The organism is Halorhodospira sp. 9628 (assembly GCF_022228075.1).
Lineage (GTDB): Bacteria > Pseudomonadota > Gammaproteobacteria > Nitrococcales > Halorhodospiraceae > Halorhodospira > Halorhodospira halophila_A.
In genome coordinates this window covers 451,525-508,069 of the sequence record NZ_JAJNRF010000001.1, presented here as the reverse complement: position 1 = coordinate 508,069, position 56,545 = coordinate 451,525, and the positions used below count along the sequence as shown (strand labels likewise).

The window sequence follows — 56,545 nt, the reverse complement described above, 5'->3', positions numbered from 1 at the left end:
GCCGGGGGCAAGGCCTACGAGATCTACAGCCTGGACGGGCCGCGCCGCGATTACGACGTCGATCGCCTGCCCTACTCCCTGAAGATCCTGCTCGAGAACCTGCTGCGCACGGAAGACGGCGTCAACGTCACCCGCGAGCACATCGAAGCGGTCCTCAACTGGGATCCCAAGGCCGAACCGAAGGACCAGATCGCCTTCACGCCGGCACGCGTGGTGCTTCAGGACTTCACCGGCGTCCCGGCGGTGGTGGACCTAGCCGCCATGCGCGACGCCATGCAGAATCTCGGCGGCGACCCGGGCCGGATCAACCCGCTTTCACCGGCCGACCTGGTCATCGACCACTCGGTGATGGTCGACCACTTCGGCAACCGCCAGGCCCTGCAGCTCAACACCGAGATCGAGTACCAGCGTAACCGGGAGCGCTACGAGTTCCTGCGCTGGGGCCAGACGGCGTTCTCCAACTTCCGCGTCGTCCCACCGGGCACCGGCATCGTTCACCAGGTCAATCTCGAGTACCTCGGGCAGGTGGTGTTCCGCAACGACAACGGCGACACCCCGCAGGCTTACCCGGACACGCTGGTCGGAACCGACTCGCACACCACCATGATCAACGGCCTGGGCATCCTCGGCTGGGGCGTGGGCGGCATCGAGGCCGAGGCCGCCATGCTCGGCCAGCCGATCAGCATGCTCGTCCCCGAGGTGGTGGGCTTCCGTCTGGAGGGCAAGCTGCCCGAGGGGGCAACGGCTACCGACCTGGTACTGACCGTCACCGAGATGCTGCGCAAGAAGGGCGTCGTCGGCAAGTTCGTCGAATTCTACGGCGACGGCCTCGACCACCTGCCCCTGGCCGACCGCGCGACCATCGCCAATATGGCCCCGGAGTACGGCGCCACCTGCGGCATCTTCCCGGTCGACAAGGAGACCCTGGCCTACATGGAGCTCTCCGGCCGCGACCCGGAACTCATCGAGCTCACCGAGCAGTATGCCAAGGCGCAGGGCATGTGGCGCGAGACCGGTGCCCGCGAGGCCGAGTACTCGGACACCCTGTCGCTGGACATGAGCACGGTGGTCCCGAGCCTCGCCGGGCCCAAGCGGCCTCAAGACCGCGTCCCGCTGGACGCGGCCAAGACCAGCTTCAAGCAGACGCTGCAGGAGCACCTGCGTGCCCACCACGCCGTGCCCGCCGACGAGGCTGAGGAGCAGTACGAGCACGAGGGCGGCCACAGTGCGCCCGGGATCGACGATGCCCATGAACGGGGCGCGGTGGAGATCGAGATCGGCGGCCGCAACGAGATGCTCAAGCACGGCGACGTCGTCATCGCGGCGATCACCTCCTGCACCAACACCTCGAATCCGGCCGTCCTGGTCGCCGCCGGCCTGGTGGCCAAGAAGGCGCGCGAGCGCGGCCTGATGCCCAAGCCTTGGGTCAAGACCAGCCTGGCACCGGGCTCGCAGGTCGTGCCCGCCTACCTGGAGCAGGCCGGGCTCCTCGACGACCTGGAGCATCTGGGCTTCTCGGTCGTCGGGTTCGGGTGCACCACCTGCATCGGCAACTCCGGCCCACTACCCGAGGCCGTCACCAACGGCATCCGCGAGGGCGATCTCTGCGTGACCTCGGTGCTCTCAGGCAACCGCAACTTTGAAGGCCGCATCCACCAGGACGTTCGGGCCAACTACCTCGCTTCGCCCCCGCTGGTGGTGGCCTACGCCCTGGCCGGCACCATGGCGCGGGATCTCTACAACGAGCCGCTGGGCACGGACAGTCAGGGCCGGGATGTCTACCTCCAGGACATCTGGCCGACCCAGCAGGAAGTGGCAGACCTGGTCCGCGGCAACATCTCCGCCGGGATGTACCGTGAGCAGTACGCCAACGTGTTCGACGGCGACGCCGCCTGGCAGGCCATCGATGCCCCCCGCGGGGAGCTCTACGACTGGCGCGAATCCACCTACGTCAAGAACCCGCCCTACTTCCAGGGCATGAGCAAGACTCCGGAGCCGCTGCAGGATATCCGCGGCGCCCGCTGCCTGATCTACGTCGGCGACTCCATCACCACGGACCATATCTCGCCGGCCGGGGCCATCCACCCGGACAGCCCTGCCGGGCAGTACCTGCAGGAGCAGGGGGTATCCCCCAAGGACTTCAACTCCTACGGCTCGCGGCGCGGCAACCACGAGGTCATGATGCGCGGCACCTTCGCCAACGTGCGCCTGCGCAACAAAATGGCGCCCGGCACCGAGGGCGGCTGGACCACGCACGTGCCCAGTGGCGAGCAGACCAGCGTCTACGACGCCTCCATGCGCTACCAGCAGGCGGACACCCCACTGGTCGTGCTCGCCGGCAAGGAGTACGGCACCGGCTCCTCCCGTGACTGGGCAGCCAAGGGCACCAAGCTGCTGGGCATCAAGGCCGTGATCGCGGAGAGCTACGAGCGCATCCACCGCTCCAACCTGGTGGGCTTCGGCGTCCTCCCCCTGCAGTTCCGCGACGGCGAGAACGCCGAGAACCTCGGCCTGACAGGGGACGAGGCCTTCGACATCGAGGGCATCACCGAGCAGCCCCGCAGCGTACGTGTGGTCGCACGGCGTGAGGATGGCGGCGAGACGACCTTCGAGGCCCGTGTGCGGATCGACACCCCGCAGGAGTGGGAGTACTACCGTCATGGCAGTATCTTGCACTACGTCCTGCGCGGGCTCGCCGGCGCGGCCTGAGACCCCTCAGGCGTTGATATGGGCGGGGGTTGGCCACAGGCCACCCCGCCCCCGGGTGCTCCCCCACCGCCCCTCATACGACGTGCAACGGCCGCTGTGGGCCGTCGCCACCGCGGTCCGTCCCACCGGAAGAAGCTTTCGGGATCGCCCCCCTTTTTCCGAGACGGATTCAGTGTCGCACCCTCCGATGATTCCCATCGAGCGGTGTTTCCACCGGATATTCGAAAGCCTCCTCAGGCCGCGCCCGCCGGGATTTTCCGGGCGAATATCGATTCAAATCCCCGGTTTTTCGATAAAACCGCTCCAGCGGCTCCCGTGGCCGCCAACAGCGGCGACCGATAAGGATTGGGCAAATCGCCGCACACCCTTCACAAACGGGCAGTTGGCGCGTACTTATACGTTTTTCTGCAGTAGCCGCGCAGGGTGGCGCGGCAAGGCAGCGCACCCCGTGCGGCACCGCGCCCCCGAGCGTTGACCGCCACCCGCCCTTCTTGTTTATCTAACCCTGCGACATTTGGATGGTGCCCGCTCCATCTCCGGTCCGGTTGATTGGGCGGGTGGTTCGGAGGCTAACGCCTTTCATAAAAGGAGTAGCTACTATGAGAGATCGCGACGATTTCGTGGACTTCGACGACCCGAACAGGGTCTGGCCGTCCGGGCTGACCCTGCCGGAGGCGGAAGAGCTGCACAGCTACGTGCTGGACGGCGCGCGCATCTTCTTCGGCATCGCCGTGGTTGCGCACGTGCTGGCTTTCGCCTACTCGCCGTGGCTCGGTTAAGGGAGGATTAACACATGAACCAGGCTCGTATTTGGCTCGTAGTCAAGCCCAGCGTCGGCCTTCCGCTGTTCCTGGGTGTTGTGCTGCTGATCAGCCTGCTGGTGCACGGTGCTATCCTGACGAACACCAGCTGGTACCCCGCCTTCTTCGAGGGCAACGCCGCGGCCGAGATCCCGGCCTCGGAGATTGCCGAGAGCGACGCGCTGGCAACGCGCGAGTCGATGGTGTAAATCCGCCTGCGCGGATAGCAGCCCATTGACGGCTCGACACTGGGGCGGGGTCTGCGGATCTCGCCCCTTTTTCTCGTCAGGACCCCTCCATGACCACGCTAGACATCCTTGAACACCCCGACCCCCGCCTGCGAGAACCATCCGCGCCAGTGGAGACCTTCGACCAGGAACTCCGTGAGCTGGTCGATGACATGATCGAGACCATGCGCGCCGCCTCCGCCATCGGACTGGCAGCCCCGCAGGTGGATATCCGCCGGCGCATTGTCGTCTGTTGCACCGATCCGACACAGACGCCGCGCGTATTCATCAATCCGGAGATCACCGGCAGCAGCCTGCCCGGTTACATCGAGGAGCGTTGCCTCTCGGTCCCCGGTCAGCAAGGCCTGGTGGTGCGCCCCACCCGGGTCAGTGTCCGCGCTCAGGACACCAGCGGTGAGCGGTTCCACTGCAAGCTGGAGAACCTCGAGGCCGTCTGCCTGCACCACGAGGTCGACCACCTGGACGGCACCCTATTCATCGACCGACTCTCTTTCTGGCAACGGCTGCGGATGCGCGCCGGCCGCCTCCTTCGCCGCTAGCAGGCACCACGCAGACGCCATACAGGCGCTATGATTCGGTAGGGAATGGGTGCCCGGACGTAAAAGGGCGCCCGGGCACCCCGCTTGGCTGGTGGAGGCCGGTATGGACCGGCCTACCCCCCGGAGGAGACAGGAGACTAATGCGGACAGACAAAGAAAAACGGGGCATAAGCCCCGTTTTTCTTCACAACCTGCCGCGTCTGGCAGGCTCTCCCGGGAGGAACCTCCCCCACTCCGAGAGAGCGGGAGAGCCTCCTACCTGACCCGGGAGCGGGTGTCAGACCTGCCGCGGGGGCAGAGCGGACACCTCTTCAGCGGACTCGCTCACCGAGCTGACCGCAGCACCGCCGACCCAGTTGAACCGATCAGTGCTGAGCAGGATGAAGTGGATCACCAGGGCCAGCACGGCCAGCCAGGAGAAGATGCCGATCAGGACGCGGCGCGGATCGTAAAGCTTCCAGAGTCTCCACATGGTTCTATCTCCTTAACCAGCAAGCGGCGCGATTTGGGAAACAGCGGCGGTCACGTTGTGAACACCCTCGATGACGGAGCCGTAGCCCTCGGCACCGGGGATCCACGGACGCCAGGCCCAAGCGAGGAAGTGGGCCACGACGGCCACCGCCGTGAAGATCAGGAAGCTCTGCATGAAGATGCTGTGGAACTCCTTAGCTTCCTCATCGCTAAGGCCCGTCAGCGACATGTTATCGGCCATACGTTTCGTCCTCCGTTCAGCGTTTCAGCCGGTACCGCGCTCTACCCCCGCGCGGTAGGGGGTGGTCGCCCACGCTAACGTGGGACTTCCCGTGCAGCCGGCACCTGGGTGCCGACCTTCCTCAAAGCGCTGGGTCGGTACGCTGGGCCCGCCCAGTCTTCGAGGTTCGTTCGTGTGCCGAGCCCTTGCCTATCTGGTCCAGCGCTCGACCTCCACGATGACCTAAACACTAACGCAGGAATGGGGGCGCTGTGTGGTGGCGTATAACCGCACCCCTGTACCCCCTTGTGGAATCCCTTTCCCTCCACTTCAGTTTCCCGCGCAAATGCCGATATGTTGGACATGATGAATCATCGTACCCGGACCCTTGCAATCGTTTTCGCCTGCGCTGCGGCAATTTGCGTAAGCGCCGGGGCTGTCAGCGGGCAGCAGACGCACCGCATGGACCCGCATGGCGCGCAATGGCACGCCTTCGAGGGGCGTTCCGGGTGCCATATGGCCCACGAAATCCCCGGAAAAGGGGTGGCCTTAATCAGCTACCGGCATGACGGTCGACAGTATCTGAGTTTCTTCGCCAATCGCCCTCCCCGGGAAGAAATCGAGGGGGATCTTTATATTGGCGAGCCAGCCTGGGGCGGGGATCGGCGCCGCCATGTCGAGCCGGTGCGTCTGCACCCGGACACGCGGACACTGCGTTTCAGCCGCCGGACGACGCAGTGGCTACTCGACGCCCTGCGCGACGGGCGCGAGCCACAGATCCGCTACGAGGCCGGATACAGCGGGGAGCTGATCGAGATCGGGCTGACCCCGGCCGCCTTCCAGCGGGCGCTCGGCCACTACCGCGAGTGCATCGCCCGTCATGAGCGCGTCGACGCCGGCACCGCCACCCGCGGCCAGGTTATCCCTGGCCGCACCGGCGAACCCATGGCGGACAGTGACGGCCCAACCTGGGAGGGCAACCTCCCGCGCCTGCCACGCGGGCCGCGCACCGAGGTCTACTTCGCCACGGGCAGCGACGACCTCACCCGCAACGCTCTAGACGAGATCCGGCGGTTCGTCCGCGCCGTCGAGGACAACCCGCACTGGGGCGTGGTGCTATCCATCGGCTATGCGGATACGCGGGGCAGTCCGGAGATCAACGAGCAACTTGCCGAAGCGCGCGCTGCGGCGGTCCGGGACGAGCTAGTGCACCTCGGCCTACCCGAGGACCGGATCGAGATCGAGGCGCGGCTTATCGACGAGGACAACGCTGAACAGGACATCCACGAGCTGGCGAGCAACCGCCGCGTGGAGCTGCGGACGGCCCTCTAGCCACCCGTCTTGTGCTGGCGATGGCAACCGCCGATCCTTATGATCGCCACCATGACGATCGAACTGCCCGAGCATCTGCCCTTCGCCACCGAGCTTTCGGTGCGCATCACCGACGTCAACTACGGCGGCCACCTGGGCAACGACGCCCTAGTCTCCCTGCTCCACGAGGCCCGGGTGGGTTTTCTGGCCCACTACGGCTTCAGTGAGGGGGACTGTGGCGGAGCCGGTATCGTCATCAGCGAGCTGGAGGTAGCGTACCGGGCCGAGGCTTTCCACGGCGACGCCCTGACCATCGCCGTCGGCGCCGGCACGATCGGACGTAGTAGGGCCGAACTCTTCTACCGCGTCGAGCGCCCGGCAGACGCCAGGGAGGTCGCCCGTGCCCGGACGACCATCGCCTTCTTCGACTACACCGCACGCCGGCCGCGCCGCACCCCGGAGCCCTTCCGCGAGGCCCTCAGCACCTGAGATCCGCGCCGGCGCTCAGCCCTCGCCGCTGGTCAGCAAGACATCGCGCTCGCTCTCGTGGGCGACACGGCGGGCAACGCTGCCGAGCAGGGCACCCTGCCAGCGGGAGAGGCCCCGCGTCCCCATGGCAACCAGATCGACATCCGCCTCCTCGGCGAATTGACGGATCACCGTCGCCGGATCGCCGCCGCGGGCCTCGAAGTGGTCGACGCGATCCCGCACCGGCAACTCGTCCACGAGGCGACCCAGGGCCTCGGCGGTCTGCTGCCGCCCGTCCTGCAGGGCCGCCTGGAGCTCTGTAGCAGCCCCCTCGCCCGCCCCGTAGATCCGCTCCAGCGGTGTCGTATCGTGAACGCCGAGCAGCTGCAGCGCGGCGTCCGGGGCCAGGCGGGCGGCCGCTTCGACAGCGTGTCGCGAGCGTCCGGACCCGTCCACGGCCACCAGTACCCGCTGGTAACCGCCCTGCGGCGGGCGCTTGACCACCAGGATAGGCCCGGCGCGCTCGTGTGCCAGGCGCTCCGCGGTTGCGCCGAGGAACAGATCCCGTACCACGCGCCTCCCGTGGGCACCAATCGTGACCAGATCGGCTCCCCACTCCCGCGCCTCTGCAGCGATCTCAGCCGCACCACGTCCCCACCGGCAACCGACCGACCACGCCGGGTCCGCCCCACCGCCGGCGATGGCACTGAGCTGCTCGTTCATTCGCGCCTCACTGGCCCGCTCCAGCTCACGGGTCGCCTGCTGCGCGCCGCCGCCCTGCTCGCGGAACAGCAGGCGCAAGGTCTCCTCCTCGAGATCGGCCTCGATGACATGCAGCGCCCGCAGTTCGGCCCCGTGCAAGCGAGCCAGATCCAGACTGCGCTGCGCCGCTGCCTCGGTCCGTTCGCTGAGATCGGTGGCATATAGGATCTTGCGCACGACTCCCCCTCCTAATCGACGTAGCCAGTCAGTTCCGCATAGCCGACCGCGCTCACCGGGCGGCCGGCAGCCTCGCCACGACCGCGCAGCGCACCCTCCCAGTATCGAAACCCGTCGCGCAGCTCCTGATCCGCCAGCACAGGCTCGAGCTCCAGGGTCAACTCCTCCTCCGGGTATTCTAGCCGCCAGCGCGCCGGGTAGGTGGCCTCGCCGTCAGGGCTGGTCCAGTGCTCGAGCACCTCGAGGTGCACGTCGTCTCGAGTGACCACGCGGTGACGACCATCGGCCTCCACCCAGCCGCCCTTGCTTCTCGGATCGATGCTGCCATCTTCCCGGCGCAAGTGATAGAACATCAGTTCGCGGTCATCGTCGAGCTGAATCGAGAACCAGTCCCATCCGGTCTGCTCCTCACTCAGGGTGCTGCTGCCCCACTCCCGATCGATCCAGGCGCTCCCCGAGACCGTGTGCTCGCCGTCGGGCACCGCCAGACGCCCAGCCGCCTGTAGCCGAGGGAGCGTGTAGTAGTAGGAGGCGTTACCGGGGTCGTCGCCCTTGCGGCTGTAGCCGTCCTCGCCCTGGAACACCATCGGCTTGCGCGCCCGCAGATCCAGTTCCAGCACGACCCCCTCGGCCTCGAGCCGGGTCCGCAACCGGTTCAGCCCCTGGCCTGGCGCACCGCGGACTTCCCAGTCCTCCAACCACACCCGGAACGGGTCGGGTCGGGCCCCAGCCAGGCCGACAGCGCCCCGCGCCAGCCGCTCGAAGTGGTGGAAGGTCTCCCCCTCGGTGTCCGTCACGGCGAAGTGGGCCATCCACAACTGATTGGTCCCCCAGGCCGAACGGCGCGGGGCCGGCTCGGGGGACAGGGCGAAACGGAAGAAGGTGACCTGGAATCCGAAGTGACGACCGTCCTCGTCGAACACATTGCCCGTGATATACCACCATTCGTGACGGTAGTCGGGGTGCGGCCCGTGATCCCGGGGAAAGACCAGCGGCCGCGGCCCCAGGGCCCGGGCGAAGCCCTGCGCATCCTGTTCGCCGGAGAGCGCCCCGGCAACCGTGACCCCCTGCTGCCCGGCTGCGCCGTTTTGCTCCGGCGGATCCGTGCACCCGGCCAGCAGCAAGACCGTGACGACAACCACGCCGCCGCGGAGTAACCTGCCGAGTCGCTCAGCCATCCTCACGCATCGCCTCCCCCGGGGGTACTCTGGCTGCACGGTAGGCGGGATAGAGCCCGGCGAGCAAGGCGGCCACGGTCGCCAGGGCCACGGCCTGTGCCAGCACGGCCGGATCCACCTGGAACTGCAGGCTCCAGCCAAACGCGCGCTGGTTGATCACGTCGGTCAGGGCAAGTGCCAGGGCAAGGCCCGGCACGATGGCCAGAACGCCGGCAAACGCACCCAGCAATCCCGTGCGGGCCAGTTCCAGCGTCCAGACCTGCGCCGGCGTCAGTCCCAAGGCACGCAGAACCGCCACCTCGCCACTGCGCTCCAGGGCGAGCGCCAGCAGAGCACCGAAGACGCCGACAGCCGCGACGATGGTGGCCAGCAACTGCAGAACCCGCGTCACGGCGAAGGTGCGGTCGAACACGTCCAGCGACAGGCGCCGAATCTCGGCATCGGAGCGGAAGGTGAGCACTCCGGCCTCGTCACCGGTGGCCTCGCGCAGCGCAGCGATCAGGGCGTCGGTGTCGATCCCCGCCCCGGCGTGGACGGCCAGGCCGTCGACGGCGTCGTCCTGCCAGTGCTCGTCGTAGAACCCCCGCGCCACGAACACAGCACCCTGACTCGTCGTGTAGTCGTGAACCACGGCGAGCACCGGGAGGTGCCGCTCGCCGGCGGGCGTCCGGATGGCCACCCGATCGCCGACCTCGAGATTGTGGTGGGCAGCGAAGGGCTCGGTGATGTAGGCGCCCTCTCCCCGCTCGAAACGGTCCCAGGCCGCCGGCCCCCGCTCCTTGTACGCCATGCCGGCATCACCAACCGGACCGTGATCAAAGGCACGGAGCTGGATCTCGCCGAACTCGGAGGGAACCCGCAACTGGCGCGAGGTCGCCACCGACTCGACCCCTTCTACTTCGGCCAAACGCTCGTGCAGCTGCGGCGGCAACTCCGGCGGCGGCTCGCCGGTCTGGGACGGGGCGCTGACATAGACATCCGCCGACAGCGTGCTGTCCAGCCAGGTAGCCAGGCTGCCGCGAAAGCTGTCGATCATGACGCTCACCCCGATGACCGCCGTCACCGCAACCACCAGCGCCACGGCCGCCACCCCGCTGCGCGACAGCCCGGCCGCCACGCCCCGCGCGGCCATGCGTCCCGGCGCCCCGAGCAGCCAACCGGCCGGACCGGCAAGCGCGCCGGCCAGCCCTCCCACGGCCCAGGGCACCAAGAGCGCCGCACCGACCAGCAGGGCAAAGACGCCACCGAAACCCACCACCAGGCCGCCGCTGCCACCCCACAGGAGACCGACTCCGGCGGCACCGAGCAACAACCCGCCCCCGGCCAGCGGGCGCACCCAGCGACGTGCACGCCCCTCCAGCGTGGCGCGGTCCAAGGCCGTGCGCGGGGCAACCGAGGCAGCTTCCCAGGCCGGCGCGGCGGCCGCCAGTGCGGCCGCCACCACCCCCAGCGCCGCGGCCATGAAAAGCGCCGTGGGTGCAAGCGCAACCTCACGGACGTTGTGGACGAAGTAGAGGTCGGTGATGGTCCGTGTCACGAGTTCGAGCAATCCGTCAGCCAGCAGGTAGCCGAGGGGCAGACCCGCCAGCGTGCCGGCGATCCCGAGCACGACCCCCTCGGTAACCACCGCGCGGAACAGCCGCCCGCGACCGACTCCGAGGGCTCGCAGCCGACCGATCAACGCCCGGCGCTGGACCACGGAGAAGGAGATTGCGTTGTAGATGAGCAGCGCGCCCACCAGCAGGGCCAGCAGGCTGAAGGCGGTCAGGTTGAGGCGAAAGGCCGCGGTCATTTCGTCGAGGGCAGCCGCGCCTTCCTGGGCCTCGCCGATCACTGCGCCATCGGGCAGTAATTCCTGCACGCGAGCCAGGCGAACCGCTCCGGCTGCTCCCTCGGGGATCACCAGATCGATGCGGTCGAGGCGCCCGAGCCGGTCGAGCAGCTCCTGAGCGGTGGCCACGTCCACTACGACGGTATCCCGCAGCCCCTCAGCGGTCAGGCGATCCGGAGCCTCAACCACCGCAGCCACCTCCAGCCGGTGCTCGCGCCCGGCGACCTCCACCGCCAAGGGGTCTCCCTCGGTGACCCCCAGCCGCCGCGCATCGTCCCGGAAGAGCACCACCAGATCGTCCCGATCGAGCCAGAGGGCAGCATCCACCGCACGAGCGGCACCGGCTACCGCCTCGCGGACCCCCGACTCGGCCCAGGGATCGATGCCGAGCACGCGCAACGGCCCGTCCGGACCTGTGACGTGTCCTTCGACCACCGGGGTCGAGGGGCGAATACCGGCATGCCGCAACCGGGTGTAAAGGCTTTCCTCCACCCCGGCGGTGCCGGCCGTGATCCGGTGGGTAGCCTGCCCGGTGAGGGCCTCCGCCGAACGCGTGAATGCCCGCTCCGAGGAGGCGTTGGCGAGTTCGACGGCAACGACCACCGCCACCCCGAGCGCCACGCCGAGGATCGCCAGCGCCGCCTGCCAGGGGTGGCGCAGGTGATGGCGCCATCCAGCCCGGGCCAGGATCACGCTGCAGACACCTCATCGAGCCGGCCACCCTGCAGTGCAACCACCCGATCGGCGGCGGCCGCCACCTCGCTGGCGTGGGTTGCGATCAGGGCGGTCATGCCACGCTCACGGCGGAGCTCATTGAACAACCCGAGTACGGTTCGGGCCGTCTCCCTGTCGAGGCTGCCCGTGGGCTCGTCGGCAAGGAGAAGCCCGGGGCCGTGCACCAGGGCCCGGGCGACGGCAACCCGCTGCCGCTCGCCGCCGGAGAGGTGTTCCGGGAAGGTGCCCTCCCGTCCCTGCAGTCCGACGCGTTCCAGCAGCGCCCTGGCGTGGCGCCTTCCGTCCCGATCCAGGGCCCCATTGAGCTCCAGCGGAAGGAGCAGATTCTCGAGCACGGTCAGCGTCGGGACGAGATTGAGCTGTTGAAAGATGAAACCGAGATGACGGCGCCGGAAGAGCGTTCGGGCGGTTTCGTCCAGCCTCGCCAGATCCATGCCGTCGAACCTCAGCGCCCCGCGATCCGGTGCCTCCATGGCCCCGATCAGGTTGAGCAGCGTGGATTTGCCCGAGCCGCTCGGGCCGATCACGGCCACGGATTCGCCGCGACGGATGGCCAGATCCAGATCCTCGAGGACCACGCGAACGGCTCCGCCCTCCGGGTAGCCCTTGCACACGCCCTGCAACTGGATCAGCAGATCCTGCGCGGACCGTTCCGCACCGCCCTGCGCCGGCGATCGCAGCGGCTGCCGGCCCTTCGTCGGACAGGGGCCGGCAGCCTGGCCGTCAGTTGGAGAAGTGGCGGACACTCGGGTCAGCCATGTACTCGGCCACCTCCGGCGCCTCCGCCACACCGACGCCCTCGATCAGGTCGTCCTCGGTGTAGTCGGTGTTGGGCAGGAAAATGGCGCAGACCTCGACCTGAACGCCTTCATCGATCAGGTTGCGCATCATCTGCTGCGGATTGGCACCGGCCGGCTCCAGGGCATCGGCCGAGTAGTCGTCCGTGGCCATCTCGGCCCCGGGGCCGCAGAGCAGGATGCGTGGTTCCTGGCCCTGCTGCATACCCTGGGTGGCGAGGATCATGGACATGCCTTGGGTCTGCAGATCGTCAGAGGTCACGCTGACGAACAGCTTGTCCGGGCCGTGACCGTCGGCCTGGGCCAGCCCTACCCCGGCAGCGGCCATTGCGGCCGCTGCCAAAACCTTGTTAAAAGCTCGCATCTGGGCATCGCTCCTTGAGTTCACGGATCGGGTCGCTCGGCGACCCTCCCCGGAACATATCGGAGCATTCACGCCCGTGCAAACAGCGCGCGACTATTGCTTGACCGGTCGCTTGCTGAGCTTGCGCTGCAGCGTGCGCCGATGGATCCCGAGTGCCCGGGCCGCCGCCGAGATGTTGCCGTCGTGCTCGTTGAGCACCCGCTGGATCTGCTCCCACTCCAGCCGCCGCAGCGACATCGGCTTCTGCGGGGGCTTTTCCGGCTCTGCAGTGGGTTTGCCCTCCAGGGTGGCAAGCACGGTGTCCGCGTCCGTGGGCTTGGGCAGGTAGTTGTAAGCCCCGCGCTTGATAGCCTCCACGGCGGTGGGGATGCTGGCATACCCGGTCAGTACCAAGATGCGTGCCTGCGGCAGCGCATCCCGAAGTGGCTCGACCAGGTTCAGTCCGGAGTGCTCGCCGAGCTTCAGATCCAGCACCACGTACTGTGGCTGCTGACTGCGCGCCTTTTGCAGGGCGGTCTCCGGCTCTTCCGCCGAATCCACCTGACAGCCCCGGCGCGAGAGCGAGCGCCCCAGCACCTGGGAGAAGGTCGTATCGTCATCGATGATCAGAATCGATGGCCCGTTCAACATGGTCTACCTCCTCTCCTCCTCAAGCCTCACCGGCTCCCTCCCTCATTCAACGCCGCGGTTGTTGTCCGCCCGCAGCAGCTCGAGGGAGACTTCGATCCTCGTTCGCGCACCCTGGCCCTTCGGCGAATCCATCAGGGTGACGCTCCCGCCGAAACGATCCACCGTGGCGTTGGCCAGCACCAGCCCGATGCCCATGCCCGACGGCTTCGTTGTCTGGACCACCCGGCCGGCATGGCGCACGCGCTCGGAATCGAGGCCGGTGCCCTCGTCGTCGATGACCAGGGTCAGTCTTTCGCCGTCGCTGCTGATCGAGACCTCGACCCCGCTGCGGTGATTCTCCAAAGACGCCTCGGCGGCGTTGTTCAGCAGGTTGAGCAGCGCATGCATGAGGGTCGGATCCTGGCTGATCTCGACGTCCACGAAAGGCTCCTGGTACGTCACGCTCGGCTCGATCTTCGGGTGCATCAGGCGCCAAGTATCCACGATACGCGCCACATGCCGCTGCAGAGAGACCGTGCGCCCGCCCTGATCGCTTCCGGCTGCGCCCGCGTCCTTCAGATCTTCCAGCGTTTCCTTGCACACCGCAAGCTGCGAATGCAGCAGCTCGAGATCCTGCTGCAGCTCGGTATCGTCCCGGCGTTCCTGGCGCAACTCGTCGACGACCATGGACATCGTCGACAACGGCGTGCCCAGCTGATGGGCGGCCCCGGCGGCCACCGTGCCAAGGGCCACGATCTGCTCGTTGCGCAGGGTATGCTCCCGGGCCCTGGAGAGGCGCCAGTCCTGGCGGCGCAGCACCGAAGACATGAAACGGACGAACACCGTGATCATCCATGCAGAGATCACGAAGTTCACCCACATGCCGATCATGTGCAGGTTAAAATCCCCGCCGATGATCGGGTGGGGCCCGTCCATGGGCAGATAGACCGCCAGCAGCAGGCCGTAGAGCACGACGCAGAGGATCGCCACCACCAGCGCCAGATTGGCCGGCATGGCGACGGCGGACAGCGCAACCGGGACGAGGTAGAGGGAGACGAACGGGTTCGAGGGCCCCCCGGTGAGCCCGAGCAGCACCGTCAGTGCCACGACATCGATGAGGACGTTGAACACGACCTCCGACTGGGAGATCTGCTCGGGGGTGTTGCGCAGACGCCAGAAAGCGAAGACGTTCCACGACGCCAGAACGGTGATGGTCAGCAGCAGGGGCACCAGCGGCAGGGTCAGGCCCAGTCCGAAGTGGACGAAGAGGACGGTGATCATCTGCCCTGTGGTGGCGGTGATGCGCATCCACGCCAGGATGCGTACCGCCTGGGCGGGCTCGAAACGCGGCACGCCCTCCTTTCCTGCGGCCATGTTGTTCGCCTTCTGTCGACCCGTCGATGGCGGCTCAGTCTAACAGGTAAGCGCGGTCCACCGGACAGGCCCGCTGCGGTCAGGTCGCGCCGGACGGCCGCTGCGGGGTCGCCGAGCGCATGCGGCCATCGACGCCGCAGACGGCATCACACAGATCGAACACGTGCGGGGCGGCAATCGCGAAGTAGGCCAACGTACCGCAGCTGCGCCGTCGAACCAGCCCGTGCTGGCGCAGCACGGCCAGATGCCGGGAGATGTTCGGCTGCGACGAGCCGGTCAGCGCCACCAGCTCGCCGACGCTCTTCTCGCCGTCGCGCAGGGCGTGGAGCAGCTGCAAGCGCAGCGGCTCGCCCAGAGCCCGGAACTGAGCCGCAATGAACGCCAGGGTCTCCGCGTCCGGTTCCGAATGTGCCATGCCCATGACCTCGCTTTTCGCAGTGCGCCGGCCCGACGCAGGGCCTCATTGATGCGTGAACTCTAATATGCGTATACTCTCATATTACGGCGCTTGAATGCGAGCAGATCGAAAAGGGAGTTCCCGATGGGCGAGAGGCTGGCACGCTGGTGCGTCGACCACCGGCGATGGATCTTCGCGGCGATGGCTCTGCTGGTGGTCACCCTGGGCGCCCTGATCCCGCGCATCCAGATCGATACCGACCCCGAGAACATGCTCCCGGCAGATCAGGCCGACCGCGTGCTCCACGACCAGGTCCAGGAGCAGTTCAACCTTCACGACATGATCGTCGTCGGCCAGGTCAACGACGACCACCCCGAGGGTGTCTTCAACCCGGACTCCCTCGCCGCCCACTACCAGCTCACCCGGGCTATCGAGCAGATCGACGGCGTCGTCCGGCGTGATCTGCTCTCCATGGCCGCCGTGGACAATGTCGAGCAGGCGGCACCGGGGACCATCGACTACGACTGGCTGATCCCGGCGCCACCGGAGAGCCAGGAGGAGGCCGACCGCATCCGCGCCGCCGTGGAGCGGCTGCCCATGTACCAGGGCACGCTCGCCTCCGAGGACGGCACCGCGGCGGGCATATTCGTGCCCATCGAGAGCAAGGATCACAGCCACCGCATCGCCGGCGAGATCCGCGCCGCGGCCGAGGCGATCGGCGTCGAGGACGAACTCCACATTACCGGCCAGCCCGTCGCCCAGGACACCTTCGGCGTGGAGATGTTCCAGCAGATGGCCGTCTCGGCACCGCTGGCCGGGCTGATCATCTTCCTGGTGATGCTCTTCTTCTTCCGCAACATCCCGCTGGTCATCGCCCCCATGCTCCTGGCCCTGACCACGGTCATCGCCACCATGGGGCTGCTCATCGGCACCGGGTTCACGGTGCACATCATGAGCTCGATGATCCCCATCTTCCTCATGCCCATCGCCGTGGTCGCCTCCATCCACGTGCTGTCGCACTTCGCCGACCGCTACCGACCCGGCGATGACCCCCGTGCGGTGATGGCCGGCGTCATGGAGCGACTCTACAAGCCGGTGCTGTTCACCGCCCTGACCACCGGCGTCGGCTTCGCCTCGCTGATGTTCACGCCGATCCCGCCGGTGCAGGTCTTCGGCGGCTTCATCAGCTTCGGTGTGCTGCTCGCCCTGGTGCTGACTCTCACCTTCATCCCGGCCTATGTCGGTAGCCTCTCGCGCAAGAACTTGGACCGCATGGCCGAGCGGGTCCGGCGCCAGCAAAACGACACGGAAGGATCCCCCATGTGCGCGGTGCTCGACGCCACCGGCCGCCTGGCCGTGCGCGGCCGGGCTTGGATCGTCGGCGCACTGGTGGGCCTGGTGGCCATCGCGGTCTTCGGCATCACCCAGATCCAGATCAACGACAATCCAACCCGCTGGTTCAAGGCCAACCACGATATCCGTGTCGCCGACGAGGTCCTCAATGACCGATTCGCCGGGACCTACGAGGCGTACATCCGGCTGCGCCAGACCGGCCTCGAGGAGGTCGCCGAGCGGCTCGATGCCGAGGCGCAGGCGATCCTCGAGGCGGCCGAAGCCGAGGGATACGACCTGGCGGAGCGCTGGGAGCGGCTGCAGGCCGAGACGACCGACGAGGGCCCGATCGGCGACCGCATGGAGGCACTGGCCACCGAGATCGATGACCTGCTCTTCGAGGTGGATCGCGACGAGGCCGAGCACTGGGAGGACCTGCTCGACGCCGTCGAGGCGGCCCGGACCGAGACCCGTGCCTTCCAGAACCCGGAGCACCTGGGCTGGATCGTCGATCTGCAGGAGCACCTCGTGGGGGCCGGCGTGGTCGGCAAGGCGAACTCGCTGGCCGATCTGGTCCGTACCGTCAACCGGGAGCTGATCAGCGGCGAGCCGGAGGACTACCGCCTGCCCGGGACCTCCGGCGGCGTCTCCCAGGCGATCCTGAGCTTCCAGGGCTCCCACCGCCCCCACGACCTGTGGCGCTTCGTGACCCCGGACTACACCGAGGCCAACGTCTGGCTCCAACTGCCCAGCGGCGACAACCAGGACATGGCCCGGGTGCTCGAGGCCGTGGACCGTTTCGTCGCCGACCAGCCGCCGCCGGAAGGCGTCGAGCTAGACTGGGCCGGCGCCACCTACATCAATCTGGTCTGGCAGGGCGAGATGGTCGAGGGGATGCTCTTCGCCCTGCTCTCCGCCTTCGCGGTGGTGCTGGTGATGATGATCGCCCTATTCCGCTCCCTGACACTGGGCCTGCTGGCGATGCTCCCGCTGACGGTCACCATCGCCTTCATCTACGGGGTCATGGGGCTGGTGGGCAAGGACTACGACATGCCCGTGGCGGTGCTCTCGTCGCTGTCTATCGGGTTGTCGGTGGACTTCGCCATCCACTTCATCCAGCGCCTGCGCATGGCCCTGGAGCAGACCGGCGAGTGGCGCAGCGCCCTGACCCAGGTCTTCCGCGAGCCAGCCTGCGCCATCACCCGCAACGCCATCGTCATCGCCGTGGGCTTCCTGCCCCTGCTCGCCGCCCCGCTGGTGCCGTACATCACCGTCGGCACCTTCCTGGCCAGCATCATGGCCGCCTCGGCGCTGGTGACCCTGCTGGCGCTGCCGGCGATCATCAGCTTCGCCCCCGGCCTCTTCTTCCCCCACGCCCGGCAACCGGCGCAACCGCAACAGGAGGTGTAAGCCATGGACCGAACCCTGCACAGCCCCAAGGACTTCGTCCCGGCAGGCAACCCGCGCCGGCGCGGGCGGAACGCGCTGCTCACGACCCTGCTGCTCGCCTTCCCCGGCCTCGGCGCCCTGGCCGCGGAGACGCCGGAGGTGGGGGACATCGTCGAGCGGGCCAACCTCGCCGCCTACTACGCCGGCGAGGACGGCCGGTCCGAGGCGCGCATGCGCATCGTCGACGAACGCGACCGCACCCAGACCCGGCAGTTCACCATCCTGCGCCGGGATGTCGAGGACGGCGGCGATCAGCAGTACCTGGTGGTCTTCAGTCGGCCGTCGGAGTTCCGCGGCGTCGTCTTCCTGGTGGAGAAACACCCCGGCGGTGATGACGACCGCTGGCTTTACCTCCCGGATCAGGACCTGGAGCGGCGCATCGCTCCGGGCGACAAGCGGACCAGCTTCGTCGGCTCCCACGTCTTCTACGAGGACGTCTCCGGCCGCCACCTGGAGGACGACGACCACGAGCTGGTGGAGGTCACCGACGACCATTACAAGGTGCGCTCTACCCCGCGGGATGGCGGGAATGTGGAGTTCGCGGCCTACACCACGTGGATCGACCGCGAGACCTACCTGCCACTGACCACGGAGTACGAGGACGACGATGGCACCGTTTACCGGCGCATCGAGAGCTCCGATGTGGAAGAGATCGACGGCTACCCGACACCGATGCGCATGCGCGTCGAGGACGAGCGCATGGGGGGCCACACCGAGGTCCAGTTCCGCGGCCAGGAGTACGACCTGGGCCTGCCGGAGAGCGTCTTCACCCAACGCAGCCTGCGCAACCCGCCCCGCGACTGGCTGAGGAGGTGAGCGAGGATGAGCCCGGCACACGCGAGAAGCGTCCGTCTCCGCCGACGCCACGCCCTGCCCGGCTGGCTGGCCGGCCTGGCCCTGGCGGCCGGGACCGGCACACCGGCCCTCGCCGACTGGGACGACGACCCGTGGGCCGATGACCCCTGGGAGGAGGAGGAGCAGTGGCTGCCCTTTGAAGTGGACGGTTTCGTGGAGCTCGCCGGCGGCCACCACGTCCGCGACAACCGCCTCCTCGACAAGGACTACAACCTGGCCGAGGCCCGCCTGCGCCTGGAGGCACGGGCCGACTGGCGCCGCTTCGATCTCCGCGTCCGCGGCGACGCCGTTGCCGATCAGGTCACCGAGGAGGTACGCGGGGAACTGCGCGAGGCCCGGGTGGCCTTCCCGCTTGGGCAGCGACTGGACATGCGCGTCGGCCGCCAGGTGCTGGCCTGGGGCACCGGCGACCTGCTCTTCATCAACGACCTCTTCCCCAAGGATTTCAACTCGTTTCTCACCGGCCGCGACGAAGACTATCTGCAGGGCCCGTCCGACGCGGTACGCGGCACCTGGTACGGCGACAACGTGACCCTCGACCTGGTCTGGACCCCGGTCTTCGAGCCCGACGACTACCCCGACGGGGAGCGGCTGAGCTTCTTCAGCTTTGACCCCAACAACATGCGCAGAACGGTAGACCCACCGCGCACCGACGACCCGGAGACCTTCCCCGACGACGGCGAGCTGGCGGCACGGCTGACCCACCGTATCGGCAGCGCCGAGCTGGCCGGGTACTTTTACCGCGGCTTCTTCCCGCAGCCGGAGCAGCAACTGGATAATGGCCGCGTCACCCACGCCCGGCTCAACGCCTACGGCGCCAGCATCCGCGACCGGATCGGGCCGGGCATCGCCAACGCCGAGGTCGGTTACTACGACTCGGTGGACAACCGCGACGGGGAGCGCAGCGGCGACGTGCCCAACTCGGAGGCGCGCCTGCTGCTCGGCTACACGTGGGAGGCGGTCACCAATCTGGACGTAGGCCTGCAGTACTACCTGGAGTGGCTGCAGGACCACGACGACCTAGAGGCCCAGTGGCAGGCTGACGACGAACTCCTGCCCGAAGAGTACCGCCAGGTGGTCACCACGCGGCTGACCTACAGCATGTGGCGGGACAACCTGACCTGGTCGCTGTTCGCCTTCTATTCACCGGACGACGCCGATTACTACCTGCGTCCGTCCGTGCGCTACCGCGCCTCGGATGCGCTCACCTACTCCGTGGGCGGGAATCTGTTCGGTGGCGATAACGAGCACACCTTCTACGGCCAGTTCGAGCGGGATTCCAACCTCTACGCCCGGGTGCGCTATCGCTTCTGAACCCTCCCGTGCACTCGCCGGCGTGGCCCGCCCCGCAACCGCGGCGGCCCATGCCGGCGGCTGCGGGGTGCTCTACGACTGCTGGCAGAAGAGTTCGTAGAGGCGCTCGAGCAACGCCTCGGTCTCGGGGCTGGCCAGGCGGTAGTAGATGGTTCGCGACTCGCGCCGGGTGGCCACGATCCCCTCCTCGCGCAGGCGCGCCAGCTGCTGGGATAGCGCCGGCTGGCGCATCTTCAGGAGCTGTTCCAGCTCCCCGACGGAGCGCTCGCCGGCGACCAGATGGCAGAGGATCATCAACCTCCGCTCGTTGGCCAGGGCCTTGAGGAAGGTCGCGGCCTCGGCGGCCCGCGAGTCCATCTCCGTCGGGTCCGGGATCACGCCCTCATCGGGGGCGCTGCTCTGGATCTCTGGCTGCACGGTTTCCGTCGACATGGTCGGCTCCGGACTGCTTCGCGAATACAACGCGGCTCTCAGCCGTCAATGACATTGAAATAGTATCCGAGGTGATCCTGCTTTTCGGGATCGTCATCCACAAAGCGCAGGGTCATGCGCAGGATGTCGGTGTCCTGACGCTTCTCGCCCGCCTGCAGGGCGTGGATGTAGGCGTTCATCCGGGATGTCCGCCCGTCCTCCTCGGTGGTGAAATCGAAGGTGGCCTGCTCGAGCAGGGTCGGCATGCGCTCGGGGCGCTTGAAGACCACCACGACCTGGTTGAAATCGATCTCCTTGACCAGGCAGCCGATCGTCCCGCCTGAATGGCGCACTTGGGCGATGACCTTGTCGCGGGGCACCGCACGTTCCTTGCGGGCGCCGCTACCGCCGGCACCGGTCTCCAGCCGTTCAGCGATATTCAGATCCCCGGAAAGCCCCCCGGCGAGCACCGCCGCCGAGTCGCCGCCCTGCACCTGGGTCTCGCCCCCGCCGAGCTTTTTCAACGCCTTGGCGGAGACACCCAGCGACTTGGTCAGTGCACGGGTGACGACTTCGTAGAGCTTTTCGTTGGTAAACGGCTTGACGATGTAGTTGGTGGCGCCACGCTCCACCGCCTGGACCACGTGCTCCCGGTCCCCGCGGCTGGTGATCATCACGAAGGGCACCTCGGCCAGGTTCTCGTCGGCGCGCATCCATTCGAGAACCTCGAGGCCACTCACCTCGGGCATCTCCCAGTCACACAGCACCAGATCAAAGCCGCCCGTGGTCAGCTTCGCCTGCGCCTGCCGTCCATTGGCGGCCTCGTGTACGACGAACCCAGGGTAGCCGAGCTTGACCCCCTTTTTCACCAGATCCCGGGTAAAGGTCGCGTCGTCCACGACCAGGATGTGGAGTTTCTTCGCCATGGCGCCTCCTACGGGTGCCAGGTCAGCTTATCAAATCCCTGACCCTTTTCCGTAGGAGAACGCCTCGCGTCCCAGCTCGATTGCCTGACGCGCTAGCCGAAGACCGCCTCCTGGGAGTAGCCATCCCGCTCCATGAGTTCACGCAGGCGCCGCAGGGCATCGATCTGGATCTGACGGACCCGCTCGCGCGTCACCCCGACCTGCGCGCCCACCTGCTCAAGGGTGTAGCGTTCGTGTCCGTTGAGCCCGAAACGCCGCTCCAGCACGGCGCGCTGCTTGTCGGTGAGGACCGAGAGCCAGTCCTCCAGGTGCTGCATAACCTCGCCATCTTCCAGCGCGCTGTCCGGCACGCTCTGCGTCTCGTCGGGGATGGCATCGAGCAGCACCCGGTCGGAGTCCTTGCCGATGGGGACATCCACCGAGGTGGTCCCCTCGTTGAGGCCGCGCATCCGCCGGACGTCCTCCGCTGAGCGGCCCATGGCCTCGGCGATCTCGTCGACCGTAGGCTCGTGATCCAGTGTCTGCGTCAGCCGCCGCTGGGTGCGCAGGTACTGGTTGATCTCCTTGATGACGTGGATCGGCAACCGGATGGTGCGGGTCTGATTCATGATGCCGCGCTCGATGGTCTGCCGGATCCACCAGGTGGCGTAGGTGGAAAACCGGAACCCGCGCTCGGGATCGAACTTCTCCACGGCACGGATCAGCCCCAGGTTGCCCTCTTCAATGAGGTCGAGGAAGGCGAGCCCGCGGTTCATATAGCGCCGGGCGATCTTGACCACCAGACGGAGATTGCTCTCGATCATGCGAGCCCGGGCCGCCGCGTCGCCCTGCTGGACTCGACGCGCCAACGTGACCTCTTCCTCGGCGGTAAGCAAAGAGGCGTGCCCGATCTCGTTGAGGTAAAGCTGCGTGGCGTCCAGCGCCGTCCGGCACTCGGCACTGGATCGATTCCTGCTGCGAGGCCGGCGTTCCGGCTCGGGCTCGCTGGCCCCATCCATGCCCCCAGGCTGCATCAGCTCCATGGGGTCATCCGTCATCGGGGTATCCTGCTCCGTCTCCGAATCAGCGTACGGGTATACGCTGCCAACCGCGGTATCGAGGGTCATCGCGGACCTCCCAGTGGTCTCTGCAGAACCGCTCGCCGGGCTTCCAAGCCCGGCTCCTTGGGCAGCCGATGGGGGATCGGCTCCTTGTCAACTCCCGGTGCTAGCGCACCGCCCCCAAGAACCCTTTGCCGAGGAGACCTAACCCCTTGTTTTGATGATCGTTATTTGAAACGGAATCAACTCGGCCTATGGTTAAGTTATTACCAAACCATCGCCAGCGCAACAAGAAAAGTGTGAACCGTTAACCCCTTTTCACAAATCGCGCGCAGGCAGGTAATCCTCCGGGTCGACCACCTCTCCGTCGATGCGGATCTCGAAGTGCAGGCTGGCTTCATCAGCCCCAGGGGCTCGCCCCATCTCGGCGATGGGGTCGCCGCCGCTGACCCGCTCGCCCTCCGCCACGTTCAGGGCTCGGTTGTAGCCATAGGCCGACAAGAAGCGGTCATCGTGCATGACGATGACCAGGTTGCCGTAACCACGCAGACCGCTGCCACTGTAGACCACTTCACCACCGGCCGCGGCGCGCACCGTGTCCCCCTCCGAACCGCCGATCTGGATGCCGCTCTTGCCACCGCTGTCGGTGGCGTAGGAGCGCCGCACTTCACCGTCGGCCGGCCAGACCCAGCCGAGTTCGTAGTCCGGCGCATCGTCCGGCGGCGGGGGCGGCTCCCGGGTCGTATCCTCGGTCTGCCCCGGGGCCGTATCCGCTGCGTGCCCTCCCGCAGCACCCTCGTCGCCGGGCGGATTGAGCACTAGGTAAGCCCCGGCCTGGATCTCGTCCGGGTTGGCCAGCTCGTTCCAGCGCTGCAGCTGCTCGACCCGCAGCCCGTGCCGCCAGGCGATGCGGCCGAGCGTATCGCCTGGCTGCACCTCGTAGAGATAGATACGACGGTGTCCATCCTCTTCCCAGTCCCCGTCCCAGAGCGTCGCGCACCCGGGCATCAGCAGGAAGATCAGTGCCCAGGCCAGCGCTCGCGACGGGTTGCCCACCATGGGACGGCTATCCGTATTTGACCCACAGCATTCCGAGCAGCAGCAGGACGACACTGATCCAGCCGATCCGCTCGACGTGGCGCAGGAGCCAGGGCTCAAGCCGGGCTCCTCCCCAGGCTACCAGCCCCGCTACCAGGAAGAACCGTGCCCCACGCCCGAGCAGCGACGCGACCACAAACGGAACCAGGGCAACCCCGGTGGCACCGGCCGCCACGGTAAAGACCTTGTAGGGGATCGGCGAGAAGCCCGCCACCAGCACCACCCAGAAGCCCCAATCCTGGAACCAGTCCACCGCCGTCCGATAGGCCTGCTCGTAGTCGGCAGCCGCGATCCAGGGCTCAACCAGATAGAGGGCGAAGTGGCCCAGGGCGTAGCCGATCAATCCACCGAGCACGGACCCCACCGTGGCGATCAGGGCGAAGGCCGCCGCCCGGTTCGGCCGCGCCAGGGACATCGGCGCGAGCAAGACATCCGGCGGGATCGGAAACACCGACGACTCGGCGACGCTGAGCCCACCCAGGGCCCAGGGGGCCCGGCGGTGACCCGCCCACCGTACCGTCCAGCTGTACAGCGGTCCGAACAGTCGCACTCAGATCCGCCCCTCAAGCATCGGCACGAAAGAGACCCCGGCCGCCCGACGCTGCTCGTACTCGTCGCCACGACGATCCACCACCAGCAGCTCCTGGTAACCGGCCCCGCCAATCGGCGCCACCAGACGTCCCCCGTCGGCAAGCTGCTCAAGCAGCGCCTCCGGTAGCGCCTCCGGCGCCGCGGTCACGATGATGCCGTCGTAGGGGGCGTACTCGGGCCAGCCCTCGTAGCCGTCCCCGTGGCGGAGCTGGCAGTTGAACAGGCGGGCGGTGTGCAGCCGCTCGCGGGCCTTGCGCAACAGCGAGCCGATACGCTCGACGCTGTAGACCCGAGGCACGAGCCGGGCCAGTACCGCCGCCTGGTACCCCGAGCCGGTCCCCACCTCCAGCACGCGCTCCGGCACCCCTTGTTCGAGCAGCAGTTCCGTCATCCGCGCCACCACCCAGGGCTGGGAGATGGTTTGCCCCTCGCCGATGGGCAGCGGGGTGTTTTCGTAGGCGCGGCTCTCCAGGGCCTCGTCCACGAAGAGGTGGCGGGGTACCTCGCGCAGCGCCGCCAGCACCCGTTCATCGTGGATCCCCTGGGCGGCCAGCGCTTCCACCAGCCGGTCCCGGGTCCGCTGAGACGTCATGCCGATACCGGTTGCATTCCGCTCACGCATCACCAGGTCACCCCGTCCAGCCAGCCGCGGACCTGCTCCAGCCCCTGGTGCCGGGTCAGGTCGACCTGAATCGGCGTCACCGAGACGAAGCCGTTGCGCACCGCGTAGAAGTCGGTCCCCGGGCCGGCGTCCTGTTCCGAGCCCGGTGGCCCCACCCAGTAGATGGTGCGACCGCGCGGATCGTGCTGCTTGATCACCGGCTCGGCCCGGTGGCGGCAGCCGAGCCGAGTGGCGTGGAAGCCCTGGATCTCATCCCAGGGCAGATCCGGCACGTTGACGTTGAGGATGCTATCCGGCGGCAGCGGATCATCCTGGATCTGCTCGAGCAGCTTGACGGCCACCCGCGCCGCCGTGTCGTAGTGGACCGGCGCCCAGGTCCCGGCCAGGGAGATGGCCACCGCCGGCAGCCCCAGGTAGCGCCCTTCCATGGCGGCCGCCACCGTGCCGCTGTAGAGCACGTCGTCGCCCAGATTGGCACCGGCATTGATGCCGGAGAAGACCATGTCCGGATCCTCCTCCAGCAGCCCGGTGAGCGCCAGGTGCACACAGTCGGTCGGTGTTCCCTGGACCCGGTAACGGTGGGGCTCGATCTGATTGACCCGGATGGGGTCCTCAAGCGTCAGCGAATTGCTGGCTCCGCTGCGGTCCCGTTCGGGCGCCATCACGGTCACCCGCGCCACGGTGCCGAGCCGTTCGGCCAGGGTCAGGATCCCCTCGGCCTGGTAACCATCATCGTTGCTGATCAGAATGTACATCTCGCTCCTGCAGGCGCAGCCTCGAACACACAGTTGCCGCCAAGATTGGCAGTATAACGTGTCGGGGAGCACCACCGTGGGGTTGGGCATGAGCAACGGGCAAGACGACAGCGGCGACTCCCGCGACCCGGCGGACGAGGCGGCCGTGTTCCGCCGGGCCATGGCCGGCGTGCGCCGTTACGAAAACGACCGGGCCGATACGCGACCGCCTCCCCCGCCGCCCCGCCCTGCCCAGCGTGAAGCCGACGAACGCCGGGTTGTCGAGAGCCTGCTCGATCCCCCGCCCGACCCGGCGGAGGTCGAGACCGGCGAGGAACTGCTCTACTACCGCGCCGGGGTCAAGCGACGCGTGATCCGACAGTTACGCCGGGGGCACTACCCGCCGGCGGCCCAGCTGGATCTGCACGGGCTAACCCGGCGCGAGGCCTACCGTGAGCTGGTGCTCTTCCTAGCGAGCGCCGCTGATCGCGGTTTGCGTTGCGTGCGTATCATCCACGGCAAGGGACGCGGCTCGCGACAGCCGCAACCGGTGCTCAAGGTTTCGGTGGATCAATGGCTGAGGCGCCGCGACGACGTTCTGGCCTTTGCCTCGGCCCCGGAGAGCGATGGCGGCACCGGAGCCGTCTACGTGCTGCTGCGCAACCGGGGCTAGGAGCCGCGTCCCCGGCCGCCGGGGACGCGGGCCTCACTCCTCCGCGGTATCGAGGATCTCAGCGACCACTGTGGTGGCGTAAGCCCCGGCGGTCAGGGTGAACTCAAGCGAGAGGGTATCCGGCGCGGGCCAGTGCCAGGCCAGCCGCCGAGGCATCAGGCGCAGCGGCCGCCGGTCGGCGCGAACGCCCCGCTGGGCGAGCGCGCCGAGCAGCTCTGGCTCTTCGGACAGGACCTCGGACTCGAGGGTGGCCACCTCGCCTCTCGGCCCGTCGCCCTCGACCCCCGGCAACGGCCCAGTGGGGTGGACATCACCCTGGACAACGCGGCGACGCAGCGCGGCGTCAAGCACCTCCACGGGGAAGTGACTGCCGGTGCCATCGAGGGCTGCTCGCTCTCCGGGCCGCACGACATCCCAGCTACCCGCCGCCACTCGCCGCGCCAGCACACGATTGAACAGGTCCGAGCGCACCGCGGAGATCAACAGCCCCCGCACGGTGCGCCCCCGTACCGGCTCGCCATCGAGCAGCCAGGCACGGGCCTGCTGCAGATTGCGGCCCCCGCGCCCGAACCGCTGCGGGCCGAAATAATTGGGCACCCCGCACCGGGCAATGGCCAGCAACCGCCGCTCCACCGCCCGGCGCGGCGCGGACACGTTGCGCATAAGCAGGCTGAAGCGGTTGCCGCTGAGCGCTCCGCGCCGCAGCTTGCGGGCATTGCGTGTGGCGCTGACGACCTCCAGGCCGTCGTCCAGGCAGCCCGGCGCGAGGGCCGGGCATGGCTTCGGCGCGTGAACGGAGAACCACTGCGTGGTGACCGCGTGCCGGTCCTTGAGGCCGGCGAAGCTCACCGCACCCCGCGCCACGCCGGCCTGGGATGCCAGCAGCCGGGCGACCGCCTCGGTGGTCCAGCCCCTCTTGCGAATCTGGAGCAGGCAGTGCTCTCCACCGCCGGAAGGCCGGAACGGGAGGATTTCATCCACCCGGAAGTCCTCGGGACAGGCGCGCAGTCGCGCCGTACCCAGGGGACCGCCGAAGGCCCGGATCAACCCCGCCCCGGGGCCGATTCCACCAGGACAACGGCCATCGCGGCGATCCCCTCGCCACGCCCGGTGAAACCGAGCCGCTCGCTGGTGGTCGCCTTGACGTTGACCGCCCCGGGCGCCAGCTCCATGGCATCCGCCGTGGCCTGCCGCATGGCATCGATGTAGGGGGCCAACTTGGGGGCCTGGGCAATCACGGTGCCATCAACGTTCACCGGCACCCATCCAGCCTCCGCGGCCAACCGCAGCGTCGATGCCAGCAGCCCGGTGCTGTCCGCATCCCGCCAGCGCGGGTCGTCGTCCGGAAAGTGGCGGCCGATATCCCCCAGTCCACACGCTCCGAGCAGGGCATCGGTGACCGCGTGCAAGAGCACATCGCCGTCCGAGTGGGCCTCCAGCCGCTTGTGGTACGGAATGGCCACCCCGCCCAGCCGAAACCCCTCGCCCTTGCCGCCGAAGCGATGAACATCAAAACCCTGCCCGACACGAATCACGCCGTTCGCTCCCTCTCTGTGGCCGCCCGCTGCGCCGCGAGCACGGCGGCAGCCAGATCCAGGTCAGCCTGGTGAGTGATCTTCAGATTGCCGGCCTCGCCGGTCACCAGACGCGGGTGACCGCCGTGCCACTCCACAGCCTGCGCCTCGTCGGTGACGGCGACACCGGCCGCAAGGGCCGCATCCAGTGCCGCGGAAAGACGCTCCAGCGGGAAAAGCTGCGGCGTCTGCGCCTGCCATAGCCCGTCCCGAGAGACGGTGGCATCCACGCACCCCGCGGCGGCACGCTTGAGGGTATCGCGCACGGGGGTCGCCAGCAGCGCCCCATCGGCGGCTGGGCCACCCTCCTCGATCAGCCGGTCCAGCTCCGCCGCGCTGAGACAAGGACGCACGGCATCGTGGACCAGCACGCGGTCCTCCGGCCCGGCGATCCCGCTTAGGTAATCCAGGGCCGCCCGCACCGAATCGCGCCGCTCGGCGCCTCCATCAACACGGTGCACGGGCTTGTCCGGCAGCTCGTCGGCCAGGCCCAGGGCATTCCAGTAGCCGTCGTCGGCAGCCAGCGCCACGACAGCCCCGGCTACCTTTGGGTGCCCGAGCAGGCGCTCCAGGGCCCAGCCGATAACGGGCCGACCCAACAGCGAACGGTACTGCTTGGGGCCATCCCCGCCCCCCATACGCCGACCGACACCCGCCGCCGGTATCACCGCCCAGTAGCGCGCCATCACTCCTCCACGACCTGGTAGAAGACCTCATCCTGACGGATCATGCCGAGCTCATAGCGTGCCCGCTCCTCGAGGGCCTCCGTGCTCTCCTTGAGGTTTTCCACCTCGGCTGCCAGGGCCTCGTTGCGCGCCTCGGCCCGCTCGTTCTCCGCCTGCTGCGCGGCGACTGCGCTGCGCAGCTCAAGCAGGCCGGGGATGCTGGCCTGCCCGAACCAGAGCTGGCCCTGCAGCAGGATCAGCAGCACGCCGAGCAACCCGTTCACCCAACGCATGGCGCCCTCCCGCGACGGCCCCACGCGGTGGTCACCGGCCTACCCCTGCTCGGGGCGGAGCGCGTCGCGACCCACGTAACGGGCATCGTCGCCAAGCTCCTGCTCGATGCGCAGCAGCTGGTTGTACTTGGCCACCCGATCCGAGCGGCACAGCGAACCGGTCTTGATCTGGGTCGCCCGCGTCGCCACGGCCAGATCGGCAATCGCCACATCCTCGGTCTCGCCCGAACGGTGGGAAACCACCGAAGTGTAGCCGGCCTCGTCGGCCATGCGGATCGCCTCCAGCGTCTCGGTCACCGTACCGATCTGATTGAGCTTGATCAGGATCGAGTTGGCGATGCCGCGATCGATCCCCTGGCGCAGGATCTGCGGATTGGTGACGAACAGGTCGTCGCCCACCAGCTGCACCCGGTCCCCGAGGCGCTCGGTTAGGATCTTCCAGCCGTCCCAGTCGGACTCATCCATGCCGTCCTCGATGGAGACGATCGGATACCGGTCGACGAGCTGCGCCAGGTAGTCGGCAAAAGAGGCCGCATCGAAGTCACGACCCTCGGAGGCGAGTCGATAGCGGCCGTTGCTGTGGAGCTCGGAGCTCGCCACGTCGAGAGCCAGGGCCACCTGCTCACCAGGCTGATAGCCGGCGCGCTCCACGGCCTCGATGATGGCCTCCAGCGCCGCCTCGTTGGAGGGCAGATCCGGGGCGAAGCCACCTTCGTCGCCGACGGCCGTGGAGAGTCCGCGCTCGTTGAGGACCTTCTTCAGGGCGTGGAAGATCTCGGCGCCACAGCGCAGGGCCTCGGAGAACCGATCGAACCCGAGGGGCATGATCATGAACTCCTGGATGTCCACGCTGTTGTCGGCGTGCTCACCGCCGTTGAGGATATTCATCATCGGTGCCGGCAACTGAGCCGAGGAGCCCTCCTGCTGGAGGTGGCGGTAAAGGGGCAGTCCGCGGCTGCGCGCCGCCGCCTGGGCCACGGCCATGGACACGGCGAGGATGGCGTTGGCACCGAGGCGGTCCTTGTTGGGGTTGCCGTCAAGCTCGATCAGCTGCCGGTCCAGGGCGGCCTGATCGTCAGCACTGACGCCCTGCAGCGCCTCGCGGATGGTGGTATTGACATGCTCCACCGCGGTGCGCACCCCCTTGCCGTTGTAGCGCGCTCCGCCGTCACGCAGCTCCACCGCCTCACGGCTGCCGGTCGAGGCCCCGGAGGGGACCGCGGCGCGGCCGAAGCTGCCGTCATCCAGCCAGACATCCGCCTCGACGGTGGGGTTGCCGCGGGAGTCCAGTACCTCGCGGCCGATGACACGCTCGATGTTCGCCATGATTCAGTCGCTCCTTCATTGCTCGGCGAATCCCCGCTCCTTGACCACGCGATCCAAGGCGATCAGCGTCTCAAGGAGTTCGCGCATCCGCTCCAGTGGCCACGCATTCGGGCCGTCGGACAGCGCGCGTTCGGGATCCGGATGGGTTTCCATGAACAGCCCCGACACGCCGGCAGCCACCGCGGCCCGCGCGAGCACGGGAACGAACTCCCGCTGGCCGCCCGAGGCGTGACCCTGGCCACCGGGCAACTGCACCGAATGCGTGGCGTCGAAGACCACCGGCGCCTCGGTGTCACGCATCACGGCCAGCGCCCGCATGTCGGAGATCAGGTTGTTGTAGCCGAACGATACCCCGCGCTCGCAGACCAGAATCTGCCGATTGCCGGTGGCGCGCGCCTTGTCGACGACGTGAGCCATATCCCAGGGGGCGAGGAACTGCCCTTTCTTCAGGTTGACCGGGAGCCCGCAGGCGGCCACCCGCTGGATGAAGTTGGTCTGGCGACAGAGAAAGGCCGGGGTCTGGAGGGCATCGACCACGGAGGCGACCTCGTCGAGCGGGGTGTCCTCGTGGACGTCGGTGATCACCGGCACCCCAAGCTCGCCGCGCACCCGCTCAAGTACCCGCAGCCCCGCCTCCATGCCGGGGCCGCGATAGCTCTGGGCCGAGGAGCGGTTGGCCTTGTCAAAGGACGACTTGTAGATCAGCGGGACGCCGAGTTCGCGGCAGAGTTCGCGCAGCTCGTGGGCACTGTCCAGCGCCAGCTGCTCGGACTCGATCACGCAGGGGCCGGCGATCAGGAACAGCGGCTGCTCGAGGCCGGCGCGGAACCCGCAAAGCTCAATGCTGCTCATAATTCAGGGCCTGCGCAGTACCGTCGCGACGGGCCATCGCTGCCCGCACGAAACTGGCGAACAGCGGATGCCCGTCCCGGGGCGTGGAGGTGAATTCCGGATGGAACTGACAGCCGATGAACCAGGGGTGGTTGGGTAGCTCCACGACCTCGACCAGCCGGCCGTCCTGGGACCACCCCGAGAAGCTCAGGCCCGCTTCGGCCAGGCGCTCACGGTAGTGGTTGTTGAATTCGTAACGGTGGCGATGGCGCTCGACAATCCGATCCTTGCCGTAGACCTGATTGATCAGGCTCCCGGCGCCAAGCCGACAGGGCTGCCCGCCCAAGCGCATGGTGCCGCCCAGGTCGTCGGCCTCACCGCGCTGCTCGAGGTCACCGTCGTCGGTCATCCACTCGGTGATCAGACCGATCACCGGATGGTGCGGGTGGCGGATGAACTCGGTGCTGTGGGCGTTCTCCAGCCCCGCCCGGTGCCGTGCATACTCGATGACTGCCAGTTGCATGCCCAGACAGATGCCGAGGTACGGTACCCGATGCTCCCGAGCATAGCGCACGGCCTCGATCTTGCCCTCGATACCACGCTGCCCGAAGCCACCCGGCACTAGGATCGCGTCCGCCCCCTCCAGTGCCGCGCACCCCTCGCGCTCCAGGGACTCCGAGTCGACATAGCGGATATTCACCCGCTGCCGGGCTTGGATACCGGCGTGACGCAAAGCCTCGTTGAGAGACATGTAGGCGTCGGTCAGGTCGACGTACTTGCCGACCATGGCCACCGTCACCTCGCCCTCCGGGTTGGACATGATTTCCACGACCCGGTGCCAGTCCCCCAGGTTCGCCGGCGGCAGCTCCAAGCCCCACTTCTCGGCGACGATGTGATCGAGCCCCTGCTGATGCAACTCCTCGGGGATCTGATAGATGTTCGGCACATCCAGCGCCGCGATCACCGCGCGCGGATCGACGTTGGTGAACAGGGCGATCTTGCGCCGCTCCTCCTCGGGGATCGGGTGCGCCGCGCGGCAGACCAGGATATCCGGCTGGATGCCGATCGAGCGCAGCTCCTTGACCGAGTGCTGCGTCGGCTTGGTCTTCATCTCCCCGGCGGTGCCGATGAACGGCACCAGGGTCAAATGCATGAACAGGCACCGCTCACGCCCGAGCTCAGTACCCATCTGACGGATCGCCTCGAGGAAGGGCAGCGACTCGATATCGCCCACCGTCCCACCGATCTCGACCAGCGCGACGTCGACATCGTCGGCCCCCTCCTGGATGCAGCGCTTGATCTCATCGGTGACGTGGGGGATGACCTGCACAGTACCACCGAGGTAGTCCCCACGGCGCTCCTTGCGGATCACGCTCTCGTAGATCCGGCCCGTCGTGAAGTTGTTGCGGCGACTGACCGGGGCACGCACGAACCGTTCGTAGTGACCCAGATCCAGATCCGTCTCGGCCCCGTCGTCAGTGACGTAGACCTCGCCGTGCTGGAAAGGGCTCATCGTCCCCGGGTCGACATTGATGTACGGGTCGAGCTTGATCAGGGTCACGCTCAGGCCGCGCGCCTGGAGGATGGTCCCCAGGGAGGCGGCCGAGATGCCCTTGCCCAGGGAGGAAACCACGCCACCGGTAATGAATAGATAACGCGTCATGGACAGAGCCAGCCGAGGGAAGGGTGAACCGGGAAACGGAATGGCGGAACCTTACCAGAAGGGGGGTAGGCCCACAACGCACCCGGCGGCTCAGGAGTCTCCGCCACGCGGCCCTTCGGAGCCGAAGCAATCGCTCAGGACGTTGATGAGTTGGTCCACGGCGGCCCGCGAGGTGACGTCGAGCCGACGATAGACCGAGATCAGGCGCACCTCCCCCTCATCGAGAGTGAAACGGGACGCCGAATACTCGGCACCACCCGACTCGGCCAGCACCTCACCGGGGTGCATCGGCCCCTCGCCGTACTCCAGCCAGCCGTGGCGCACGCCCAGCGCCCGGGCGAGAAGGGCGATGTGCTCCCGGGTGGGGAAGTTCTGGCCCTCGAGCCAGCCGCGCGCCGCCTGCTTGGATACCCCGACCATACGACCCAGCCGGGCATACTCCCGCGGACCGACTCCACACCGGTGGAGGGCTTGGCGGAGTCGTTCGGCGAACTGGGCCCGCGCGTCTTCAGATCCAGGATTACATGCCATCGTCGCAGGCTAAGGAGGGCGGTCGAAAAAGGCAGTTGCCATCGACAACCGATGCTTGTCGTCGGCAGCCGGCACGGACGACGCGCCCAGCCAGGGTGCGCTATGATGCCCGCATGTGCAGGCTCGCCCGCATCCTCGCCGCCGCCCTGCTCGCCATCCTGCCGGTGGCGGCTGCCAGCTCGTGGCCCGATGACCCACAGGCCGAGATGGATGTCCGCCTGCACCCCGACGATGGCCGGCTCGAGGGGCGCCTGACTCTGCAACTCCCGGACGAGGGACCATTCTCTCTGGCTGTCGGGCCGGGATACCGCATCGACGAGGTGGCGCTCGACGCCGGTAGCGCGGAGAAACTGGGCCAACGGGGGGTCATCCTGCGCCCCGGGGAGGCCACTGAAGCCCGGCTGCGCTGGTCCGGCGAACCCGGCGAGGAAAGCCGGGGTGCCCACCTGCGACCCGAGGGCGCCTGGCTCGCCGCGGAGGCCGGCTGGTACCCCCGCCCGGCGGAACGGCGTACGGGCTACCGGCTGAACGTCACTGTGCCGGAACCTCTCCAGGTGGTGGCCGAGGGAACGCGCGTCGATGAGCGCATTTCAGACGGCCTGCGCCGCGTCGAGTTCCGCCATCCGGCGCCAGCGCGTGGCATCACCCTGTTCGCCGGCGAATGGGAGCAACGCAGCCGATCCGTCCGTCACGGGACCGTCCACACGTTCTTCCCTGAACACCTCGCGGAGCACCACGACCTCTACCTGGAGAAGACCGGGGCCTACCTGGACGAATACAGCGACTGGATCGGCCCGCCACCGCACGAGACCTACTCGGTGGTCGCCGCACCATACCCCGTGGGCCTGGCTTTTGCCGGATTCACCGCCCTCGGCGAGCAGGTCATCCCCCTGCCCTTCATCCCGGAGACCTCGCTGCCCCACGAAGTCGTCCACAACTGGTGGGGCCGCGGTGTCTACACCAACTACGACGAAGGGAACTGGAACGAGGCCCTGACCTACTACATGGGCGATTACCACCAGGCCGCGCAGCGGGATACCGAGCAAGCGCAGCGCCTGCGAGGAGACTGGCTGCGCAGCCAGGCCGCGCTCCCCGATGCGGCTGACTATCCGCTCAGCGAGTTCCGGCACAACCGGGGGACGGTCGACGAGATCATCGGCTACCAGCGCGGCGCCCAACTCTTCCATACCCTGCGCCGAAGCCTCGGCGAAGCGGCTTTCGACCAGGCAGTGCGCCGGTTCTACGCCCGGCACGCCCACCAGGAGGCTAGCTGGTCGGACCTCGAGACCGCCTTCGCGGGAGCTGCGGAGGACGAGGGCGCGGACGCCGAAACCGTCCCGGCGCTGTTCGAGTGGTTCCTTTCGGCCACCCGCGCCCCGGAGCTGGAACTGGATGAACGCACGCTCGAGGTCGCCCACGAGGGGGACGACCGCTTTCGGATCCGGGTAGACATTGCCTGGGATGAGGACGGCTACCCGGTCTCTGTCCCCGTCGTGCTTAAGGGCGAAGACGGCCGTCTGGACGAACGGGACATCCGCCTGCAACCGGGGGAGCGAACCCGGATCGAGTTCACCAGCGAGACCGCTCCCCGCTACCTACAGGCCGACCCGGACCACCACCTGTACCGCCAGCTGGCCCTCGGTGAGGGAGTCTCCATCCTGCGCGACACCCTGCTGGCCGAGTCCGTGACCCTGGTCGCTAGCTGGGACGGCCTGGAAGCAGCCGCCGAGCGGGCGCTGCGCGGCGAGGTCGAGCCCGGCGCCCCGGATCGCGACCGCCCCCTTCTGATCGTCGGCCCCAGGGAAGCGGTCAGCGAACACCTCGAGGCGATCAAGGCCTGCGTCACCGATCGGATCCGGCCGGTGGACCGTTCCCCCGTCGCCTGGGCCAGCACCACCGGGGGCGGACAACCGCTGATCGCCCTCGCCGCCGAGGACGCCGAAGAGGCTCGCGAGGCGCTGCAGCGTCTGGCGCGCTACGGCCGGCACAGCTACGTCGGCTTCGGTAGCGGCCACGATGCCGAGACCGGGCTCTACAACCCCGCCGACCGCCACGGGCTGCGCCTGCCCCTGGCCGATCAGCTGGACGCCGACTGACCCGCGACACGAGGCGGTTGCCACAGCAGTCGCACCCCCGGCATGGCCCGGCACGATGGGGCCACACCGTAGCCCGGCACGGCGATCGGGCGATGACCGGAGAAGACCACCGGAACCCGGCTGCGCTCCCAGGGCGGGACACCCAACCGCTGATACAGGCGCTGCAGCCTGCGCCGGGCATCCGCATCCAGCACTGCGGCACGGAAGACCACCGTCACCCCCTGCGCAAGGAGTTGTCCGTCGATACCCCGCGGGCTCCACCGCGCTGACAACGTGCCCCCGGCCAGGCTCAGCGCCCCCCGGCCAAACCAGGAGCACGGCTCCGGATCGGGATCCGCGCCCAACGACTCGGCGGGCAGCAAGTGGAGCCGCCCCCGGTAGCGGCGGATGCACCCGTCCGGCCAACGCAACTCCGGCTGAGCCCCTTCGCCCGATTCAAGTAGCGCCTGCACGCCGACGGCCAGCCGCCGGCCCGGCGGCGGACGGTGCCCGGAACGAACCAGCCAGTGGCGAAGCACGGCCTGACGCCGATACGGCGCCAGTCGCAGCAGCTCAGCTACCGCCGGGCGCCCGTCGGCGGCACGCGCCGCCGCCAGATCGCTGTCCAGGTAGCCATCCAGCAAGGCCTGATCCGCCTGCAGGGCAGCCACCCCCGCCTGCAGGCGGCCAGCTGCATCCGGCCAGCGCGCCGCCAACGCCGGCAGCACATGCTCGCGCAGATAGACCCGGTCATGGGCAGGATCCCGATTGGCCGGATCCTCGATCCAGTCCGCACCACGGGCCTGCAGGTAGGCCGTCAAAGAGGCACGCGGCACCTCCAGCAGCGGCCGCGCCAACCGACCCCGCCCCAGCGGTCGGGTTGTCGGCATGGCGCACAGCCCGTGCAGCCCCCCCCCGCGCAGTGCCCGGAGCAGGAAGGTCTCGGCTTGATCCTCGGCGTGGTGCGCCAAGACAAGGCACTCGCCGGGGGCCACCAGGGCACTGAAAGCCCGGTAGCGCGCCTCCCGGGCGGCGGCCTCCAGGCCCTGACCGACGGGGGAAGGCACATCCACGCGGCGGCACACGAGTGCCACCCCCAGGCGCTGGCACACGGCCCGGCAATGCTCCGCCCAGCGGGCCGATCCGGCGTGCAGGCCGTGATCGATATGGACTGCACCCAGCGGCGCTGGCAACTCATCGCGACCTTCGGCCAGGGCGTGAAGCAGTGCCGTGGAATCCCGCCCGCCGCTGAAGGCGACCCGGTAGCCCGCGGCCGCGGGGGCCAGGGCCAACAACCGCGCCACCAGCGCCCCGGGGTCGAGCACGCAGGTTACCCCTGGGGCTGACCGATCCCCGCAAGCCGCCGGTGCCGGTCGGCCACGAGCTCATCCGGGCTCATCTGCGCGACCCGCCCCCACTCCTCGCGCAGCACCTCGCGCACGCTCTCGGTCATCGCGTCGTAGTCCCGGTGGGCGCCCCCGAGCGGCTCGGGGATCACGCGATCGACGACCCCCAGGTCGTGCAGCCGCTCGGCCGCCATCTGCATGGCCTCGGCCGCATCCGCGGCCCGCTCGGAACTCTTCCACAGGATCGAGGCGCACCCCTCTGGCGAAATCACCGAATACACCGAGTAGCGCAGCATCAGCAGTCGATTGCCAACGCTGATCGCCAGCGCGCCGCCCGACCCGCCTTCACCGATCACGGTGCAGATCACCGGAACGCGCAGCTGTGCCATCTCGGCCAGATTCCGCGCAATGGCCTCACTCTGTCCGCGCTCTTCGGCGCCGACGCCGGGATAAGCGCCCGGCGTATCGATGAACGTAAAGATCGGCAGACCGAAGCGCTCCGCCATGCGCATCAGCCGAAGCGCCTTGCGATACCCCTCCGGTCGGGGCATGCCGAAATTGCGCCGCACCTTCTCCTTGGTATCCCGCCCCTTCTGCTGCCCGATGACCATCACCGGGCGGCCGTCGAAGCGCGCCAGGCCACCGGCGATGGCGGCATCGTCGGCATAGGCTCGGTCACCGTGAAGCTCCTGGAAATCGGTGAAGATCCGCTCAACGTAGTCGAAGAAGTAGGGGCGCTCGGGATGACGGGCCAGCTGCACGATCTGCCAGGCGCTCAGCGAGGAGAAGATCTTCTCCGTCAGCGAGCGGCTCTTGGCCTCGAGGCGCTGGATCTCCTCGTTAATGTTGACCTCGGAATCCTGGCCGACGTTGCGCAGCTCTTCGATCTTGGCTTCTAGCTCGGCGATCGGCTGCTCGAAATCCAGAAAGTTCTTGGTCATGAGCTCCCCGTTGACCTCTCCGATGGGCGGGCGGATACCACAGGCTAAATGCGTCGTGGGCGTACCTTACCAGAAGCGAAACTCCTGTGGGGACGCCGGCTTGGCCTAACCAAGGCGGCGCCGGTAGACACTGAGCAGCTGCCCCGGCCCGGGTCGCCCTCGGGTGGTGACGATCAGCGTCTCGCGCTCGGCCAGATGGGCACCACACTCGCGCACAAGGGTCTGGTAGACCGCGTGGACCACCCCCGACCCCTCCAGCGCCAGCAGATCGCTTCGCGGGATACGTACCTCGACCCGGCACCCGGCGACGCTGGTCAGCGCCAGCACATACTCCGTCCCCGCCTGCGCGTCCCCTTCCGCTTGGTAGCGCTGGGCGACGCCGTCGGCACCCGCGTCCAACGGGGCGAGCAGCGGATCGGCAAAGGCCGCCGCCATCCGCCGGACCGCTTCCAGCGTCGCCCGTTCCAGGGCATTGTCGCCACTTTCATCGTGCATGCCGCCCCCCGATCCGCATCATCCGACCGATCACCGTCGACGACCGGCCCCAAATGCGGGACAATGCGGGGCCGACAGGCTTGACCGCAACCCCCAAGGCGGAAACGGCAGCATGCGCATCACCACCGTTGTTCACCAGGGCGTCACCCGGGTCGCCATCCACGAACAGGGCGACCGCTGGGCCGTCTCACCCGTCGCGGGTGATCTGGGCGGACACCTGTGCGCCGGCACCTTACCCGAGGCCGGCTACGACTGGCCGCGGGTCACGGCCGAGGCCCTGACGTTCCTGGCTCCGCTGCCGCAGCCACCCCGCAACATCATGTGCCTGGGCCTGAACTACGCCGACCACGCCCGAGAGTCGCAACAGGCCAAGGGTGACGAGCTGGCGCTGCCCGAGGCGCCGGTGGTCTTTACCAAGGCAACGACCACCGTCGCCGGCCCATACGCGGACTTCCTCCTCGACCCAGCCGTCACCCGGGAGTTGGACTGGGAGGTGGAGCTCGGCGTGGTGATCGGCCGGGGTGGCCGGCACATCCCGGAGAGCGAGGCACTACAGCATGTCTTCGGCTATACGGTGATCAACGACCTGTCGGCACGTGACCTGCAATTCCGGCACAAGCAGTTCTTCCTCGGCAAGTCGGTGGACGGCAGCTGCCCGATGGGGCCCTGGATCACCACCGCCGACGCGGTACCCGATCCCCACGGCCTTGCCCTCTCCTGTCAGGTCAACGGCACCACCCAGCAACAGTCGCATACCGGCGAGATGGTCTTCTCCATCCCCGCGGTCATCGCCACGCTCTCGCGGGTCATGACCCTGGTTCCCGGGGATATCATCGCCACCGGCACGCCGGCCGGCGTCGGTTTTGCCCGCACCCCGCCCCGCTTCCTGCAGGCCGGGGACATCGTCACCTGTGAGGTCGAGGGGCTCGGCACCCTGCGCAACCGCATCGTGGCACCGGACCCGTGAGCTAACCCCTGTGAAAGACGACGTGGTTCCCCCAACCACTCCGGCCCCGGCGCTCTCGAGCAGCCTGACGCAGACCCTCTTCCTGCACAGCGAAGACGGGATGCTGATCCTGCGCGATGGGCACTTCATCGCCTGCAACCCGGCGGCTGCCCGCATGCTGGGCTGGGAGGATCCGCAGCAGCTGATCGGCCTGCGCCCGGAGGCCATCTCCTCGCAACTCCAGCCGGACGGATCCTCGGCGGCGGAGCGGGCACAAAACCTGCTCGAGACCGCACTCATCGAGGGCGCCCAACGTTTTGAGTGGGTGCACGTTACCCCGCAGGGCGAACACCTTTGGCTGGAGGTGGTGCTCACCCCGCTGCACCTGGAGGACGAGACCCTCTGCTGCGCCACGCTGCGTGACATCTCTGGGCGCAAGGAGATGGAACGACGCCTGCAGCTGTCGGCCAAGGTCTTCACCGCCACGCGGGACGGGATCCTGATCACCGACGCCGAGAGCCGCATCCTCCAGGTCAACGACGCCTTCGCGCGAATGACCGGCTACACCGAGGACGAGCTCATCGGGCTGACGCCGCGGATCCTGCAGTCGGGCCACCACAACGACGACTTCTACCGGGCCATGTGGGAGTCGATCCAACGGGAAGGTAGCTGGTCCGGCGAACTCTGGGACCGCTCCAAGTACGGCACCCTGCAGCCGAAGTGGGTGACCATCAGCCGTGTCACCGGGGCCTACGGCGAAGTCGTCAACTACATTGCCGTCTTTAGCGACCTGACCGAGCTCAAACGTTCCCAGGAGCGGCTGCAGTTCCAGGCCTACCACGATGCGCTCACCGGCCTCGCCAATCGCCTGCTGTTCAAGGACCGCATGGCCCGCGCCCTGGAGCGCTCGCGACAGTCCGGTGAACAGCTAGCCGTGCTGTTCATCGACCTCGACCACTTCAAGGACGTCAACGACAGCCTCGGTCATACCGCCGGCGATCGCGTCCTCCGCCAGGTGGCTCACCGCCTCCAGGCGCGCCTCGGCGCCGATGACACCCTGGCGCGACTGGGTGGCGACGAGTTCAGCATCTGCCTGGCCGAGATCCGCGACCACCGGGACGCTCTCGCCTGCGCTGAGACCGTCCACCAGGAACTGGAGCGACCGTTCCAGTACAGCCGCCGCTGGTTCCAGTGCCGGTGTAGCATCGGCATCAGCATGTATCCGGACAACGGCGAGACCGTCGAGGCGCTGGTCCGCAACGCCGACTCGGCGCTGCACAAGGCGAAGGCCGAGGGACGCAACACCACGTGCTTCTACGCCGAGGAGCTGACTGAACATGCCCAGCGCCGGCTGGATCTCGCCCAGGAGATGCGTCAGGGCCTGCAGCGCGGTGAACTGGTCCCCTATTTCCAGCACCAGGTCGAGCTGCAGACCGGTCAGATCGTGGGCATCGAAGCCCTGGTCCGCTGGCACCACCCGGACCGGGGGCTACTGGCCCCGGGCGCCTTCATCTCGGTCGCCGAGGAGGTCGGAACCATGGCGGCGCTGGGGGAGGACATCCTCCACCAGGCCTGTCAGCAAGGGCGCACCTGGCTGGACCAGGGACGCGAGTTCGGGCGCATCGCCGTCAACCTGTCCGGGGCCCAGTTCCACAACGGCAACATCGAAAAGACGGTCCTGCGTACGCTGGAGCAGACCGGCCTGCCGGCACGGCACCTGGAGCTGGAGATCACCGAGTCGACCATCATGGATCTCAGCCCCCGCACCCTGGAGCGGCTGGCCGCCCTGCGCCGGGCCGGAGTGTCGCTGAGCATCGACGACTTCGGCACCGGCTACTCGTCCCTGCTCTACCTCAAGCGCCTGCCCATCAACCGGGTCAAGATCGACCGCGGCTTCATCTGGGACATGGAGACCACGCCGGAATCCCGCTCCATCGTGGAGACCATCCTGCAGCTCGCCCATGTCCTCGGGCTTGAGGTGGTGGCCGAGGGGGTCGAGACCCTGCAGCAGCGCGACCAGCTCATCGATGCCGGGTGCCGCGTCGGCCAGGGATTCCTCTGGGCACGGCCGGAGCCCCACCCGCGGCTACGCTGCTGTCGCCCCCAGGCGCCCAACGACCCGCCCTGAGTTCACCACCACAGGGCAACAACCGCGCCCACACCGAGCACCCCCGCGACACCGGCGCCGCCGTAGCAGACCCACCAGGTACCGCGCCCTGCCGGAATCCCGAGATCGCGCAGGGTATGGTAGATGCGGTGAGCGGCGTGGCAGAGCACCAGCCCCAGCGCGAGGGCCACTGGCACCCCCACCACCGGCCGGGCGAACAGCTCGCGGGACGCGTGGTAATCCAGTACCTCGATGCCATGCTCTGCAGCCACGGGCATCACGACGCCGGTCAGCAGGATCAGCGCCGGGGCGAACAGCGCGGCGAGCAGGCCCCCGGCACCGAAGAGCAGCCACAGCGGCGGTTCGTGCGAACGCCTCATCGGACGCCTCCCAGGAGATAGAGCCAAACCCCGCCCGAGAGGGCCACCGAGACCACCCAGGCACCCCGCACGACCGCCCGGTCGGTGGGCCGGCGGCCCCGCCAGCGCAGGACCGGCAGCGTCAGGGGCAGCAACCGGAACCAGGTGACAGCGTGGTAGGCGGCGGCCAACAGAGCGGCCAGGTGGAGGCCGAACAACCAGGGGCTGCCGTGCAGGTCCCGCCACCCTTGGTAGGCGGCTTCCCCAGCAGCAAGGGCCAACAGTCCGGCAAGCAGCCAGAGCGCATAAAGGCCCAGCAGGACGCTGCTGCCTTCGCGCAACAGGTAGCGGCGGTAGGCCGGATGCCGCTCCCACCAACCGCGCATGGTCGGACGGTAGACGCGCGCTCGGCTCATTCCGATCCCTCCTGTCGACGACGACCGGGCCGCAGCCAGTCGAGCAAGTACCGCGCGCTGCTGCCGGGCTTGTTCTGATTGATGGCCCGCGCGGGATCGACCCCCTTGGGGCAGACCTCGGAGCAGTGGCCGACCAGCGTGCAGCCCCAGACCCCCTGTTCGGCATCAACCACCGCGTGCCGCAACTCGCTACCTGCGTCACGGCTGTCCAGGTTGTAGCGCTGGAGTAGCGCCAGGGCCCCGGGGCCGACAAAGTCCGGATGCCAACCGTACTGCGGGCAGGCGGCATAGCAGAGCAGGCAGTTGATGCACTGGGCGTACGCGTAGTAATCCGTCATCTGCTCCGGCGTCTGCCGATAGGTCCCCTCGGCCGCCGTCCGTTCCCCGGCCGGGATCAGGTAGGCGTGCACCGTCTCGAGCTTCTCGAGGAAGTCGCTCTGATCGATGACCAGATCCCGCTGCACGGGGAAGTGGTCCAGTGCCGACACCCACACCGGCCCCGGCGCGTAGTCGCGGAGGAAGACATGGCAGGCCAGCTCGGGTTCGCCGTCGATCATGCAGCCACAGCTACCGCAGATCGCCATGCGACAGGACCAGCGGAAGGTCAGGCTGCCATCGAGGTGATCCTTGATGTACTGCAGCCCCTCGAGCACGGACATATCCGGCGTGTACGGCACGGCATAGCGCTGCCAGCGCGGTTCGGCGTCCTGTTCCGGGTGGAAACGCTGCACCGCCAGAGTGATCCGCTGCGATTCGCTCATGCCTGCGCCTCCCCTTCAGCGCCGTAGGCCCGCCGCCGCGGCGCAGAGCGGGTAACGGTCACCGGCGCATGGTCGATCACGGGGCCCGTCCCGTCACCGGGGTAGGCCAGGGTATGAACCAGATAGCGCTCGTCATCACGCTCGCTATAGGCGTCATCGCGCACGTGGGCGCCGCGGGACTCCTTGCGTGCCCGCGCCGACCAGGCCATCGCCTCAGCCACCTGCAGGCTGGCCCCGAACTCCATCGCAGTCAGCCACTCGGTGTTGTATGTCCGGCTGCGGTCGTCGAGGCGAATGCCGCGTCGCAGGCGCTCGCGCAGCGCCGCCAGCGTCGTGCACGCCTGCTCCAGGCCGGCCTCGTTGCGAAAGATCCCCACCCCCTGTTCCATGGCCCGATTGAGATCCGCGCGCAGCGCAGCGAGCCGCTCGCCCCTGTCGTTGCGCAGCAGTTCAAGCCGCGGCGCCAGGGCCTCGGTAGCGAGCTGCTCCACCACGCGCTGCGGCCGCCGCGGTGCCTCGCGGGCGTACTCGGCGGCGGCCTCTCCTGCCGCCCGGCCGAAGACAAGGAGTTCCGCGAGCGAGTTGGAACCGAGCCGGTTGGCTCCGTGAATCCCGGTGCTGGCGCACTCCCCGGCAGCAAACAGCCCCGACAGGGGGGCGGCACCCCGGACGTCGGTGGGAATCCCCCCCATGGTGTAGTGGACCGCCGGACGGACGGGGATCGGCTCCCGAACCGGATCCACTCCGGCGTAGCGGCGAGCCACCTCGGTGATCATGGGCAGCCGCTCTAGGATGCGGTCCTCGCCCAGGTGGCGTAGATCCAGCTGGACCGCCGTGCCCTGCGGCGTGGGCACGGTCCGGCCCGCCTGGTCCTCGTACCAGAAAGCCTGGGAGAGCCGATCCCGCGGCCCCAGCTCCATGGCTTTCGGACGCGGCCACGGTTCGGTGGGCCCGAGACCGTAGTCCTGCAGATAGCGACGATCATCCCGGTTGGTCAGGACGCCGCCCTCGCCCCGGCACCCTTCCGTGATCAGGATGCCACTGCCGGGCAGCGTGGTGGGGTGCCACTGAACGAACTCCATGTCGCGCAGGGGCACCCCCTGGGCGTGCGCCATGGCCATGCCCTCGCCGGTCACGATGCCGGCGTTGGTGTTCTGCCCGTAGACCCGCCCGGCCCCGCCGGTGGCCAGCACCACCGCCGGTGCGCCGAAGCGCACCGGCTTGCCGCTGGCGATCTCCAAGGCCAGTACGCCACAGACCACCCCGTCGTCGACCAGCAGATCTGAGCAGAAGTATTCGTCGTAGCGCTGAATCCCCGGATAGCGCAGGGAGGTCTGGAACAGCGTATGCAACATGTGGAAGCCGGTCTTGTCGGCGGCGTACCAGCTGCGCTGGGTCGTCATGCCCCCGAAAAACCGGACATGTACCTGGCCGTCCGCCTGTCGGCTCCACGGGCAACCCCACTGTTCGAGACGGACCATCTCGCCAGTGCACTCGGCGACAAAGCGTTCAACCACGTCCTGGTCGCACAGCCAATCCCCCCCGGAGACGGTGTCGTTGAAGTGCCCGTCCAGGCTGTCATCCGCCCGGGCCACACCGGCAGCGCCCCCCTCCGCAGCGACGGTGTGGCTGCGCATGGGTACCACCTTGGAGATCAGCGCGATCCGCAGCCCAGGGTCGCGCTCGGCCGCCGCGATAGCGGCCCGCAACCCGGCCCCCCCGCCACCAACAACAACCAAGTCGCACTCAATGTCTTCGATCGCCTGCAATGCGCCTCCCGGGATCCAGGGCCACGACGGAGGTCCAACCGTCGCGGACGCGGGTGTCACTCCAGATCCAGTGCCGCCATCTGTACCTTGCCGAGCATGGTATCCGCCTGCCGTCGCTCAGCATCGGCCTCCTCAGTGCCCAGCTCCTCGGCCAGTTCCGTGAAGAGTTCGGCGAGCTGCTCAAAGTGAGGCAGGGCCGCCTCGGCGCCCTCGGCGGCGAGCACCGCCATGGCCAGGCGCTCCTGAGCGATCCCGAGAGCCCGGCGCGCCTGCGGTGTGTCCTGCTGCTCGACCAGCGCCCCGCGCACCTCGAGGGCGTGGCGGTAGGTCTCCACCGTCTCGGCCAACCCCTCCACGGCCTCCTGGACCGCACCGCAGCGCTCCAGCGCCAGCGCCCAATCCTGGTAGGCATCCGCGCTCTGCCGCTCGCGGACGATGTCCTCGCGCAGTTCGATCACCTGCCGGTAGTAGGGTAGTGCCACCTCGGCCCCCTCCTCGACCAGCACCCCCTGGCCGTAGCGACCCAGCGCAACGCTCCAGTCCCGAAGCGACTGCGCCGTGGCGTGTTCGGTGGCCAGGGCCTCGGCGAGTTCACACCAAGCCTCATAGCAGGGCAGTGCGGCACTCGCCCCCTCGGCCTCGAAGAGCGCATCGCCCAGGCGCTCCAGGGTGATCCCCCAGTCGCGGCGCGCGGCATCTCCCCCTTCACCGGCGCTGATCGCTGCATCCAGACAGTCGAGTGCCTCCTGGTAGATCGGAATAGCCGCCTCGGGACCCTCGTCGTCGTAGACGGCATCGCCCTGATCGGCGCGTTCCAGGCCGACGGCAAGCAACTCGGCTGGATCGCCCTCCGTCTCGAGGCCGGCGTGCGGCTGCACATCTAGCTCGACCCCCTCCTCCTCGGGCACCCCGCCCTCGGGAGCCGGGTCGACGATCACCTCGCCGTCCGCCGATGGGGCCACCTCGGCCGGCTCTTCCGCCGGCTCGGGTTCGGCCCGCTCGGGCGCCCCCTCCCCAGCCTCCGCAGCCGTGTCCGCGGGGCGCTCCAAGACGCGCTTGCCGGCCAGCCGGTGCGCTTGGCTACTCGCCGGCCTGCTCCGGGGACCGGCCTTCGCCGTCTTCGAGCGCTTCCCGGACCCCGCCGCGGACGCAGCAGCGCCAGGGCTCTTGCCCTGCTGCCTGCCTCCCGGGCCAGCGCTGCGCCGATCTGCAGCCCCGGTGCGCCGCTCGCTGGTCTCCTGCCGGTCCTCCTGGTACCAGCGGCGGATCGTCTTGGCCGCCGGCTCGTAGGTCCGTGCCAACTCTTGCGGGGTGTGCCCCGCCTCGACCAGTTCGACCAGCTTGCGCCGGAACTCCGGCGAATATTTCGGGCGACCCTCAGCCATGCAGTGCTTTCCTCCGGATCATGCGGATACGGCGAGTCCGTCGACGCGGTTACTCCAGCCCGTTTTCCCGGACGGGTCAAGAACCCTAAGATGATAACGCCGGCACCGCCACCGACCCGACACCCCTGGAGAACGGAAACCCATGCAAGCGCTGCTCTTTGACGTCGATGGCACCCTGGCCGACACCGAAGGCGCGGGCCACCTGCCCGCCTTCAACGCCGCCTTCGAGGCATTCGGCCTTCCCCACCGCTGGGATGAAACCACCTATCGACGCCTCCTGAACGCGGTCCCGGGCGGCCGGGAACGACTGCACGACACCCTGACCCGGGAACCGCCCCCGCCCGGGCACGGCGATATCAATACGCTCGCGCGGCGACTGCACGAGGCCAAGAACCGCCTCTACGCCGAGCGCCTCAGCACCGGCTCCATCCCGCCCCGGCCGGGGATCGAGCGAATCCTTGCCGAAGCGCGAGAGCGGCAGGTGCGCCTGGCCGTGGTCACGACCAGCGCCCGCGCCAACGTCGAGGCCCTGTTCAACGGCGTGCTACCCGCCGAGTTGCAACCGGCCTTCGAGGTCTGCATCTGTGGCGACGACGTCAACGCCAAGAAACCCGACCCCGAGGCCTACCTGCAGGCCCTGCGATCACTGCGGCTCGCGGCCGAGGACTGCCTCGCCGTGGAGGATTCGGTTAACGGGCTGCGCGCCGCCCGCGCGGCCGGGATCCCGACGCTGATCACCCGCAACCGCTGGACCCGGGACGACGCATTCCCGGGTGCCGCAGCGGTCATTGATGACCTGGACCACGGACCCGACGGCACCGCCGTGGGGATCGATGACCTGATCGCCATTCACCGCGAGAGCCGCTAGCGGGGGTACTCGACCCCCACACGGTCATCGACCACCGACTCAAGCCGCTTGATCAGGTCATCGCTGGGCGTCACCGTCCAGTTGCGGCCTAGGACGACGCGCCCCCGGCCCCTTGGGTGGCGGTAATCGACATGGACCGGACTCTCCCCGGCGTAGCTGCTGAGGACCTGGCGCAGCTCGGGCACCAGACCGTTAGCGGCACGAGCCGCGGTTACCGGAATCACCAACCGACCAGCTGCCCGCTCGCGGGCCCGGGCGATGTCCAGCACCTCTTCGCCGGTGATCCGGTACCCGCCACTGAAGTCGTCGTAGTCGAGACTGCCGCGCACCACCAGCAGCGCATCCTTCTCCACGGCATGCCGGTATTTGCCGAACGCCTCGGGGAATAGCACCACTTCGATCCGGCCCGTGCGGTCATCCAGGGTCAGGGTGGCCAGGCGGCCGCCAGTGGAGGTGCTGCGCACCCGCAGCGCGACCACCAGCCCAGCCGCGGTAACCGTCCGGCCTCGGCCCCCATTGCCGTCTCCGCCATTGCCGCCGGCGCCACTGGACAGCCGCTGCAGGCGATCCGTAGCCAGATACGGAAGCTCATGCTCGTAACGGTCGATCGGGTGCCCCGTCAGGAATAGACCCAGTGTGGCCTTCTCCGCGGCCAGGCGTTCTTCCTCCGGCCATTCGGGCTGCTCGGCAACCTCTTCGCCCTCGCCACGGGGGGCGATCACCGCCTCTGCAGGGCCACCGAACAGATCGGTCTGCCCGGCGGCCTGGTCGCGCGTCGCCTGCTCGGCAGCCGCCAGCGCCGCCGGGATCTGTGCCATCCCCGTGGCACGGTTGGGGATCAGGCGATCCAGGCTCCCCGAACGACACAGGGCCTCCAGCACGCGACGATTGGCGCGGCCGGTGTCGACCCGGCGGCACAGGTCGAAGATATCCCGGAACGCCCCGTTGGTATCGCGCTCGCTCAGCACCGCATCGAGCGCCGACTCCCCCACCCCCTTGATGGCACCCAGACCGTAGACGATGGTCCGCTCGTCCACCGCCCGGAAGGGCTTGTCACTGCGGTTGACGTCCGGCGGCAGCACCTCCAGCCCCATGGCCCGGGCCTCATCCAGGAAGATCACCACCTTGTCGGTGTTGTCCATGTCCGAGGAGAGCACCGAGGCCATGAACGGCGCCGGGTAGTGACACTTGAGCCAGGCCGTCTGGTAGGAGAGCAGCGCGTAGGCCGCCGAGTGCGACTTGTTGAAGCCGTAGCCGGCGAACTTCTCCATAAGGTCGAAGATGCCGGTGGCATGGTCCTCGGACAGACCCCGGGCCTTGGCCCCTTCCAGGAACTTGGCCCGCTGCTTGGCCATCTCCTCGGGCTTCTTCTTGCCCATGGCGCGGCGCAGCAGATCCGCCTCGCCAAGGCTGTAGCCGGCCAGGACCTGCGCGATGCGCTGCACCTGCTCCTGGTAGAGGATCACCCCGTAAGTAGGCTGGAGGACCGGCACCAGGTCCGGATGGTGCAGCTCGCGGGTTGGGTAACCGGCGACCGCCGAACGGCCATGCTTGCGCTCGACGAAGTCGTCGACCATGCCCGACTGAAGCGGCCCGGGCCGAAACAGCGCCACCAGTGCCACGATATCCTCGAAGCTATCGGGCTGAAGGCGCTTGATCAGCTCCTTCATCCCGCGGGATTCCAGCTGGAAGACCGCGGTGGTGGCACAGCGCTTGAGCAGCTCGAAGGTGGCGCCGTCATCCAGGGCGATGGCATCGATATCCAGCGCCGGGTCTCCCCGCTGCTCGAGGATGCGGTTCACCGCCTGGACGGTCCAGTCGATGATGGTCAGCGTGCGCAGACCCAGGAAGTCGAACTTGACCAGACCCACCGCCTCGACGTCGTCCTTGTCGAAGTGGGTGGCCACCTTCCAAGCCTCGGCGTCGTCGCGCTCCTCCGGGTCGCGGTAGAGCGGCGAGAAATCGGTCAGGTCCGTGGGCGCGATGACGACGCCTCCGGCGTGCTTGCCGACGTTGCGCGCCATCCCCTCCAGGCTGCGCGCGGTGTCGATCAACTCGCGGATGTTTTCGTCGTTGTCGTACTCGGCGCGCAGGTCCTCTTCCTGCTCCAGGGCCCTGTCCAGGGTCATGCCGATCTCGAAAGGGATCAGCTTGGCGATCCGGTCCATGTAGCCGAAGGCGTGACCGTAGACCCGGCCCACGTCGCGCACCACGGCCCGGGCCGCCATGGTGCCGTGGGTGGCGATCTGCGAGACCTTCTCGGCGCCGTAGCGGTCCGAGACGTACTCGATGACCTCGTCGCGGCGTTCCATACAGAAGTCCACGTCGAAGTCGGGCATGGAGACCCGCTCCGGGTTGAGGAAGCGCTCGAAGAGCAGGTCATAGCGCAGGGGGTCGAGGTTGGTGATGCCCAGGGCATAGGCGACCAGCGATCCCGCACCGGAGCCGCGCCCGGGGCCGACCGGGATGTCGTTCTCCCGCGCCCAGCGGATGAAGTCGGCGACGATGAGGAAGTAGCCGGGGAACCCCATCTGCTCGATGACGGCCAGCTCGTGCTCGAGGCGCTGCCGGTAGGTCGCCTCGACCTCGCCGGTATCCTCGTCCTCAGTCAGGCCGCGTTGTTCGAGCCGCTGCGCCAGGCCGCGCTCGGACTCGGCGCGCAGGAACGAGGCCACCGTATGGCCCTCGGGCACCGGAAAGTCCGGGAGATAGTTGGTGTCGAGTTCCAGATCCACGCTGCACCGCTCGGCGATACGCAGGGTGGTCTCGAGCGCCTCGGGCAGATCGGAGAAGCGCTCGGCCATGTCCGCGGCGTCGGCAAAGTACTGCTGCTCCGTGTAGTGGCGTGGCCGGTTGGGGTCGTCCAGGGTACGCCCCTGATGGATGCAGACACGGACCTCATGGGCGTCGTAATCCGCCGGGCGCATGAAGCGCACGTCATTGGTGGCCACCACCGGCACGTCCTCGTCGGCGGCCAGCGCCACCGCGGCATGCAGGTGGCGCTCGTCGCCCGGCCGGCCCAGACGGTGGAGCTCCAGATAGAAGCCGTCCTCGCCGAAGGTCTGCCGGTGCTGCTCGAGGTAGCGCCGCGCGGTGGCCTCATCACCACGCAGCAGGGCCTGACCGATATCCCCCTGGGCCCCGCCGGAGAGGGCCAACAGCCCGCCGGCATCCGCTTGCAACCACTCCCGCCGGATGACCGGGATATCGCCGCAGGCACCCTCGCGATAAGCGCGGCTGAGCAGCCGCGACAGCGCACGGTAGCCGCCGCGATCCCGGCAGAGCAACGTCATCCGGGCGTAGCCGAGTTCCAAGGTATCGTCCGCCAGCCACACGTCGGCTCCGATGATCGGCTTGACTCCGGCGGCTAGCGCGGCCCGGTAGAACTTGACCATGCCGAACAGGTTGGCCTGATCGGTGATGGCCACCGCCGGCATGCCGGCGTCCCGCGCCGCGGACACCGCCTCCTGAATGCGGACGATGCCGTCGACCAGCGAGAACTCGCTGTGCAGACGCAGATGGACGAAGGACGGTGGGGCTTCACTCATGGTCGCGTCAGGATATCAGGGTCGCGGTGGTCAACGGGTCAGCCAAGCGCGTGCGGTGCGCGCCTCAGCCGCCGAGCATCCTGCGCACCGGGGCAAAGCTGCGCCGGTGCGCGGCGCACGGGCCGAGGCGCTCGAGGGCGTGGCGGTGCTCGGCGGTCCCGTAGCCCTTGTGCCGGGCAAAACCGTATCCCGGGTAGGTCTCCTCGAGCACCACCATCTCGGCATCACGTAGCGTCTTGGCCAGGATGGATGCCGCCGAGATGCTCGGCTCCAGGGCATCGCCACCGACCACGGCCCGCGCTGGAGCGGGCAAATCCTCCGGCATCTCGCGCCCGTCCACCAGGATTTCGGCGATCCGCGCGGTGCTGGCCACCGACGCCACCGCACGGGACATGGCCAGGAAGGTGGCACGACGGATGTTCAGTGCATCGATCTCGGCGACCTCTGCCCGCCCGACCCCCCAGGCCACGGCCTCGCTGCGGATCAGCCCAGCGGCCTGCTCGCGGCGCCGCGCCGACAGCCGCTTGGAGTCGGTGACACCGGCGATGGGCTCGCGCAGGATGACCGCGGCGGCCACCACCGGCCCGGCCCACGGCCCACGGCCAGCCTCGTCGACACCCACCTGCCACGCGCCGCCGTCGCCGCTCACCGCAGGATCTCCAGAACGGCCTCTGCCGCCCGGGCATCAGCCCCGCGGGCTAGTGAGGCGTGGAGCTCCCGGAAGCGGCGGACCAGCTGTAGCCGGGCCGGGGCCTCATCGAGCCAGTATGCGGCCGCCTCGGCCAGGACCTGCGGCGTGACGTCGCCCTGGAAGTACTCCGGGACCAGGGGCTCGCCGGCAAGCAGATTCGGCTGCGATACCCAAGGGACATGGATCAACCGGCGGATGATCTGATAGCTCAGCGGCGACAGACGGTACGCCACGACCATCGGACGCTTGGCCAGCATGACCTCCAGGGTTGCCGTGCCCGAGGCGGTCAGGGCCACATCCGCCGCAGTCGCCGCGGTCGCCGTGTCGCCGTCCAGCAGCCGCGTGCGCAGGCGGACCTGGTGCCGATCCACGGCCGCCTCGATCCGCTCGCGCAGCCGCGGTGCGGCCACCGGTATGACAAAGTCCGGCGCATCCGGCCGCTCCGCCAGAAGCGCTGCCGCCCCGAGGAAGGGCTCGAGCAGGCGGTCGATCTCGCTGCCACGGCTACCGGGCAGCAGGGCGACCACCGTGGCGTCCGTATCCAGCCCCAGCCTCCGGCGCGCCGCAACGGTATCCGGCTGCAGCGGGAATCGATCAGCAGCCGGATGACCGACGCAGACCGCGTCGACGCCGCTGTCGGCGTAGAACTGCTCCTCGAAGGGATAGAGGGTCAGCATCCGGTCCACCGAGCGCCGGATGCCCCGCACGCGCCCACGACGCCAGGCCCAGATGGTGGGGCTGACGTAGTGGAGCGTGGGGATCCCGGCCGCACGCAGGCGCCGGGCCAGACCGAGGTTGAAATCGGGCAGATCGACGCCGATGAAGCAATCCGGCGGATCCTCCCGCCAGCGCCGGGCCAGATCAGCGCGCAGGCGAAGAAGCCCCGGCAGATGCCGCACGATCTCGGTCAGCCCCATCAGCGAGAGCCGCTCCATGGGTACCAGCGACTCAAGCCCCTGGGCTGCCATGGCCGGCCCACCAACCCCCTCGAAACGCACACCGGGGCACCGGCCCCGAAGCTCGCTCATCAGGCCGGCGCCGAGGACGTCACCGGAGAGTTCACCGGCGAGAATCGCCACCCTGGGACTGGCCATTGGCGGACCCCCCTGCGCCGGCCGACGGCAGTCTAGCGCAACAGACCGCGCTGGCTGCTGTCGATGAAATCGACCATGCCCTGCACGTCCGCGGAGTGGCCGAGCTGCTGGCACAGCGCCTCGCGCGCATCGTCGAGACGCAGCCCCTGTCGGTAGATCATGCGGTAGGCGCGCTTGATATCCCGGATGCGCTCCCGCGAGAAGCCGTGCCGGCGCAGCCCCACCGAGTTGATCCCGTGCGGCACCGCCATCTGTCCGGAGACTGTGACGAACGGCGGTACATCCCGATTGATCCCGCTGCCGAAACCGCAAAAGGCGTAAGGACCGATGCGGCAGAACTGGTGTATTAGCGCGAAGCCGCCCAAGGTGGCGTGATCACCGACATCCACATGCCCGGCCAGCGACGCGGAGTTGGCGAACAGCAGATGGTCGCCCAGCCGGCAGTCGTGGGCAATATGGCAGTACGCCATCAGCCAGTTGTGATCGCCGATGCGGGTCTCGCCCCGCCCCTGCGCTGTGCCGCGGTGGCAGGTGACGAACTCGCGGATGGTATTGCCGTCGCCGATCACCAGTTCCGTGGGCTCGCCCTGATAGCCCTTGTGCTGCGGGGCCTCCCCCAGGGCGGCAAACTGGTAGATGCGGTTATCCCGGCCGATGCGGGTCGGCCCCTGGATGACCGCGTGCGGGCCAATCCAGGTCCCCTCGTCGATCTCCACATCCGGCCCGATCACGCTGAAAGGCCCCACCTCGACGTCCTCGCCGAGGCGGGCCTTGGGGTCGACCAGGGCGTTCGGATGGACTCGACTCAAACCGTACGCACCGTGCAGCGGATCTCACACTCGGCCGCCAACTCGCCATCGACACTTCCGCGTGCCTGGAAGATCCAAATCCCCCGAGCCACACGACGCACCGAGACATCGTGTCGAAGCTGATCACCGGGCTGAACCGGCCGCTTGAAGCGCGCCTTGTCGATACCCACCAGGTAGAGGACGTCGTTGTCCGTGAGGGTGTCCTGAACACTCTTGAACGCGAGCATGCCACAAGCCTGGGCCAACGACTCGAGGATGAGCACCCCCGGCATTACGGGCTTTTGCGGGAAATGGCCGACGAAGAACGGCTCATTGATGGTGACATTCTTGATGCTGGCCAGATGCTCGTGGGGCTGGAACTCTAGCACCCGGTCGATGAGCAGCATCGGATACCGGTGCGGCAGCAGGTTCATGATGCCTTCGATATCCGTTGCCCCCTGCGCGTCACTCTCGCTCACGCTCACTCCTCCGTCGTCTGATCCGGTTACTCCCGGCGCCGTGCGCCTCGTGCCATCCGCAGGCCGCGGACGACCCCATAAGCGGCAGAGCCTATCACACCCGGCGCTCGGATGAACTCGGCCACCCCCCCGGGAGATCACGGATCGACCGGGCGTCCGGGACGGTCCAGGGGGCTGCCGCCTTCTGCATTCGGCCCTGCCCGCTTCGCGACAGCCCTAGAATTCCGTCCCGAGCGAGAACTGGAAGGTCTCGGTCTCGTCGTCCCGCGACTCATTTAAAGGTTCGGCAAGACTGAATGTCAACGGACCGACCGGGGACATCCAGATCAGAGAGATACCCGCCGCAGCCCGGAGTTCGCCGAGATCCACGCGGTCCAGTCCCTCCGGAATGATCTTCTCAGTGTTGGACCCAAAGTCGTAACGATCCAGTCGCGTATTGAAAACCTGCCCGGCGTCGACGAAAGCGGCCATGCGCACCGACTGCGACTCCGGCGTGGGTGGGAAGATCACCTGCGCCTTGGTCAGCACCCGGGCGTTGCCGCCGATCGGATCACCCCCCTCCTTGCGCGGCCCGAGGTAGTTGCCGCGGTAACCGCGGACGGTCCGCACACCGCCGGCGTAGTAGTTCTCGAAGAACGGCAGGCGGTCGGTATCGCCGTAGCCGTCGCCGTGGGAGACCTGCCCCTCCACTGAGAACGTCGTGCGGTCACCGAGCCAGCGCAGCGGCCAGTAGCGCCGGTTCTCGTAGGTGAGCTTGTAGAACTCCAGGTCATCACCGGGGACGGTCCCCTCCAGCGACAGCCGCTGACGCCCGCCAGCGGTGGGGAAGACGCCGCGATCCCGGGTGTCCCGGTTCCACGACAGCCGCGGCTTGATCATAGTGAAGCGATCGTCGCTCTGATCCTCAAGGAAGTTACGGATCCAGCCCGGCGTATCGGAGCGCTTATCGATGCCGATGCGTTCCAGCCGCAGCCGCGCCGCCAGTCGGTCCACCTCGGTGACCGGCACGCTGTACTCCACCGAGGCGTGCCCTGAGGTCAGGTCGTAGTCGGACAGGTCGGCGCGGCGCGCGCGGGTCTCGCGGTAGCCGGCCGACAACGTCTGGGAGACACCCTCCTGGGTGTGGTAGCGGTCGGTGTACGAGACGTTGTAGATCGTCGAAACGCTGGAGTTGTTCACCGTCATGCTCAGCCGGTCGCCGGTGCCGAGCAGGTTGTCCTGAGAGACGGAGAAGTTGACCAGCAGTCCCTGGACATCGCCGTACCCGACGCCGGCCTGCAGCTGCCCGGTCATGCGCTCCTGGACACTGACATCCACGTCCACCCGATCGTCCTCGCCCGGCACCCGGGGGGTCTCGACGTTGACGAAGTCGAAGAAACCGAGCCGGTTGAGCCGGGTCTGGGAGCGCTCCAGGGCCTCGCTGGACAGTGGCGCCCCCTCAAGCTGGCGAAGTTCGCGCCGGATGACCTCGTCCTGGGTGCGCTGATTGCCGGTGATATTGATCCGCCGCACGTAAACCCGCGCCCCGGGGTCCACCACATAGGTCAGATCGACGACCTGTTCGTCCTCGTCGACCCGCGGGCGCACGTTGACGTTGCTGAAGGCGTACCCCTCCTCCGCCAGTCGCGAACGAATGGCCGAGGAGCCGGCGTTGACGCGGCTGCGCGAATAGAGTTCGCCGGGCTCGGCCGTAATCAGCTCCCGCAGCTCCTCCGGCGGAACCACCAGATGCCCCTGGACGTCGATACTGCCGATCTCGTACTGCTCACCCTCGGCGACATTGACGGCGATATGGACATCGCGCCGGTCGGGGCTGATGGAGACTTGGGTCGAGGTCACGGCGAAGTTCAGGAAGCCACGATCCAGGTAGTACCCGCGCAGGCTCTCCAAGTCGTTGGCGAGCAGATCACGGGCGTAGCGGTGCCGCTGCGACCACGGCGCCCACCAGCGCCGAGCCTGCTGCTCGAACACGCCGCGCAGCTCGCGGTCGGAATAGGCCTCGTTGCCGGTGAAGTGGATCTCGCGGATCTCGGCAACCGGGCCCTCCTCGATGTCGATCCGGATGGCCACCCGGTTGCGCTCCAGCGGCGAGACGGTGCTCTCCACGGAGACATCGTACTTGCCCTGGGCAAAGTACTGCTGGCGCAGTTCCCGCTCGATCTCCGCCAGCTGCGCACGGTTGAAGACCTGCCCTTCGGCCATCCCCGCGCTGCGCAAAGCCTCGCGCAGGTCCTCGGTACGGATCTGCTCGTTGCCCTCGAACTGGAGCCGTGCGATGGACGGCCGCTCCTGCACCCGCACGATCAGGTCATCGCCGTCCCGAGCCAACTCCACGTCGCGGAAGAAGCCGGAGCGGTAGAGTTCACGGATCGCCTCCGCGACCTCGCCGCTGCCCACGCGATCACCGGGCTCGACGGGCAGATAGCTGAAGACCGTGCCTTCGTCAATGCGCTCCAGTCCTTCCACGCGGATCTGCTCGGCGACGAAGGAGTCCGCCCTGGCCGTCGCGACCGTGGCCGCGCCCAGCAGCAGCAGCGCGACAACCGCATTGCGCCCCCAGCGTCGAATCAAAGCGCCCCCTTGTCTACCGTGTGCCGCATCGGGCCGGCTCCTTGTCCGCCTCGTATCGTCGCCGCCGGGCTCAACCACCGAGCAGACGCTCAAAATCGTTGTAGAAGGCCAGTGCCATCAATCCGAGCAGGATGACGATACCCACCTGCTGCCCGATCAACTGCGTCCGTTCCGAGACGGGCTTGCCGCGGATGGCCTCGGTCAGGAAGTAGAGCAGATGGCCACCGTCGAGGATCGGGATGGGCAGCAGGTTGATGATGCCCAGGCTGATGCTGATGACCGCCAGGAAGGTGAGGAACGGCACCACCCCCATGGAGGCGGTATCCCCGGCGAACTGGCCGATGGTCACCGGGCCACCGATATTCTTCAGCGACGCCTCGCCCATGACCATACGCACGAGCATCTTGACGGTCACCACGGTGGTGTCCCAGGTGCGCTCCACGCCGTAGGCGACCCCGGCCACTGGACCGTGGCGAACCTCCCGTTCCATGCGCTCCTGATACCCCTCGGGGATGGCCGGCCCGACACCGAGCATGCCGACCTCGGCTTCGCCGCGCTCCTGCGCGCCCAGAGTGAGCGTAACCTCGCGGACTTGGCCTTCCCGCTCGTAGGTCAGGGTCACTGGCTCGTTGGCGCGTGGCTCGACCCGTTCAACCAGCTCAAGCCAGGAACCGACCGCCTCGCCGTCGATGGCGCGGATCCGATCCCCCTCGCGCAGGTCCGCCTGCGCTGCCGCCCCCCCCTCGGCGAGACGGCCGATGGTCGCCGGCAGATCCGGCGTGTAGGCGCGCAAGCCAATGGTGCCGAGGATATCGGTGGTGTCCTTGAGCCGGGGCTCGGCGCGCAGATTAAGGGAGCGTTCCAACTCGTTGCCGGCCTCATCGCGTACCGTGACCGGGACATCCTCGCGGTTGAACCCGGCATTCATCAGCCCCATAGCCACCCGCTGCCAGGTGGGGGTATCGCGGCTGTCGATGGCCACGATCTC

General features: G+C 68.1%; 54 protein-coding genes (2 of these 54 running past the window's edge). 14 read left to right on the top strand and 40 right to left on the bottom strand.

Translation table 11 applies throughout. The features are described 5' to 3' along the window. The 4 genes from acnA to def form a co-directional block, all read left to right on the top strand. On the top strand, positions 1-2,709 hold the 3' portion of the coding sequence (acnA, locus tag LRG10_RS02320; RefSeq protein WP_201170495.1) for an aconitate hydratase AcnA. Its footprint begins 36 nt before the window's first position; only the last 2,709 of its 2,745 coding nucleotides appear in the window; its start codon lies beyond the left edge, outside the window; its stop codon occupies positions 2,707-2,709. Between the two features lie 599 nt (positions 2,710-3,308). After that, positions 3,309-3,488: a light-harvesting antenna LH1, beta subunit gene (gene pufB, locus LRG10_RS02315; protein WP_011814196.1), complete on the top strand. Its 180-nt coding sequence runs from the start codon at positions 3,309-3,311 to the stop codon at positions 3,486-3,488. A gap of 14 nt (positions 3,489-3,502) precedes the next feature. Continuing rightward, positions 3,503-3,718, top strand: coding sequence for a light-harvesting protein (locus LRG10_RS02310; RefSeq protein ID WP_201170497.1), 216 nt, complete (start codon positions 3,503-3,505; stop codon positions 3,716-3,718). An 89-nt stretch (positions 3,719-3,807) separates the two neighbouring features. Beyond that, positions 3,808-4,296, top strand: coding sequence for a peptide deformylase (def, locus tag LRG10_RS02305; protein WP_201170499.1), 489 nt, complete (start codon positions 3,808-3,810; stop codon positions 4,294-4,296). 277 nt (positions 4,297-4,573) lie between these two features. On the opposite strand, the gene pufA is transcribed toward def, so the two are convergent. Together pufA and pufB (LRG10_RS02295) are read right to left on the bottom strand one after the other, a co-directional pair. Continuing rightward, positions 4,574-4,768, bottom strand: a complete 195-nt coding sequence (gene pufA, locus LRG10_RS02300; RefSeq protein ID WP_011814199.1) for a light-harvesting antenna LH1, alpha subunit — start codon at positions 4,766-4,768, stop codon at positions 4,574-4,576. A 12-nt stretch (positions 4,769-4,780) separates the two neighbouring features. Next, positions 4,781-5,008 (bottom strand): light-harvesting antenna LH1, beta subunit, encoded by a 228-nt coding sequence (gene pufB, locus LRG10_RS02295; RefSeq protein WP_011814200.1) that lies wholly within the window; start codon positions 5,006-5,008, stop codon positions 4,781-4,783. A 441-nt stretch (positions 5,009-5,449) separates the two neighbouring features. Between pufB (LRG10_RS02295) and LRG10_RS02290 the strand changes: the two genes are divergently transcribed. Together LRG10_RS02290 and LRG10_RS02285 are read left to right on the top strand one after the other, a co-directional pair. Continuing rightward, positions 5,450-6,319: an OmpA family protein gene (locus LRG10_RS02290; protein ID WP_201170500.1), complete on the top strand. Its 870-nt coding sequence runs from the start codon at positions 5,450-5,452 to the stop codon at positions 6,317-6,319. A 51-nt stretch (positions 6,320-6,370) separates the two neighbouring features. Further along, positions 6,371-6,787 carry a thioesterase family protein gene (locus tag LRG10_RS02285; RefSeq protein WP_238634616.1) on the top strand — a complete coding sequence of 139 codons (417 nt, stop codon included), beginning with the start codon at positions 6,371-6,373 and terminating at the stop codon, positions 6,785-6,787. A 15-nt stretch (positions 6,788-6,802) separates the two neighbouring features. Here LRG10_RS02285 and LRG10_RS02280 read toward each other — a convergent pair whose 3' ends face one another. The 8 genes from LRG10_RS02280 to LRG10_RS02240 all read right to left on the bottom strand — a co-directional run bounded on the left by LRG10_RS02280 (position 6,803) and on the right by LRG10_RS02240 (position 15,008). Beyond that, a complete protein-coding gene (locus tag LRG10_RS02280) occupies positions 6,803-7,705 on the bottom strand; it encodes a universal stress protein (protein WP_201170501.1) in 903 nt (300 codons plus the stop codon). Between the two features lie 11 nt (positions 7,706-7,716). Beyond that, complete coding sequence (locus LRG10_RS02275; RefSeq protein ID WP_238634614.1) at positions 7,717-8,883, bottom strand: lipocalin-like domain-containing protein; 1,167 nt, start codon at positions 8,881-8,883, stop codon at positions 7,717-7,719. Next, positions 8,876-11,407: an FtsX-like permease family protein gene (locus LRG10_RS13145; RefSeq protein WP_201170503.1), complete on the bottom strand. Its 2,532-nt coding sequence runs from the start codon at positions 11,405-11,407 to the stop codon at positions 8,876-8,878. Before LRG10_RS13145 ends, LRG10_RS02275 begins: the two co-directional genes overlap by 8 nt. Continuing rightward, positions 11,404-12,063: an ABC transporter ATP-binding protein gene (locus LRG10_RS02260; RefSeq protein WP_338018472.1), complete on the bottom strand. Its 660-nt coding sequence runs from the start codon at positions 12,061-12,063 to the stop codon at positions 11,404-11,406. Before LRG10_RS02260 ends, LRG10_RS13145 begins: the two co-directional genes overlap by 4 nt. 109 nt (positions 12,064-12,172) lie before the next feature. After that, the gene (locus LRG10_RS02255) at positions 12,173-12,610 is read right to left on the bottom strand and encodes a DsrE family protein (RefSeq protein WP_201170507.1); all 438 of its coding nucleotides are present in this window, start codon (positions 12,608-12,610) and stop codon (positions 12,173-12,175) included. A gap of 93 nt (positions 12,611-12,703) precedes the next feature. After that, positions 12,704-13,240: a response regulator transcription factor gene (locus LRG10_RS02250; RefSeq protein ID WP_201170508.1), complete on the bottom strand. Its 537-nt coding sequence runs from the start codon at positions 13,238-13,240 to the stop codon at positions 12,704-12,706. A 42-nt stretch (positions 13,241-13,282) separates the two neighbouring features. Then, positions 13,283-14,593 (bottom strand): ATP-binding protein, encoded by a 1,311-nt coding sequence (locus LRG10_RS02245; RefSeq protein ID WP_201170510.1) that lies wholly within the window; start codon positions 14,591-14,593, stop codon positions 13,283-13,285. A 79-nt stretch (positions 14,594-14,672) separates the two neighbouring features. Next, on the bottom strand, positions 14,673-15,008 hold the full coding sequence (locus LRG10_RS02240; RefSeq protein WP_238634611.1) for a metalloregulator ArsR/SmtB family transcription factor: 336 nt from the start codon (positions 15,006-15,008) through the stop codon (positions 14,673-14,675). Positions 15,009-15,134: 126 nt separating this feature from the next. Here LRG10_RS02240 and LRG10_RS02235 point away from each other — a divergent pair, with 126 nt between their 5' ends. The 3 genes from LRG10_RS02235 to LRG10_RS02225 are packed head-to-tail and all read left to right on the top strand — an operon-like array spanning position 15,135 to position 19,940. Next, positions 15,135-17,732, top strand: coding sequence for an RND family transporter (locus LRG10_RS02235; RefSeq protein ID WP_238634609.1), 2,598 nt, complete (start codon positions 15,135-15,137; stop codon positions 17,730-17,732). A gap of 3 nt (positions 17,733-17,735) precedes the next feature. Then, the gene (locus LRG10_RS02230) at positions 17,736-18,587 is read left to right on the top strand and encodes an outer membrane lipoprotein-sorting protein (protein ID WP_238634602.1); all 852 of its coding nucleotides are present in this window, start codon (positions 17,736-17,738) and stop codon (positions 18,585-18,587) included. A 6-nt stretch (positions 18,588-18,593) separates the two neighbouring features. Next, positions 18,594-19,940 carry a hypothetical protein gene (locus tag LRG10_RS02225; protein ID WP_238634600.1) on the top strand — a complete coding sequence of 449 codons (1,347 nt, stop codon included), beginning with the start codon at positions 18,594-18,596 and terminating at the stop codon, positions 19,938-19,940. 72 nt (positions 19,941-20,012) lie between these two features. On the opposite strand, the gene LRG10_RS02220 is transcribed toward LRG10_RS02225, so the two are convergent. The 7 genes from LRG10_RS02220 to surE all read right to left on the bottom strand — a co-directional run bounded on the left by LRG10_RS02220 (position 20,013) and on the right by surE (position 25,383). Then, positions 20,013-20,372 (bottom strand): metalloregulator ArsR/SmtB family transcription factor, encoded by a 360-nt coding sequence (locus LRG10_RS02220; protein ID WP_201170521.1) that lies wholly within the window; start codon positions 20,370-20,372, stop codon positions 20,013-20,015. Between the two features lie 38 nt (positions 20,373-20,410). Next, the gene (locus tag LRG10_RS02215) at positions 20,411-21,277 is read right to left on the bottom strand and encodes a response regulator (protein ID WP_201170523.1); all 867 of its coding nucleotides are present in this window, start codon (positions 21,275-21,277) and stop codon (positions 20,411-20,413) included. A gap of 92 nt (positions 21,278-21,369) precedes the next feature. Beyond that, positions 21,370-22,383, bottom strand: coding sequence for an RNA polymerase sigma factor RpoS (gene rpoS / locus LRG10_RS02210; RefSeq protein ID WP_201242613.1), 1,014 nt, complete (start codon positions 22,381-22,383; stop codon positions 21,370-21,372). A gap of 252 nt (positions 22,384-22,635) precedes the next feature. Beyond that, entirely contained in the window at positions 22,636-23,376 is a 741-nt protein-coding gene (locus LRG10_RS02205; protein WP_238634597.1) for a peptidoglycan DD-metalloendopeptidase family protein, read from the bottom strand. Positions 23,377-23,383: 7 nt separating this feature from the next. Then, positions 23,384-23,965, bottom strand: coding sequence for a YqaA family protein (locus LRG10_RS02200; RefSeq protein WP_201170527.1), 582 nt, complete (start codon positions 23,963-23,965; stop codon positions 23,384-23,386). Continuing rightward, complete coding sequence (locus LRG10_RS02195) at positions 23,966-24,628, bottom strand: protein-L-isoaspartate(D-aspartate) O-methyltransferase (RefSeq protein WP_201170528.1); 663 nt, start codon at positions 24,626-24,628, stop codon at positions 23,966-23,968. It abuts the gene before it with no gap. Continuing rightward, positions 24,628-25,383 (bottom strand): 5'/3'-nucleotidase SurE, encoded by a 756-nt coding sequence (surE, locus tag LRG10_RS02190; protein ID WP_201170529.1) that lies wholly within the window; start codon positions 25,381-25,383, stop codon positions 24,628-24,630. The genes LRG10_RS02195 and surE overlap by 1 nt, the downstream gene beginning before the upstream one ends. An 88-nt stretch (positions 25,384-25,471) precedes the next feature. Between surE and LRG10_RS02185 the strand changes: the two genes are divergently transcribed. Beyond that, a complete protein-coding gene (locus LRG10_RS02185; RefSeq protein WP_238634595.1) occupies positions 25,472-26,035 on the top strand; it encodes a Smr/MutS family protein in 564 nt (187 codons plus the stop codon). Positions 26,036-26,068: 33 nt separating this feature from the next. On the opposite strand, the gene truD is transcribed toward LRG10_RS02185, so the two are convergent. The 8 genes from truD to LRG10_RS02145 form a co-directional block, all read right to left on the bottom strand. Continuing rightward, complete coding sequence (gene truD / locus LRG10_RS02180; protein WP_207190325.1) at positions 26,069-27,082, bottom strand: tRNA pseudouridine(13) synthase TruD; 1,014 nt, start codon at positions 27,080-27,082, stop codon at positions 26,069-26,071. Beyond that, the gene (gene ispF, locus LRG10_RS02175; protein WP_338018474.1) at positions 27,079-27,567 is read right to left on the bottom strand and encodes a 2-C-methyl-D-erythritol 2,4-cyclodiphosphate synthase; all 489 of its coding nucleotides are present in this window, start codon (positions 27,565-27,567) and stop codon (positions 27,079-27,081) included. Before ispF ends, truD begins: the two co-directional genes overlap by 4 nt. Then, positions 27,567-28,298, bottom strand: coding sequence for a 2-C-methyl-D-erythritol 4-phosphate cytidylyltransferase (gene ispD / locus LRG10_RS02170; RefSeq protein WP_201170535.1), 732 nt, complete (start codon positions 28,296-28,298; stop codon positions 27,567-27,569). The genes ispF and ispD overlap by 1 nt, the downstream gene beginning before the upstream one ends. Next, the gene (ftsB, locus tag LRG10_RS02165; RefSeq protein WP_201170538.1) at positions 28,295-28,567 is read right to left on the bottom strand and encodes a cell division protein FtsB; all 273 of its coding nucleotides are present in this window, start codon (positions 28,565-28,567) and stop codon (positions 28,295-28,297) included. The genes ispD and ftsB overlap by 4 nt, the downstream gene beginning before the upstream one ends. Positions 28,568-28,606: 39 nt before the next feature. Then, on the bottom strand, positions 28,607-29,893 hold the full coding sequence (gene eno / locus LRG10_RS02160) for a phosphopyruvate hydratase (RefSeq protein ID WP_238634590.1): 1,287 nt from the start codon (positions 29,891-29,893) through the stop codon (positions 28,607-28,609). Between the two features lie 15 nt (positions 29,894-29,908). Beyond that, positions 29,909-30,736, bottom strand: a complete 828-nt coding sequence (kdsA, locus tag LRG10_RS02155) for a 3-deoxy-8-phosphooctulonate synthase (protein ID WP_338018475.1) — start codon at positions 30,734-30,736, stop codon at positions 29,909-29,911. Next, the gene (locus tag LRG10_RS02150) at positions 30,732-32,387 is read right to left on the bottom strand and encodes a CTP synthase (RefSeq protein ID WP_238634582.1); all 1,656 of its coding nucleotides are present in this window, start codon (positions 32,385-32,387) and stop codon (positions 30,732-30,734) included. Before LRG10_RS02150 ends, kdsA begins: the two co-directional genes overlap by 5 nt. A 90-nt stretch (positions 32,388-32,477) precedes the next feature. Then, a complete protein-coding gene (locus tag LRG10_RS02145; RefSeq protein ID WP_201242617.1) occupies positions 32,478-32,807 on the bottom strand; it encodes a helix-turn-helix transcriptional regulator in 330 nt (109 codons plus the stop codon). Positions 32,808-33,031: 224 nt separating this feature from the next. Here LRG10_RS02145 and LRG10_RS02140 point away from each other — a divergent pair, with 224 nt between their 5' ends. Continuing rightward, positions 33,032-35,014 (top strand): M1 family metallopeptidase, encoded by a 1,983-nt coding sequence (locus tag LRG10_RS02140; protein WP_238634580.1) that lies wholly within the window; start codon positions 33,032-33,034, stop codon positions 35,012-35,014. Here the strand turns inward: LRG10_RS02140 and tilS are convergent. The 3 genes from tilS to LRG10_RS02125 form a co-directional block, all read right to left on the bottom strand. Beyond that, a complete protein-coding gene (gene tilS, locus LRG10_RS02135) occupies positions 34,996-36,318 on the bottom strand; it encodes a tRNA lysidine(34) synthetase TilS (RefSeq protein ID WP_238634578.1) in 1,323 nt (440 codons plus the stop codon). The genes LRG10_RS02140 and tilS overlap by 19 nt on opposite strands. 5 nt (positions 36,319-36,323) lie before the next feature. Next, positions 36,324-37,280, bottom strand: a complete 957-nt coding sequence (locus tag LRG10_RS02130; RefSeq protein WP_201170552.1) for an acetyl-CoA carboxylase carboxyltransferase subunit alpha — start codon at positions 37,278-37,280, stop codon at positions 36,324-36,326. 105 nt (positions 37,281-37,385) lie between these two features. Continuing rightward, on the bottom strand, positions 37,386-37,775 hold the full coding sequence (locus LRG10_RS02125; RefSeq protein WP_201170554.1) for a hypothetical protein: 390 nt from the start codon (positions 37,773-37,775) through the stop codon (positions 37,386-37,388). Between the two features lie 112 nt (positions 37,776-37,887). On the opposite strand from LRG10_RS02125, the gene LRG10_RS02120 reads away from it, so the two are divergent. After that, the gene (locus LRG10_RS02120; protein ID WP_201170556.1) at positions 37,888-38,742 is read left to right on the top strand and encodes a fumarylacetoacetate hydrolase family protein; all 855 of its coding nucleotides are present in this window, start codon (positions 37,888-37,890) and stop codon (positions 38,740-38,742) included. A gap of 10 nt (positions 38,743-38,752) precedes the next feature. Beyond that, positions 38,753-40,849 carry a bifunctional diguanylate cyclase/phosphodiesterase gene (locus tag LRG10_RS02115; protein WP_238634572.1) on the top strand — a complete coding sequence of 699 codons (2,097 nt, stop codon included), beginning with the start codon at positions 38,753-38,755 and terminating at the stop codon, positions 40,847-40,849. Between the two features lie 2 nt (positions 40,850-40,851). On the opposite strand, the gene frdD is transcribed toward LRG10_RS02115, so the two are convergent. Genes frdD through LRG10_RS02090 form a run of 5 tightly spaced genes read right to left on the bottom strand, consistent with a single transcriptional unit; the run spans position 40,852 to position 45,518 of the window. Then, complete coding sequence (gene frdD / locus LRG10_RS02110; protein WP_201242622.1) at positions 40,852-41,208, bottom strand: fumarate reductase subunit FrdD; 357 nt, start codon at positions 41,206-41,208, stop codon at positions 40,852-40,854. Next, a complete protein-coding gene (locus tag LRG10_RS02105) occupies positions 41,205-41,603 on the bottom strand; it encodes a fumarate reductase subunit C (RefSeq protein ID WP_201170565.1) in 399 nt (132 codons plus the stop codon). Before LRG10_RS02105 ends, frdD begins: the two co-directional genes overlap by 4 nt. Continuing rightward, complete coding sequence (locus LRG10_RS02100; protein WP_201170568.1) at positions 41,600-42,364, bottom strand: succinate dehydrogenase/fumarate reductase iron-sulfur subunit; 765 nt, start codon at positions 42,362-42,364, stop codon at positions 41,600-41,602. Before LRG10_RS02100 ends, LRG10_RS02105 begins: the two co-directional genes overlap by 4 nt. Then, a complete protein-coding gene (gene frdA / locus LRG10_RS02095) occupies positions 42,361-44,133 on the bottom strand; it encodes a fumarate reductase (quinol) flavoprotein subunit (RefSeq protein WP_238634570.1) in 1,773 nt (590 codons plus the stop codon). The genes LRG10_RS02100 and frdA overlap by 4 nt, the downstream gene beginning before the upstream one ends. Positions 44,134-44,189: 56 nt before the next feature. Beyond that, on the bottom strand, positions 44,190-45,518 hold the full coding sequence (locus tag LRG10_RS02090) for a transposase (RefSeq protein ID WP_238634568.1): 1,329 nt from the start codon (positions 45,516-45,518) through the stop codon (positions 44,190-44,192). Positions 45,519-45,660: 142 nt separating this feature from the next. Between LRG10_RS02090 and LRG10_RS02085 the strand changes: the two genes are divergently transcribed. Next, the gene (locus LRG10_RS02085) at positions 45,661-46,386 is read left to right on the top strand and encodes an HAD-IA family hydrolase (RefSeq protein WP_201170572.1); all 726 of its coding nucleotides are present in this window, start codon (positions 45,661-45,663) and stop codon (positions 46,384-46,386) included. On the opposite strand, the gene dnaE is transcribed toward LRG10_RS02085, so the two are convergent. From dnaE to rseP, 7 genes are all read right to left on the bottom strand, one after another. Beyond that, positions 46,383-49,934, bottom strand: a complete 3,552-nt coding sequence (dnaE, locus tag LRG10_RS02080; RefSeq protein WP_238634565.1) for a DNA polymerase III subunit alpha — start codon at positions 49,932-49,934, stop codon at positions 46,383-46,385. The genes LRG10_RS02085 and dnaE overlap by 4 nt on opposite strands. Positions 49,935-49,998: 64 nt before the next feature. Further along, positions 49,999-50,583 carry a ribonuclease HII gene (locus LRG10_RS02075; RefSeq protein ID WP_238634563.1) on the bottom strand — a complete coding sequence of 195 codons (585 nt, stop codon included), beginning with the start codon at positions 50,581-50,583 and terminating at the stop codon, positions 49,999-50,001. Next, a complete protein-coding gene (gene lpxB / locus LRG10_RS02070; RefSeq protein WP_201170576.1) occupies positions 50,580-51,719 on the bottom strand; it encodes a lipid-A-disaccharide synthase in 1,140 nt (379 codons plus the stop codon). The genes LRG10_RS02075 and lpxB overlap by 4 nt, the downstream gene beginning before the upstream one ends. 32 nt (positions 51,720-51,751) lie before the next feature. Continuing rightward, a complete protein-coding gene (gene lpxA, locus LRG10_RS02065; protein WP_201170577.1) occupies positions 51,752-52,528 on the bottom strand; it encodes an acyl-ACP--UDP-N-acetylglucosamine O-acyltransferase in 777 nt (258 codons plus the stop codon). Then, complete coding sequence (fabZ, locus tag LRG10_RS02060; RefSeq protein WP_201170578.1) at positions 52,525-52,986, bottom strand: 3-hydroxyacyl-ACP dehydratase FabZ; 462 nt, start codon at positions 52,984-52,986, stop codon at positions 52,525-52,527. The genes lpxA and fabZ overlap by 4 nt, the downstream gene beginning before the upstream one ends. A 216-nt stretch (positions 52,987-53,202) precedes the next feature. Further along, complete coding sequence (gene bamA / locus LRG10_RS02055; RefSeq protein WP_238634561.1) at positions 53,203-55,557, bottom strand: outer membrane protein assembly factor BamA; 2,355 nt, start codon at positions 55,555-55,557, stop codon at positions 53,203-53,205. A 70-nt stretch (positions 55,558-55,627) separates the two neighbouring features. Beyond that, a protein-coding gene (rseP, locus tag LRG10_RS02050; RefSeq protein WP_238634559.1) for an RIP metalloprotease RseP crosses the window boundary here: on the bottom strand, positions 55,628-56,545 show its 3' portion. The gene runs 450 nt beyond the window's last position; only the last 918 of its 1,368 coding nucleotides appear in the window; the start codon falls outside the window, past its right edge; the stop codon is at positions 55,628-55,630.

Bases quoted from the DNA above. Each gene is read 5' to 3' on its own strand.
- pufB (WP_011814196.1), top strand. From the start codon at position 3,309: ATGAGAGATCGCGACGATTTCGTGGACTTCGACGACCCGAACAGGGTC.
- LRG10_RS02310 (WP_201170497.1), top strand. From the start codon at position 3,503: ATGAACCAGGCTCGTATTTGGCTCGTAGTCAAGCCCAGCGTCGGCCTT.
- def (WP_201170499.1), top strand. From the start codon at position 3,808: ATGACCACGCTAGACATCCTTGAACACCCCGACCCCCGCCTGCGAGAA.
- pufA (WP_011814199.1), bottom strand. From the start codon at position 4,768: ATGTGGAGACTCTGGAAGCTTTACGATCCGCGCCGCGTCCTGATCGGC.
- pufB (WP_011814200.1), bottom strand. From the start codon at position 5,008: ATGGCCGATAACATGTCGCTGACGGGCCTTAGCGATGAGGAAGCTAAG.
- LRG10_RS02290 (WP_201170500.1), top strand. From the start codon at position 5,450: ATGGACCCGCATGGCGCGCAATGGCACGCCTTCGAGGGGCGTTCCGGG.
- LRG10_RS02285 (WP_238634616.1), top strand. From the start codon at position 6,371: ATGACGATCGAACTGCCCGAGCATCTGCCCTTCGCCACCGAGCTTTCG.
- LRG10_RS02275 (WP_238634614.1), bottom strand. From the start codon at position 8,883: ATGGCTGAGCGACTCGGCAGGTTACTCCGCGGCGGCGTGGTTGTCGTC.
- LRG10_RS02255 (WP_201170507.1), bottom strand. From the start codon at position 12,610: ATGCGAGCTTTTAACAAGGTTTTGGCAGCGGCCGCAATGGCCGCTGCC.
- LRG10_RS02250 (WP_201170508.1), bottom strand. From the start codon at position 13,240: ATGTTGAACGGGCCATCGATTCTGATCATCGATGACGATACGACCTTC.
- LRG10_RS02245 (WP_201170510.1), bottom strand. From the start codon at position 14,593: ATGGCCGCAGGAAAGGAGGGCGTGCCGCGTTTCGAGCCCGCCCAGGCG.
- LRG10_RS02240 (WP_238634611.1), bottom strand. From the start codon at position 15,008: ATGGCACATTCGGAACCGGACGCGGAGACCCTGGCGTTCATTGCGGCT.
- LRG10_RS02235 (WP_238634609.1), top strand. From the start codon at position 15,135: ATGGGCGAGAGGCTGGCACGCTGGTGCGTCGACCACCGGCGATGGATC.
- LRG10_RS02230 (WP_238634602.1), top strand. From the start codon at position 17,736: ATGGACCGAACCCTGCACAGCCCCAAGGACTTCGTCCCGGCAGGCAAC.
- LRG10_RS02225 (WP_238634600.1), top strand. From the start codon at position 18,594: ATGAGCCCGGCACACGCGAGAAGCGTCCGTCTCCGCCGACGCCACGCC.
- LRG10_RS02220 (WP_201170521.1), bottom strand. From the start codon at position 20,372: ATGTCGACGGAAACCGTGCAGCCAGAGATCCAGAGCAGCGCCCCCGAT.
- LRG10_RS02215 (WP_201170523.1), bottom strand. From the start codon at position 21,277: ATGGCGAAGAAACTCCACATCCTGGTCGTGGACGACGCGACCTTTACC.
- rpoS (WP_201242613.1), bottom strand. From the start codon at position 22,383: ATGACCCTCGATACCGCGGTTGGCAGCGTATACCCGTACGCTGATTCG.
- LRG10_RS02205 (WP_238634597.1), bottom strand. From the start codon at position 23,376: ATGGTGGGCAACCCGTCGCGAGCGCTGGCCTGGGCACTGATCTTCCTG.
- LRG10_RS02195 (WP_201170528.1), bottom strand. From the start codon at position 24,628: ATGCGTGAGCGGAATGCAACCGGTATCGGCATGACGTCTCAGCGGACC.
- surE (WP_201170529.1), bottom strand. From the start codon at position 25,383: ATGTACATTCTGATCAGCAACGATGATGGTTACCAGGCCGAGGGGATC.
- LRG10_RS02185 (WP_238634595.1), top strand. From the start codon at position 25,472: ATGAGCAACGGGCAAGACGACAGCGGCGACTCCCGCGACCCGGCGGAC.
- ftsB (WP_201170538.1), bottom strand. From the start codon at position 28,567: ATGCGTTGGGTGAACGGGTTGCTCGGCGTGCTGCTGATCCTGCTGCAG.
- eno (WP_238634590.1), bottom strand. From the start codon at position 29,893: ATGGCGAACATCGAGCGTGTCATCGGCCGCGAGGTACTGGACTCCCGC.
- LRG10_RS02150 (WP_238634582.1), bottom strand. From the start codon at position 32,387: ATGACGCGTTATCTATTCATTACCGGTGGCGTGGTTTCCTCCCTGGGC.
- LRG10_RS02145 (WP_201242617.1), bottom strand. From the start codon at position 32,807: ATGGTCGGGGTATCCAAGCAGGCGGCGCGCGGCTGGCTCGAGGGCCAG.
- LRG10_RS02140 (WP_238634580.1), top strand. From the start codon at position 33,032: ATGTGCAGGCTCGCCCGCATCCTCGCCGCCGCCCTGCTCGCCATCCTG.
- LRG10_RS02130 (WP_201170552.1), bottom strand. From the start codon at position 37,280: ATGACCAAGAACTTTCTGGATTTCGAGCAGCCGATCGCCGAGCTAGAA.
- LRG10_RS02125 (WP_201170554.1), bottom strand. From the start codon at position 37,775: ATGCACGATGAAAGTGGCGACAATGCCCTGGAACGGGCGACGCTGGAA.
- LRG10_RS02120 (WP_201170556.1), top strand. From the start codon at position 37,888: ATGCGCATCACCACCGTTGTTCACCAGGGCGTCACCCGGGTCGCCATC.
- frdD (WP_201242622.1), bottom strand. From the start codon at position 41,208: ATGAGGCGTTCGCACGAACCGCCGCTGTGGCTGCTCTTCGGTGCCGGG.
- LRG10_RS02105 (WP_201170565.1), bottom strand. From the start codon at position 41,603: ATGAGCCGAGCGCGCGTCTACCGTCCGACCATGCGCGGTTGGTGGGAG.
- LRG10_RS02100 (WP_201170568.1), bottom strand. From the start codon at position 42,364: ATGAGCGAATCGCAGCGGATCACTCTGGCGGTGCAGCGTTTCCACCCG.
- LRG10_RS02090 (WP_238634568.1), bottom strand. From the start codon at position 45,518: ATGGCTGAGGGTCGCCCGAAATATTCGCCGGAGTTCCGGCGCAAGCTG.
- LRG10_RS02085 (WP_201170572.1), top strand. From the start codon at position 45,661: ATGCAAGCGCTGCTCTTTGACGTCGATGGCACCCTGGCCGACACCGAA.
- dnaE (WP_238634565.1), bottom strand. From the start codon at position 49,934: ATGAGTGAAGCCCCACCGTCCTTCGTCCATCTGCGTCTGCACAGCGAG.
- lpxB (WP_201170576.1), bottom strand. From the start codon at position 51,719: ATGGCCAGTCCCAGGGTGGCGATTCTCGCCGGTGAACTCTCCGGTGAC.